Origin of the sequence: Pseudarthrobacter sp. YAF2 (genome assembly GCF_052113345.1) — a bacterium.
Lineage (GTDB): Bacteria > Actinomycetota > Actinomycetes > Actinomycetales > Micrococcaceae > Arthrobacter.
This window is the reverse complement of record NZ_JBFRDA010000025.1, coordinates 1-48,356: the sequence shown is the minus strand read 5'-3', so window position 1 is coordinate 48,356 and position 48,356 is coordinate 1. Positions and strand designations below refer to the sequence as shown.

The following is a 48,356-nucleotide window of genomic DNA, read 5'->3' as shown; positions in this document are numbered from 1 at the left end:
CCCGGTCCCATTCCGAACCCGGAAGCTAAGACCCACAGCGCCGATGGTACTGCACCCGGGAGGGTGTGGGAGAGTAGGACACCGCCGGACAATCATTGGTCGAGGCCCCAACCACACGGTTGGGGCCTCCCACATTTAACACAACCACCACCAACGCAGACTGGGAAACGGCCCGCTCGAAATCCCGGGATTCCAGCGCCCTGCTAATTTAGGTCAGCGCCTGCTGCTCCACCTGTCTGGCGGCGACAGTGACCGGGTGGGACAATGTGGTCATCCGTCGAATAGGGGGGCCATCATGGCCGGCCTTGATGTTCTTCGACTTGGCCGCTACTCCTGGGCATCCATGCGCCGGTTCTTGGCGGTGTTAGTCGTACTCGCAATTGGTGTGCTGTTCGCTCCACCCGCCCGAGCAGTCGACTACGGATATGACGTTTCGTGGCCGCAGTGTCCGGGCGGTCTTCCGATGCCGCCGGAAGATACGGGGTTCGAGGTTGTGGGGCTGACGCACGGACTCGCCTTCACCGAGAACCCCTGCCTGGGCGGGCAGTTCCAGTGGGTGCTGGATCATGGAGTCCGGGCGCAGGCTTACACCATGGCTACGTTCCCTACCGGTGCGCAGTATGACACCTACGGGGACGACGGCCCCTATTCCACAAGCACCAGGCAGGACCGGCTGCGCAACGTCGGATATGCAGAGGGTCACGCGGCTCTCGCGTCTCTCGACAAGGTGGGATGGCGGCCGGAGAGAATCTGGGTGGACGTCGAGCCCCGCCCGCAACAGCCGTGGCCCAGCTCGACAGCAGCCGAGCGGCAGGAGAACCGGTACGTCATCTCCGGGCTCCTGGCTGCACTGGCTGACGCCGGGTACCCGCACGGGATCTACTCCTATTCGAGCGCCTGGGAAGCCATCACCGGGTCGTGGCAGCTTGCCGACGTGCCCGTCTGGTCACCCGCAGGGCGCCTCGACTTCGCCAGTGAAGCATCCGACCTCTGCGTGAACCGCAGCTTTTCCGGTGGGACCGTCCACATCGCGCAATGGACCGACGGCACCTACGACTACGACATGACGTGCATCGGGGTGTACCAGGCCCACGTCGCGACGATCGGCTGGCAGCCGAGCGTCTCCAATGGCGCCACCGCGGGCACGACCGGCCGGTCACTGCCGTTGGAGGCGTTGCGCCTGTCCGTGGCAGGAGACCGCCTGCCGGGCGACATTCTATGGAGGGGGCAGGTGCAAAACATTGGCTGGCAGCCATGGACGACGTCGGCAACCCCGATTGGGACGACCGGCCTCGGTCTGCGATTGGAGGCGTTCGAGCTGCGGTTGACCGGGGATCTGGCCTCGCATTACAGCATCAGGTATCGCGCCCACGTGCAGAACGTCGGCTGGCAGCCGTACGTGCTTGACGGAGCCACTGCCGGCACCGTCGGGCAAGGTCTGCGGGTGGAGGCAGTGACGATCGAGCTGGTTCCGAAGGTTGCGCCGGCATTCACTGCTGTGTACGCCGCCCACGTTCAGAACCTCGGCTGGATGGCTAACGTTTCGGACGGAACCGTCGCCGGGACTACGGGTATGGCCCTTCGGATGGAGGCGTTGCGCCTCAATGTGTCCAGCACCGCCTATAGCGGCGACATCCAGTGGCGGGGGCAGGTGCAGAACATTGGCTGGCAGCCCTGGACAACGTCGGCCAATCCCATCGGCACGGTGGGGCAAGGGCTGCGTTTGGAAGCGTTTGAAGTCAGGCTGACCGGTGAGATGGCCAACCACTACAGCATTTACTACCGGGCTCACGTACAAGATTTCGGCTGGCAGTCATGGGTAGCCGACGGAGGAACGGCAGGTACGGTGGGTATGGGCAAACGGATCGAAGCCGTGCAGATTCTCCTCGCGCCCAGGACCGGCGGCTAGTCCAGCGGCGATGACAGTGCAAGATTGTTGAACAATCTGAATTTTTAGGGCATTCTTGGAGTACCACCAATCCGAGACGGAGATCACATGCCCAGCATCGACCTGAACAGCGACGTCGGCGAATCGTTTGGAAACTGGTCCTTCGGCGATGACGCCGCCATTTTCGAGAGTGTTTCCAGCGCCAACGTAGCCTGCGGCTTCCACGCGGGCGACCCCGTGGGCATTATGGCCACCTGCCAGGCTGCCGCGAAGGCCGGCGTCACCGTCGGCGCACACCCCGGCTACCGGGACCTGGCCGGATTCGGCCGCCGCTTCGTGGACATGACCCCCGCCGAACTGACCGCAGACGTGGTCTACCAGATCGGCGCCGTCCAGGCCGTGGCCCTCGCGGCAGGCACCGCGGTCCGCTACGTCAAACCCCACGGCGCGCTCTATAACACCATTGTCAACCACCCACAGCAGGCCGCCGCCGTGGTGGCCGCCATCCTGGCCGTGGACCCCACCCTGCCCCTCATGGTCCTGCCGAATTCCGAGATCCAGCGCCAGGCCGACGCCGCGGGACTGCGCACGGTCCCGGAGGCTTTCGCCGACCGCGCCTACAACCCTGACGGCACCCTCGTCTCCCGGCGCGAACCCGGCGCCGTGCTGCACGAGGTGAAGGACGTCGTCGAGCACGTCCTGCGCTTGGCCAACGACGGCGTGGTCCGCGCTGTGGACGGCTCGCTGGTCCCGGTCAAAGCAGAAAGCATTTGCCTGCACGGCGACACAGCCGGCGCCGTGGCGATGGCCGCTGCCGTTCGCGCCGCCCTGGCGGATGCCGGCATTACCATCCAAAGCTTCGCCTAGCCATGGCCGCCACACAACAGCAGCCGGCCACGGCGGCATCGGCTGCGATGCTGACTGGGATCAGGGCCGCCGGCGACCGGGCAATCCTGGTTGAACTCTCCTCCCTGGACGCGGTGCTCAGCCTCCAGTCGCAGCTCACCGCACATCCGCAGCCGGGCCAGGTGGACGTCATTGCCGCCGCCGGAACCGTGCTGATCACCGCAGATTCGCCCCACGCCCTGCAGGCGCTGGCTGCGCACGTCCGCAGCCTTGACCTTGAAGCGCCCGTGGAGGCTGAGAGCACCTTGGTCACCATCGAGGTGGTGTACGACGGCGACGACCTCGACGAAGCCGCGGGGCTCACCGGCCTTGGCCGCGAAGGGGTGGTGGCAGCCCACACGGGCCAGTTGTGGACAGCTGCCTTCGCCGGGTTCGCGCCGGGCTTCGCGTACCTCACCGGCGAGAACTCCACCCTTGACGTCCCGCGCCGGCGTTCCCCGCGAACTGCCGTGCCGGCCGGGGCAGTGGCCCTGGGCGGACCCTACTCGGCAATCTATCCGCGGCAATCGCCCGGCGGCTGGCAACTGATCGGCCGGACCGAGGCCGCGCTCTGGGACCTGGGCCGGGAGAGTCCGGCCCTCATCCGCCCCGGCGACACCGTCCGTTTCGCTGCCGTCCGGGCCCAGGCCACAGTGACCCGGTTGCAGGAGGCGAGCGGAATTACCGCCGGCCTGGCGCCGGTGGAGGAACCTGCCACCGCGGGCCTGGCCGTGCGCAAGCCAGGCCTGCAGGCCACCATCCAGGATCTGGGCCGGCCAGGCTACGCGTCCTTGGGCGTGAGCAGCTCCGGGGCCATGGACCGCGGTGCCCTGCGGCGTGCCAACCGCCTGGTGGGCAACCCTGAAGGGGATGCGGGAATCGAAATCCTCTTTGGTGGCCTGGAACTCGAGGCCCTCACCGATCAGGTCCTGGCCCTCACCGGCGCCAATGTTCCGCTGGAGGTCACGCCATCAGAGGACACGAAACAGCGGACGACGGCGGTCCGGCACCCCGCGTGCGATGCCCCCTTCGCGCTGCTGGCAGGAGAGCGGCTCACCGTGGGAACTCCCACCGCAGGGCTCCGCGCCTACCTGGGTGTCCGCGGCGGCCTCGCCGGCCCGGCCGCACTGGGCAGCCGCTCCACCGACACCATGTCCGGACTGGGCCCCGAAGCACTTCAGGCAGGAACCATACTCCCTGTGGGAACCCCCAACCCGGGAAGTGTAGTGGGCAACCCCGAAATTTCACCCCTCCCGGACAAGGACCAGGCCACAGTGCTCCGGGTGGTTCCCGGGCCGCGGCAGGACTGGTTCAACGGCGAAACGCTGCACAACTTCCTGTCCCAGGAGTGGACCGTTAGTCCCAAGTCCAACCGGATCGGCCTGCGCCTGGACGGCCAGGCACTCAGCCGCAGCAGGGAGGGCGAACTGGCCAGCGAAGGCACTGTCCGCGGCGCCGTGCAGGTCCCCCCTGAAGGTAAGCCGGTCCTCTTCCTGTCCGATCATCCGGTGACGGGCGGATACCCGGTGATCGCCGTCGTCGTCCACGCCGACCTGGACAAAGCCGCCCAACTTCCCCCGGGGGCATCGGTGCGGTTCACCGCAGCATCCCCGGCAGAACAGCACGAAACACCTAAGGAAAGCTTCCATGCGTAAAGTCCTCATTGCCAACCGCGGCGAAATCGCCGTCCGGATCGCCAGGGCCTGCGACGATGCAGGGCTGGAAAGCGTGGCAGTCTACGCTGATCCGGACGCCGATGCGTTGCATGTCTCCGCCGCCACCGAAGCCTACTCGCTGGCGGGCTCCAGGCCGCAGGAAACCTACCTGGATATCGCGAAGATCCTGGCAGTTGCGGCCAAGAGCGGTGCCGACGCCGTCCACCCCGGATACGGCTTCCTGTCCGAGAATGCCGGGTTCGCCCAGGCCGTGATCGACGCCGGCCTGACCTGGATCGGGCCCTCGCCTGACACCATCCGGCTGCTGGGCGACAAGGTCAGTGCCCGCGAAGTGGCTGTCCGCGCCGGCGCCCCGCTGGCACCCGGCAGCGACGGCCCGGTGGCCAGCGCCGCCGAAGTCCGGGCCTTCGCCGAAGAGGTTGGCCTTCCGGTGGCCATCAAAGCTGCCTTCGGTGGTGGCGGACGCGGACTGAAAGTGGTCAGGAACCTGGCCGACATTGAGGAAAGCTTCGACTCCGCCGTGCGCGAATCGCAGGCAGCCTTCGGCCGCAGCGAGTGCTACGTGGAGAAGTTCCTGGACCGTCCCCGCCACGTCGAGGCCCAGGTCATCGCAGACACGCATGGCAATGTGGTGGTGGTTGGCACCCGCGACTGCTCGCTGCAGCGGCGCCACCAGAAACTCGTGGAGGAAGCCCCCGCGCCGTTCCTCACACCGGACCAGCGGGCGGCCATCCATGCCTCGGCGAAAGCCATTTGCCGGGAGGCCGGATACGTGGGCGCCGGCACCGTGGAATACCTGCTGGACGGCTCCGGTTTCCTGAGCTTCCTGGAGGTCAACACCCGGCTCCAGGTGGAGCACCCCATCACGGAGGAAACCTCCGGCGTGGACCTGGTGGCCGCCCAACTGTCCATCGCGGCCGGGGAGACGCTCCCCATCCTTGAAGACCCCGAGCCCCGCGGCCACGCGTTCGAATTCCGGATCAACGCCGAGGACCCGGGCCGCGGCTTCCTGCCATCGCCGGGCACTGTCGACTCGTTCGAGGTGCCCACCGGGCCGGGGATCCGGCTGGACACCGGCGTTCGTGCCGGGTCAACGGTGCCGGGCCAGTTCGATTCGCTGCTCGCCAAGCTGGTGGTGACCGGCGCAGACCGTCAGCAGGCCCTCCGGCGTGCCCGCCGCGCCCTGCGCGATTTCCACGTCGGCGGCCTGGCCACCGTCCTGCCGTTCCACCGCGCCGTTGTGGAGGCCCCCGACTTCACCGGCACCGATTCCCTGGACGTTTACACCACGTGGATCGAGAGCGGATTCGCCGCCGAACTGGAGGCGGACCCCGCGTTCAGTCCCGCCGCGCCCGAGGAACCGCGCCGGACCATCGGCATCGAGGTGGACGGCAAGCGGATGGAGCTGGGACTTCCCAAGGCGCTGCTGGATTCGCTGCTCGACGGCGGCGGCCGGGTCCGTTCCGACGCGCCGGAGGAGAGTGCGGAGGCTCCGGCGGAGAAGAACGACGGCGACCTGCTGGCCACGATGGCCGGCACCGTGGTCAAGTGGCTGGCTGAGCCCGGGGCCAGCGTCGCGGAAGGGGAGGCGGTGCTGGTGCTCGAAGCAATGAAGATGGAAACGGCCGTCGCCGCCCACCGTGGCGGCACCCTGGGGGAGCGGTTCGCGGCGGCGGGGGACGCCGTCGCGCCCGGCCAGGTGCTCGCCACCATTTCCTGAGCGCACCTCACGAGGGCATGCGCGCGAACACGCGGCACACTGCCAGGCTGAACCAGAGCTGGAGGTCGTGGAACCTGTCCCGGAGCAGGTGGCCGGTGAAGAGCCCGGATGGTTCCTGATGTGCGGCCAGCCAGTCGCGCGCCTGGTCGGTTTTTTCCGATCGAAGGCCGGGACGGATGATGCTGATGGCGTCGAGGGCGGAAACCAGGTCCGTCATCCAGAAGGGAAAGCTGAATTCGGTCCAGTCGGAGACACGGCCCTTGTCCGGATAGGCGTCCGGCTCGAAGAAGCGGCCCGCCAGCAATTCAGCAGCCTTCTGTGCGGGGGCGCCTGCGCGGTGCCTTGGATGGGCCGCATACGCCCTGAGCACCACCCCGGTGATCAAATGTGAGAACGGCTGCGCCGGATCGCCGGTGATGGTCTGCGGCTCCTCGAGTGCGTCGAGATTCCTCCCCCGGGTGCGGAGCGGAAGGGCCCAGCCGCCGTCGTCCTGCCGCGACGCGTCAAGCCAGCTGAACGCGCGTTCCACGCGGGGGTCGTCGCCGTACCCCGCTTTGACCAGCAGCCCGATGAGGGCCGCCGTGTAGTTGGGAGACACCTGGTTGCCGTAAATCCCTCGAAGATCACCTTGGGCCGACTGGTGTGAGAGCACATAGGCGGCGGCCGCGGCGAGAGCCGGGTGCCGGTGTGTCAGCCCGAACATCTCCACGAGGAACCCGAGTTGCCGGTAGGTCTCCAGCAGGTCGTAGTCCATGATGGCCCGTGGGCGTCTTCCCGGATACGCCCACGACCCGTCGGCCGCCTGGCGCCGCAGGATCCTGCGCGGGATCGGAAGGTCCCAGAGTGCCTCATCGGGTGCCCCCGGGGCGGGCGGCAGCGCTGCCGGACCGGGGAGGAGGTCCCGGACTGCCCAGGAGCGCACGGCAGGGTGCCCGCTGGACAGCAGCGGGGCGATCGGGTCGAACCGGAGGCCGTCCAGCCACGTCATGGTCACCATGATGGAGGAATTCGTCCGGTGCGGACAGGGTGCCGGTGTCAGGGCCGATATCGTGGTGGCATGACGTTTGACGAGGTACTGGCCGATCTCCAAGCCCAGGCCAGGACCACAAAGCACGCCGAAACCGGGCTCTGGGTCGCAGCCCAGCTCCGCAGCCGCATCGCAGCCGGCCAGCTGAAGCCCGGTTCCAAGCTCGCGGAGGAAGCCCTCCGTGAGGCCCTTGGCGTGTCCCGCAATACCCTGCGCGAGGCGTTCACTGCGCTGCACGCGGAGCACATCGTCACCCGGATCCCTAACCGCGGTGTGTTCGTGGCCCACCCCACGGCGGACGACATTCGCGAGATCTACCGTGTGCGCCGCTTCCTTGAGCCCTCGGCGGTGCTGTGGGCCGGCGCGGCCTCCACGGAACCCCTGGCGGCGATTGTCAAGGCGGCCCGGGCAGCCGCCGCGGACGGCGACATCCCCGGCATGGCCGGCGCCAACCAGGACTTCCACCGCGCCATCGTGGACCGCGCCGGCAGCGAACGCCTGAACAGCCTCATGGACCAGGTACTGGCCGAAATGCGGCTGGTGTTCCACTCGATGGCGGCCAATCCGGCCTTCCACGAACCCTACGTGGAGGACAACGCGAAGATCGTGGAGCTCCTGGAGGCCGGGGAACTGGCCGCGGCAGCGGACTTCCTGGCCGACTACCTGGACCGCGCCGAAACGCAGCTGCTGGCCGCCGTCGGCCGCTGAACCAAAACCCCCGCGAAGAAGGGGGTTGCGGGATTGTTGAACAAAAAGCTATGCTTTAGATCACACCGTTGTTCTGCAGCTCACTTAATCCTGCAGCGCCAACGTGACAGGGGCTCCCGCCCCTCGGCGCCGTCACCCCCAATTGACCAACCCATGGACGCGCCGGCCCCCACTTTCGCAGACCCGTCACGGGTCCCCTGGGAAGGGATAATCATGCTTGTACTCATCGGGGTGCTGCTGGTGATCGTTGGCTTCGCCATCCGGCTGAACCCCCTGATCGTCGTCACCGTCGCTGGCATCGTCACCGCACTGCTGGGCGGGATGAACCCCGCGCAGATCCTTGACTCGTTTGGCACCGGCTTCGCCAGCAGCCGCTCGGTCACCATCTTCGTGGCGGTGCTGCCCGTTGTGGGCATCATCGAGTTCTTCGGGCTGCAGGAGCAAGCCAAAGTGCTCATCGGCCGGCTGGCCAAGCTGACGGCAGGACGCGTCCTGATCGGCTACCTGGCCGTCCGCCAGATCACCGCCGCCGTGGGCCTGAACAGCATCGGCGGCCACGCCCAGACCGTCCGTCCGCTGGTATTCCCCATGGCTGAGGGTGCAGCGCTGCGCCGCTACGGGCACGTGCCGGAAAAGATCAGCGAGAAGATCAAGGGCCACTCCGCCGCTGCGGACAACGTGGGCGTGTTCTTCGGCGAAGACGTGTTCGTGGCCGTCGGCTCCATCCTGCTGATCACCACGTTCGTGGACACCACCTACCATCTGCACCTTGAACCGCTCCAGCTGGCCCTGTGGGCCATCCCCACCGCCATCGCGGCCTTCCTCATCCACGGCTTCCGGCTGCTGCGCCTGGATAAGCAGCTGGACAAGGAATACCGCGAGTTCGAGCTCACCGCCGAGAAGGAATCCGCAGGAGAAGCCAAATGATCAACGTTGAAGCCGTCTACTGGCTGATCGGCATTCTGTTCGTCGCCTGGGCATCGCTCATTGCCGCCGACACCAACCACCCCCGCCGTTGGGGCAGCTCCGCCTTCTGGGGCCTGCTGGGCCTGTGCTTCTTCTACAGCACCTGGGTCCAGGCCGGCACTGCACCGGGCTGGATCCTGGGCATCGCCGTCCTGGTCCTGGTGGTGCTGGCCTCCACGGGCCTCCTGGGCCACGGCAAGCACCGCACCTCCACGGGCCCGGAGCGGGAGTCCTACGCCAAGCGCTTCGGCAACAAGCTCTTCATCCCGGCCCTGACGCTGCCCCTGGTCACCGTGATCCTGGTGCTCGCAGCGCCCGTGCTGGTGATCGGCGGCGCCCCGCTGCTGGATCCGAAGAACACCACGCTGGTAGCCCTGGCCATCGGAGCCGTGGCCGCCGTCGTCGTCGCCCTGGTGATCCTCAAGCCGAAAAACCCGGCCACACCTATCTTCGAAAGCCGCCGGATCCTCGAATCCATCGGCTGGGCCGCGCTGCTGCCGCAGATGCTCACCACGCTGGGCATCCTCTTCACCAAGGCCGGCGTCGGCACCGCGGTGGGCACCCTGGCGTCCGGGCTGCTTCCGAAGGGCTCACTGATCGCCGGTGTGCTGGTGTACTGCATCGGCATGTTCCTCTTCACCGTGCTGATGGGCAATGGCTTCGCGGCGTTCCCCATCATGACGGCCGCGATCGGCTGGCCCGTGCTGGTGCAGGGATTCCACGGCGACCCTGCCATCATCTTCGCGATCGGCATGCTGGCCGGCTTCTGTGGCACGCTCTGCACGCCCATGGCCGCCAACTTCAACCTGGTGCCGTCCGCGCTGCTGGAAATGAAGAACAAGTACGGCGTGATCACGGCGCAGGTGGGCACAGCCATCCCGCTGCTGGCGGTCAACATTGTGCTGATGTACTTCCTGGCCTTCCACTAACCCCTTCCTTTCCGTGATTTTGGCTTTCAAAGGAGCATGATGGACAACGATCTCCGCGCGCAGGCGGCACCGGACTATGCGGCCGTGGTGCTGGGCAACCTTTCCGAGCCCTACCCGCACTCGGCCCACCACACCCAGGTCTCCGCCGACGACCGCCCCACCCCGGAACAGATCCACCCCGCGTTCTACACGTCCTTTGACTGGCACTCCTGCGTGCACATGCACTGGCTGGGGGCCAGTCTGCTGGGGGCTGCCTCCGGGTCACCTTCTGCCGGGGCTGCTCCGGAGGGGGCGTCCGACGGCGGGACGGCGGGTTGGGTGGACAGCTCCACTGCCGCGTCGCTGCGGGAAGCGCTGGGCGCCAACCTGACTCCGGCCAAGCTGGCGGTGGAACGGGACTACCTGCTGGCCAACCCGTCCTGGGAGCGGCCGTACGGCTGGGCCTGGCTGATGCGGCTCGCTGCCACATGTTCGGCGTCCTCCGATGCACAGATTCGTGAATGGGGTGCCGCCTTGGATCCACTGGTGGGTGCGGTGGCGGAGCTCAGCGTGGCGTGGATGGCCAAGGCCCAGTACCCCGTCCGGCACGGGCTGCACACCAACGCGGCGTTCGGCGTGGGCTACATGCTGGATGCTTTCCGGTCCTTGGGCCGCGATGACGCTGCGAAGGCGTGCGAGGAGGCGGCCCGCACCTGGTTCGGGAATGACCGCGGCTGGCCGGGCGACTGGGAGCTCAGCGGCCAGGACTTCCTCTCGGCCGGCCTCAGCGAGGCGGACCTGATGCGGCGTGTCCTGCCCGCCGACGAGTTTGCCACCTGGTTTTCCGGGTTCCTGCCGGGCCTTTCCACGGAGTCACGGATCCTGCAGCCGGTGAGCGTGACAGATGAGACCGACGGCTACCTGGTGCACCTGCACGGACTGAACCTGACCCGCGCGGGACAGGTGGCGCGGATCATCGCCACGCTTCGTGGATCCGACGGCGCCGAGGCGTCCGCCGCCGTGGCTGTGCTCTCCGAGGCGCTGGACCCGCTCCTGAAGGCCGGGCTCGCCGGGCTGGAAAGCGGCGACTTCATGTCCACGCACTGGTTGGCCAGCTTCGCGTGGGACTCGTTGGGGTCGGTCACTGCGCTGGATTGAGGGTTCACGGCTGCGCTGGTCAGTCACACTCCGTCCGGAGCCTCCGGGCTGTGCGTCCGGGCGTTACGCCGCGTTACTCTTGCTGCACCACGTGCTGAGCGCGTGACCTGGGAGCAGCGGGCAGGGTTGTAATGAGCTGACTGTCCGCCCGCGAGCCCGGAGGAATCCTATGCGTCAGCACGTCAGCACCTGCCTGTCAGACCCCGCAGTGGCGGGGGAAACCGCCATGATCAAGCCCAGGAGGAAACGGACCAGGCACCCCCGGCTTGCGGTGGGGGACCGGGTCAGTTTCGCCGAGGGAACCGTTGCCGGAACCGGAGTCGTGGACGCCGTGACGTCCGATTATTCGATCATCTGGGTGTGGACGGATGAAGGCCAGGGCCGCCGGATGTTCCTGCAGGGCTACGGAAGCATCGTCTCGGCGACTTAGGTTCGACGGCGGACATCGGGCCGCCGGGGACGGCCGGCCACGAGCCACGCAACTCCTCCGGCCACGCTTCCGAAGACGAGGAGCAGCAGCCAGGTGTCCCCGCTGAAGGTTCGTATGTCCCGTTCATCGGTCTGGCTGAAGTCGACCAGGCTGTAGCCCCAGATGGCCACGCACGGGATGAGGACCAGCCAAGGCAACCACCAGGCGGCGCCTGTCGTATTCATACTTCAGTATGCTCCGGATTTGCTGGCCCAGCGGCGGCCGCGGACCTTTACCGCGGGCGTAACCGCAGCCGGGGCTCCCGCAGGCCTTTGGTGGGACAATGAAGGCAGGACACCTGCCACGGCGCCGGCCCGGCGACGGCACGTCCCGCCACTCATAGGAGGGGATCCTGATGGACCCCACCACCATCATTGTCATCGTCCTCGTCGTCCTGTTGCTCATCGTCGCGAAGATGTCCATCCGGATCGTGCGCCAATACGAGAAGGGCGTGCTGTTTCGGCTCGGCCGGGTCATCGGTGTCAGGGACCCGGGCCTGCGGCTGATTATCCCGGTGATCGACCGGCTGCCGCTGGTCAGCCTCCGGATCGTGACCATGCCCATCCAGTCCCAAGGCATCATCACGCAGGACAACGTGAGCGTCGACGTCTCGGCGGTGGCCTATTACCGGGTGGTGGACGCCGTAAAGTCCGTCATTGCGATCGAGAACGTGGCCGCAGCCATCGACCAGATCGCCCAGACCACGTTGCGGAAAGTCGTGGGCCGCCACACCTTGGACCAGACCCTGTCCGAAACCGAGCGGATCAACGTGGATATCCGCGAAATTCTCGATGTCCTCACCGTCGAGTGGGGTGTGGAAGTCACCTTGGTGGAGCTGAAGGACATCCAATTGCCCGAAAGTATGAAACGGGCCATGGCCCGCCAGGCTGAAGCCGAACGTGAAAAGAGGGCGAAGATCATCGCCGCAGAAGGCGAGGCCATCGCGGCAACAGCGCTCGGCGACGCCTCCGACACCATGATGGCCCACCCGCTCGCGTTGCAGCTCCGCAACCTGCAGTCCCTGGTGGAAATCGGCGTCGACAAGAACACCACGGTGGTCTTCCCGGCCCCGCTCATGAGCACCATCGGCGAGCTCTCGGCATTCCTGGCCCGCGAGAACCAGGCAGCGTCCAGCGGCGGCAAGTCGCCCATTAAGGCGGCGTGACCGGGGCCGGGAGCCACAGCCGGCAACGGGCATCGCCCGTCCAGTCCTGGCCGGGCGATAAGGTCATATGCATGACCACTGCTGCTCAACGCCCTGTCTATTTCCTGTCGGACAGTACGGGCATCACCGCGGAAACGCTGGGCAATACGTTGCTGACCCAGTTCCCGGTGGCCGACTTTGACCGTGTCACCATCCCCTTCATCACCACGGCCGAGCAGGCCCGGGCCGTGGTGCGCACCATCGACGGCCTTGCCGCCACCGGGCCCCAGCCCCTGGTTTTCTCCACTGCGGTAAGCAGCGAAATCCGGCAGATCCTGGCCGGCTGCAAGGGCGTCATCGTGGACCTGATCGGCACGCACGTGGGCGTGCTGGAACAGGCACTTGGCGCGTCTGCCAGCGGCGAACCCGGCAGGGCGCACGGCCTGGGGAACGCTGCGCGGTACCAGTCCCGGATGGCGGCGGTTGAGTATGCGATGGAGCACGACGACGGCCAGAGCCTGCGTGCCCTGGAAAAGGCCCAGGTGATCCTGGTGGCACCCTCGCGGTGCGGCAAGACCCCCACCACCATGTACCTGGCCCTCCAGCACGGGATCTTCGCGGCCAACTTTCCGCTGGTGGACGAGGACTTCCAACGGGACGGCCTGCCCAAGCCGTTGCAGCCCTTCGTGTCCAAGTGTTTCGGCCTGTCCTCCAACCCGCTGCGCCTGAGCCAGATCCGGACCGAACGGCGGCCCAGCTCGCCCTACGCGTCCTTGCGGCAGTGCGGTTTTGAGCTGCGAAGCGCCGAGCAGCTGTATGTCTCGCACCGGATTCCGTACCTGAACTCTGCCACCGTTTCCGTGGAGGAAATGGCGGCCACCATCCTGCAGCGGATGAACCTCAAGCACTAGCCCCAATTCACAAACGTGGCGTGGCGCACATCATGTGGAAAGTGCGCGGCAGACCTGCCACTGTTGACAAGGTTTTTCTTCCGGCCGGCACTACCGTGGGCGGCCAGCAACGCCTAAGCCACCCTCTGCAAAGGAGCAGCAATCATGACCACAGACGTTCTTTGGTTCTCTGAACTTGGACTTAAGGACCTGGACAAGGTGGGCGGCAAGAACGCCTCCCTGGGCGAGATGGTGCAGAACCTGACGTCCGCCGGCGTCCAGGTTCCGGATGGATTCGCCACCACGGCGGACGCCTACCGCCGGTTCTTGTCCGATTCCGGCCTGGACCAGAAGATCGCCGACCGGCTCGTCGGCCTGGACACGGATGACGTGACGGCGCTGGCAGCCGCCGGCCAGGAGATCCGCTCGCTGGTCCGCGAAACGCCGTTCCTGGCGGATTTCGAGGCGCAGGTCCGCGAGGCGTACCAGCAGCTGGTGGACAAGCACGCCGGCTCCGAGGACCTGTCCTGGGCGGTGCGCTCCAGCGCCACGGCAGAAGACCTTCCCGATGCTTCCTTCGCCGGGCAGCAGGAGACCTTCCTGAACGTCCGCGGCATCGAGAACATCCTGCAGGCCATCAAGGACGTCTTCGCCTCGCTCTACAATGACCGCGCCATTGCGTACCGCGTGCACCACAAGTTCGAACACGCCGACGTGGCACTCTCGGCGGGCATTCAGCGCATGGTGCGTTCCGACGTCGGCGCTTCCGGCGTCATGTTCACCATGGACACCGAGTCCGGTTTCCAGGACGCCGTGTTCGTCACCTCCTCCTACGGGCTGGGTGAAGCGGTGGTGCAGGGGGCCGTGAACCCGGATGAGTTCTACGTGTACAAGCCCGCACTGGAAGCCGGCCGGCCCGCGATCCTCAAGCGGGGCCTCGGCGAGAAGGCCCTCCAGATGACCTACACCAACAACAGCGAGATCGGCCGCACCATCGACTTCGTGCCGGTGGAGGAGTCCCAGCGCTCGCGCTTCAGCCTCACGGACGACGACGTCGAGCAGCTCGCGCGGCACGCCGTCGCCATTGAGAAGCATTACGGCCGTCCGATGGACATTGAGTGGGGCAAGGACGGCATCGACGGCGGCCTGTACATCCTGCAAGCCCGCCCGGAAACCGTGCAGTCCCGCCGCGCCCCCGGCAGCCAGAGCCGCTTCCGCCTGAACGCCACCGGCCCGGTGCTGGTGGAAGGCCGCGCCATCGGCCAGCGGATCGGCGCCGGCAAGGTCCGGATCCTCACCGCGATCGACCAGATGGCATCGTTCCAGACCGGCGACGTGCTGGTGGCGGACATGACCGACCCCGACTGGGAACCGATCATGAAGCGTGCCTCCGCCATCGTCACCAACCGCGGCGGACGCACCTGCCACGCGGCCATCATCGCCCGCGAACTGGGGATTCCCGCCGTCGTCGGTACCGGCAACGCCACCGACGCGCTGTCCGACGGCCAGGAGGTCACCGTGTCCTGCGCCGACGGCGAGACCGGCACCATCTACCAGGGCTTGCTGGACTTCAGCGTCGAGGAAACCGGGGTCACCGAGCTGCCCGAGGCGCCGGTGAAGGTCATGATGAACGTGGGCACTCCGGAGCAGGCGTTCACCTTCGCGCAGCTGCCCAACCACGGCGTGGGCCTTGCCCGGCTGGAGTTCATCATCAACCGGCAGATCGGCATCCACCCCAAGGCGCTGCTGAACCTGGACAGCCAGCCGGAGGATGTGGCCGCCGAAATCCGCGGGCGGATCGCCGCCTACAGCAGCCCCCGGGACTACTACATCAAGCGCCTGGCCGAGGGCGTGGCCACCATCGCCGCCGCGTTTGCGCCGGAACCGGTGATCGTCCGGATGTCCGACTTCAAGTCCAACGAGTACGCCAACCTGATCGGCGGCCCGGCGTACGAGCCGCACGAGGAGAACCCGATGATCGGGTTCCGCGGGGCGTCCCGCTACCTTGAGCCGTCCTTCCGCGACTGCTTCGACCTCGAATGTGAGGCCCTGTCCTTCGTCCGCAACGAGATGGGCCTGACCAATGTCAAGCTCATGATCCCGTTCGTGCGGACCCTGGACGAGGCACGGGGCGTGATCGACCTGCTCGCCGAGAACGGCCTGCGCCGCGGCGAAAACGGGCTTGAAGTGATCATGATGTGCGAACTGCCCTCCAACGCGTTGCTCGCCGACGAGTTCCTGGAGTACTTCGACGGCTTCTCCATCGGCTCGAACGATATGACCCAGCTGACCCTGGGCCTGGACCGTGACTCGGCGATCGTGGCCAACAGCTTCGATGAGCGGGACGCGGCCGTGAAGAAGCTGCTCAGCATGGCCATCAAAGCCTGCCGGGCCCACGGCAAGTACGTGGGCATCTGCGGCCAGGGCCCCAGCGACCACCCGGACTTCGCTGAATGGCTGGTGAAGGAAGGCGTCAATTCCGTCTCCCTGAACCCGGACACCGTGGTGGACACCTGGCTGCGGCTCGCAGGGGCAGCCGGCGACGCGTCCACGGACGCAGTGGCTGCCGCCGTCGGCGCCTGACCAGGGGTCCGAAAAGTTCGGTGCGCGGTTCCGTCCCGGCGTCAATGCCGGGACGGAACCGCCAAGACCTGCTCGCGCAGGATGTCCGCGTGGCCGCAGTGCTGGGCCAGTTCCCGCAGCATGTGCAGGTAAACCCAGCGCAGTGGAAGCGGGCCCCGCCGGTTGCCGGTGACCACATCGTCCAGGCCCAGCCGGGAGGCGGCGGCCCGGGAGGCGGCGCACGCCTCGCGGTGGGCTGACCGGACGGAGGCGACCGTGTCGGCGTCGTCAAGGATGAACGATTCGTCCGGGGTGGCTGGGATGCCGATCTCACTGCGCGGGCGGCCCGTGACGGCTTCGTCGAACCAGACCTTCTCCACGAAGGTGGCGTGCTTCACCAGCCCCAGCAGGGTGGTGCGGGAAGGCACCAGCCGGCGCCTGGCCTGCTCCTCGGTCAGGCTGTCCAGGCAGTCGTTGAGGGCTGCCCGGTGTTCGTCCAGGAAGAACTCGAACTGGACGCGAAAGGGCTCGTTGACGATGTCGTCCATGGAACGGGGGAGGATGGCCATACGCAGACCCTAGCAAGGCGGCGGGGGACGGAGCGGCTACAACGCCCGGGCCAGGGAACGCCCCACAGTTCTGCCGGTGAAGATGCAGCCGCCCAGGAAGGTGCCCTCGAGGGCGTTGTAGCCGTGGGCGCCGCCGCCGCCGAACCCGGCGGCCTCCCCGGCGGCGTAAAGGCCGGGGACAGGGAGGCCGTCCTGACCGAGTGCCTGTCCGGACAAATTGGTCTGGATGCCGCCAAGCGTTTTCCGGGTGACAACATGCAGCCGCACGGCTATCAACGGACCGGCCTTCGGGTCCAGGATCCGGTGCGGCTTGACCGTCCGGAAAAGCCTGTCACCCAGGTAGCGGCGGCTGTTGCGGATGCCCGTCACCTGGATGTCCTTGGAGTAGGGGTTCCTGACCTCGGCGTCGCGCTCCTCGATCTGCTGCCGCAGCAGCGCACCATCCAGCAGCGGCTCGGACGTGAGCCCGTTCATGCCGCGGACCAGGTCCGGAAGGTGGTCTGCCACCACAAAGTCCGCGCCGTGCTCCTTGAAGGCCTCGATGGGGCCGGAGGCGCCGCGCCCCAGCCGGGTCTTCAGCAGCAACTTGAGGTCCCGGTTGGTGATGTCAGGGTTCTGTTCGGACCCGGAAAGGGCGAACTCCTTTTCGATGATGCGCTGGTTGAGGATGAACCAGGAATGGTCGTACTGCTGAATGTCCGGGGTGGTCCGCAGCAGGCGGAGGGTGCCCAGCGTGTCGTAGCCGGGCAGGCCGGGGGAGGGGAGTCGCCGGCCCAGCGCATCGAACCACAGCGAGGAGGGGCCCGGCAGGATCCGGATGGCGTGGTCCGGCCAGATGGGGTTCCAGTTCTGGATCCCCTCGGTGTAGTGCCACATCCGGTCCCGGTTCACCAGCCGGACCCCGGACGCGTCAGCAATGTCCAGCATCCGCCCGTCCACGTGCTGCGGCACCCCGGTGACCATCTTCCGCGGCGGCGTTCCCAGCCGGTCCGGCCACCAGCGCCGCACCTGCTCATGGTTGCCGCCGATCCCGCCCGAGGCGATCACTACGGCCTGCGCCCGCAGCTCAAACTCCCCAACAACGTCCCGGTTGGAGGCCACTCCACGCGGCGACGCATCAGGTGCCAGCACGGCGCCCCGCACCCCGGTGACCGTGCCGCCGTCGTACGTTAAACCGTCCACCCGGTGCCGGAAGAACAACTTGACGCTCCCCGCCGCAGCTGCCTCCCGCGCCTTGTCCGCGAACGGTTCGGAGACCCCGGTGCCGGTGCCCCACGGGACGTGGAAGCGGGGGACCGAGTTGCCGTGGCCGCCCGCCCTCCCGTCGCCGCGCTCGGCCCAACCCACCAGCGGCGTGAACCGGATGCCCTGTTCCTGCAACCAGGCGCGTTTGTCGCCCGCAGCGAACTCCACGTAGGCGCGGCCCCACTGCCGGCCCCACTCGTCCTCCGGGTGCGGTCCGGAAAGCCGGTCCCACTGCGCCGAACCCTGCCAGTCCTGCCACGCCAGATCGACGGAATCCCTCACGCCCAGCCTGCGCTGCATCGGAGTGTCCACCAGGAAAAGCCCGCCCAGCGACCAGAACGCCTGGCCGCCCAGGTTGGCCTGGTTCTCCTGGTCCACGATGGCTACGCGCTTTCCCGCACGGACCAGCTCGTTGCCGGCCACCAGCCCGGCCAGCCCTCCGCCGATGATGATGACGTCCGCGTCCATGCGTCCCTGCCCAGCGGGTTGTTCGCTCATCGTCCCACTCTGCCATCCGGACAGGCCTGCGGAAACCAGAGGGCTGGAGGTTAGGCTGGAGCCACCCGCATCAGAATCTGGAGAACACGTACGCCATGGCCGCCGCCCCTTTTGACCGTGCCGTCCTGATCTTCAACCCGGGCCGGCCCGGGATGGGTCAACGGATCGAGGCGTTGCAGCGGGACCTGGCCACCGCCCTGCCGGGCCTGCCCGTTGACCTGTTGCCCACGGCCTTTGCGGGGCACGCGCGCGGGCTTGCCCGGACCGAAGCCGGTAGGGGCGTGCCCCTCATCGTGTCCGTCAGCGGCGACGGCGGCTACAACGAGGTGGTCAACGGCGTGATGGACGTTCCCGGCAGCAACGCCGTTTGCGCCGTCGTACCCGCAGGTAATGCCAACGACCACTACCGGAGCCTGCCGGTGCGAACCTTCGGAGATGCCGTGTCGGCCGGCGGGGTCCGGCGCATCGACCTGTTGCGGATCACGTTCAGCACCGGAACAGAGGAGCGAGTGCTGTACGCGCACTCCTACGTCGGGTTCGGGCTGACCCCGTTGATGGCCATCGGCATCGAACAGGGCGGCAAAGGGAAAGTCCTGGAGCTCATCTCCGTGGCCCGCACCCTCTCCGGGCTGAGGCCTTTCGCGCTTGTCCGGGACGACGGCGCCACGGCGAAGTTCGACAGCCTGATCCTGGCCAACATCTCACGCATGGCAAAGTACGGCACCGTCAGTGAGTCGCACTACCCGGACGACGGCCGGTTCGAGGTGGTGACGCTGCCCCACGCCGGCCTGATGAAGATGGCACTGATGACGCTCCGCGCAGTAACCCTGGGGCTGGGGCATCAACCAAGCGTCAGCAGCTATGCCTTCTCAACCCGCGACGCCGTTCCCTGCCAGATCGACGGTGAGGTCGTCTACGTCGAAGCGGGAACCCATGTCCTGGTGGAAAGCGCTACCGGCGCCCTTGCCACCCTCTGAAGTGGTGGGGCGCCCTGACGCTGCGCGCCGGCCGCGCTCATCCGGGCCCGCTTAGGGCTGCACGGAATCGAAGAATTTGTGATCCGGGTCCGCCAGGCCCGCTTCGGCCTCATGGGACTTCATTTGGATGAAGTCCACGTCCTCCTGGGACAGCGTGGTCTCGCCGTGGGGATCTCCGTTTGTGCCGTGGCCTGTGGCTGCGCTGATTTCCGCGGAGATTGTCCGTGGAAGGATCATGCAGCCGGGGTTTGCCAGCAACCATTGCGTGACCGGGGCGGGAAGCCGGTCCCACTGGTCTCGAATACTGATTTCAGTCATGGGGTGTGCCTTTCGTGGAAGATGCGGGACGCCGAGCCGCCCGGGATGCGCCGGTGCCGGCCGCGGTCCACGCAGCCGGCACATGAGGACGCAAGGCTTAATCGAAATGGATGTCGGCAGCAGCCTTGCGAAGGGACTCGACGCGTACTTCCTCCACCTGGCCCAACGCTTCCAGTTCGTCGGTACGGTCGGTGCGTTCCTGGGCCGCCTGGGCCGAGATGTCGCGGAGGATCATGCCCACGAGATGGGCCAGGCCCGCCTTGAGGTCCACCAGGTTGGTGTTGGTGATCAGGAGGCGGCGGTCGGAGACGTGGAGCTCCACATCGCTGTACCCGGCATCGGCCAAGCGCTGCCTGGTACCGGCTCCGTGCAGCAAATCGACCTCGCGGGGCTGGGGCCGCCGCGAAAAGACGGCCGGCACGGTGTACCGTGTGGGGCCCTGGGCTGTGCCCAGGTCATGCGGCAACGCGGATGCGAGGACTCCGCTGAGCGATAGCGCCGAGTCGGCGCGTACGGCAAAGTCTTGGATGGTGGTCATGGTGTCTACCAGCGATCTGAAGGGTGCACTGCCGGAGCCCGGGACGCGGGGCGGAGTGACTGGGGCAGGGGATCCGGGTCCGGATCGGCTGCAGTGGAGGTGAACAGAAGAATCCCGTTCCGGCCCGTGTTGCGATGCGGCCCCTCGTTGTACCGATTCCCTGCTGCGCCGGCGTCGAGATGACGTGGTGCCGCGTACGCCGGCCGCCGTGGAAGGCAACGGGGAATCGGGCTCATTTCCGGGGCAGGCGATGTCCTGTCACGATGTCCCGAGATACTTTGAGTCTACGCCCATTAGCGCGTCCTCAGGGTGCGGATGGGGAACCGGATCACCGAAGGACGGACGCCGGCCGGACCGGTAGGCGGAATCGATGACGGATTCGAGTTCGTCGAGCACTGTGTGGTTTCCGGGGAGGACCACATGGGCCAGGAATTCTGATTCAAGGGTGGCGATCCCCGCGGCCGCCGCTCCGAGTTTGGCATCGATGGCCAGGGCCAGGGCGTGCCAGGACTTGCGGTTGGCGCGTTCGAGGATTTTCGCGTTCGCTTCGTGCACCCGGCTGTCCGCGATGTCCCCGCGGATGGCCAGGGCGCCATCAGACTGCAGCAGCGGCATGACAATCCGGAATTGCCGTCCGGCACCCCTGAACGCCACGGCGCTTCGGTCCCCCCGCTGCGAAAACAGGATGTCCGTTGCCCCGTAGTCCGTGAGCGCCTGCTTGATGTGCTTCCGGGAAGCCTCGCTGCTGAAGGAGTCGCCTCGGGTGTAAGGGCTTGTCATCTTCTAACTATGCGCCCCGCCGCCACTCTTTCCTAACGTTGCCATATCGCATCGGCGGCAGAACGGCAATGGACGCGGCAAACGGGGCGCTGCAGTCCGTTTGCCGGGGTGCATTCAAGGGCCGGCGGTGGACCCCATGCCTCCGCTTGCCGTAAATTCCCTACCGGTCGGCGCGCCAACAGTATGTTTGCTGATGATCTGCATGATGATTGCCGAAGGCAACGGGCCGGCCCCTTCGCCTTAGGACACCGTCGTCTTCCACCGAGCAAGGGAATCATCATGGGCTTCCTGGACCGTGAACGAACCATCGCCCCGCCGGGCTTCAACCGCTGGCTTGTTCCGCCGGCCGCGCTCGCCGTCCACCTCTGTATCGGCCAGGCGTATGCCACCAGCGTGTACAAGACCGCACTGGTCAAGCATTTCGGTGCCAGCCTGACCGAGATCGGGGTGATCTTCTCCATCGCCATCGTGATGCTGGGCCTCTCCGCCGCGGTCATGGGGACCTGGGTTGACCGGAACGGTCCGAGGAAGGCGATGTTCACCTCGGCCATGTTCTGGGCAGGCGGCTTCCTGATCGGCTCACTGGGCATCTTCACGCACCAGCTCTGGCTGGTCTACCTGGGGTACGGCGTGGTGGGCGGCATTGGCCTGGGCATCGGCTACATCTCGCCGGTGTCCACGCTGATCAAGTGGTTCCCGGACCGTCCCGGCCTGGCCACCGGCATGGCGATCATGGGCTTCGGCGGCGGTGCGTTGATCGCCAGCCCGGTGTCCCAGGCCCTGCTCAAGGCGTACGATCCCAACTCCGGCGCGCAGGGCTGGGTGGCCAGCGGCGATGCCGTGGGGAAGCTCTTCCTGACCCTCGCCGTCGTCTACCTCGCGTACATGCTGTTCGGCGCGTTCACCATCAAAGTCCCGGCTGACGGCTGGCGGCCGGCCGGGTTCGACCCCGCCAAGGTCAAAGCCGCCAAGCTGGTCACTACCGAGAACGTCTCCGCGAAAAACGCCATCAAGACCCGGCAGTTCTGGCTGGTGTGGGTGGCGCTGTTCTGCAACGTCACCGCCGGCATCGGCATCCTGGAACAGGCCGCGCCCATGATCCAGGACTTCTTCCGGCAGTCCGACGGGAAATCCCTGGTGAGCGCCGGCGTCGCCGCGGGTTTCGTTGGTCTGCTGTCCATCGGCAACATGTCGGGCCGGTTCGCCTGGTCCGCCACCTCCGACGTCACGGGCCGCAAGCGGATCTACATGGTGTACCTGGGCGTGGGGGCCGTGCTGTACACGGTTCTGGCGCTTGCCGGTTCCAGTGCCACAGCCTTGTATGTGGTGCTCGCCTTCGTGATCATCTCGTTCTACGGTGGCGGATTTGCCACCGTACCGGCCTACCTGCGGGACCTGTTCGGGACCTTCCAGGTGGGCGCCATCCACGGCCGGTTGCTGACTGCCTGGTCAGCGGCCGGGGTGGCCGGCCCGCTGATCGTCAACGGCATCCTGGACGCGCAGGGCAAGCCCGGCCAGCTGAATGCCGTGTCCTACCAGCCGGCGCTGCTGACCATGGTGGGACTGCTGGTGATCGGCTTTGTCGCCAACCTGCTGGTCAAGCCCGTCGACGCACGGTTTCACGAACCCCGCCCCGAGCGGCACGAATCTTCCCAGGGAGGCCTGAAATGAGCAGCACTGCACACGCCCATGGCGCACACGAGCCGGTCCGCAAGTCCACGGGCAGGCTGGTCCTGGGCTGGGTTCTGGTGGGGATCCCGCTGGCGTACGGGGTCTTCCAGACGCTGACCCAGGTGGCCGCGCTGTTCGGATGACTTCTGCGGCCTGCGGTCCCACTGGCCCGGTTATTGCGGCCCACCCTCCGCGGAACCGCTTAGTTTTCGCTGTTTCGCCCTGAAAACTGGGCCAGTCCGTGCGCCGGACGTCACGCGGAGCACGGTTTGGCGGGAACGGACGACGGCGGCCCCCCGGATTTCCGGGGTTTCGTCGCCGAGCGTGGGGCCAAAGCGTGCCCTGCGTGACGGGGGTTCGGGGCCCTCAGGCAGTTGCGGCCCGTGCGAGCCGGCGCCTCAGCAGGGTGGCGGTAGCCCAGGTGACGATGCTGCAGGCCGCGGCGCCCCAGAGAATGTCGGTCACGGCCACCACGGCAGGGAAATCCTTCAGCACGGCCAGCCCGGTCAGCGCCCAGGTGGCGTAGGTGAAGAACCCGAACAGGGCTGCTCCCGTGACGCGCTGGCGTGGGGTGGCACCAGGGTCGTTGGGACGGACCCCGTAGTGCACCATCCCGGCCACGAAGATGACATAGAACAGGACGGCTCCGGCCAGGTTGGCCTTGGGTGCCAGCAGGTGGCCGATCTGGCTTTGGTACTGCGGGTTGGCCACCAGCAGGATCCACACCACGTCCAGCGCGGCGAAAATCACGGCACTGACAACGTAGGCGGTCAGCCAGTTCTTGGTGCGGGCGCTCATGCTGGGCTCCTGGGATCGGGGACGGCTGCAACAGCGGTTCGTTCCTGGCAGAGTGCGCGGACGGGCCCAACCGTCGAATTTCAGGCCGGGGCCCATACAACGCGGTTCCCGCTCCGAAGACTAAGTGGACGGCGCTACCGCGTTGTTGGATGTAGGTGTGCCCGAAAGTGCCCATGGGGGATCCTGCCGCTGGGTTGGGCGGGCCGTGAAAGGACCGGAACGCATGAAGGACCAGAGCCGCAAGGCGCTTATCAGTACCGTCATCGCCGTGGTGGTGGCGGTGCTCATCGCCCTCGCCGGCAGCCAGGGCGGTTCCCGGATTGGCGGCTTCCCGGTGTTTGCGCTGGGGGTTGCCGCGGCGTTCGTGATCCAGTGGCTGGTGTTCATTCCCAGCTTCAGGGCGCAGACCGAGAAGTTCTATGACCTCACCGGAGCCCTGACCTACATCTCCATCACCGTCTTCCTGGTGCTGGCCTCCCCGGGCGTGGATGCGCGCGGCATGCTGCTGGCGGCCATGGTGGTGTTGTGGGCCGCCAGGCTTGGCAGTTTCCTGTTCCTGCGGATCAGCAAGCACGGCAAGGACGACCGCTTCGATGAACTCAAGCCGGACTTCTTCCGTTTCCTGAACACCTGGACCATCCAAGGGCTGTGGGTGGTGCTCACCGCGGCGCTGGCGTGGGTGGCCATCACCTCGGACAAGAAGGTGGGCCTGGACGGGTTCTTCTGGGTGGGCCTGCTGGTCTGGGCCGCGGGCATCACCGTGGAGACCCTGGCGGATATCGAGAAGAACCGCTTCAAGGCAGATCCCGCCAACAAGGGCCGCTTCATCAACACCGGCCTGTGGTCCAAGTCCCGCCACCCGAACTACTTCGGCGAGATCACCCTGTGGGTGGGCGTGGCCATCATCGCGCTGCCCGTGCTGCAGGGCTGGCAATGGGCTGCGCTGATCTCCCCGGTGTTCGTGGCCCTGCTGCTCACCAAGGGCAGCGGCGTCCCGCCCCTGGAGAAGAAGGCGGACAAGAAGTGGGGCGGCCAGCCGGACTACGAGGCGTACAAGCAGAACACGCCCGTGCTGGTGCCAAAGCTTAAGTAGCGTTCAGTGCGGAACGTACGACGACGGCACCCGGCCCGGGTGCCGATCCGCAAGGAACAGGACGGGCCCCGCCAGGGGAGTTGTGCCCATGCCGCCGGCGGGCGGACGGCGAGGGACGCACCTAAGCTGTGGTCATGGAGATAACGCCGACAGGTTCCGCACAGCCGATGAAGTCCCTGCTCTACTGGCGCAAGAGCATGATCAATGGAGCCAAGACGGTACCTGTCATCGTGGCCATGGACGGCGCGGGCATCCTCAGCATGCAGGACGCCGCCGGGGTGCCGGTCTTCTCCCTGCCGGCACCACAGGCCGCAGTCCGGTTCACGAACATGGGGACCATGGTGGTCACGGCAAACGGCCGGAAGTACGACATCGTGGGCGTTGGCGCGTCCCTGTCGCCCAGCCCGTCACCCTGGCAGCTGGCGGACATGGCCACCGGCCCGGGCGGGCACACGGACCCTACCGGCCTGAGCCGCGCCGGTTCGGCCGGAGCTGCCATGAGCGGCGCAGGAGGGCTGGGCGCGGTGGCGGGCGCTGCCGGCGGCGCCGCAATGATGTTCGCCTACTACCAGGGACTGGATGCCATCAAGGCGTGGCAGGAGACGCTGCCCGGGGCCGGCACTGCGGTGCAGAAGAGTTCGATGAAGGCCGGTCTCTACATCTCGCTGGGGGTCGTCGCCGCTGTCGTCATCGGCCTTGTGGTGGCGCTGAGCCTCCGGTAGCCGCCCACCGGTAAACCCCTTCAGATTGGGTATCCCGGCATATTGACTGCCCCAACGGGCAGGAATACCGTCTGCCTTGACGGGGCCTTCCGCGTCCGGTGGCTTTCCAACGGCAGCGGACGCGGGTCCCATCAACATCCAGGTCTCCCATGGACTTCGTCCTGCATCGGATACGCCCCGGGCATTGGCTCCCGCAGCGACCAACAGGACGGGATATAGGGAAGGGAAAGACCATGCCGAAGTATCTGTTCGAAGCGACGTATGTGGGCCAGGGCATCAAGGGGCTCATGCAAGAGGGCGGCACCAAGCGGCGGGACGCCCTGACCGAGGCCCTGAAATCCGTGGGCGGAACGCTGGAGAGCTTCTACTACGCCTTTGGCTACTACGACGTCCTTGGTGTTTTTGACGCGCCGGACGACGCCAGTGCCGCAGCATTGTCGCTGCTGATCAACTCCACCGGGAACGTCAACGTCCGCCTCAAGCCGCTCCTCAGCGTGGAGGACCTGGACGAAGCGGCCAAGAAGACACCGTCCTACCGCGCCCCGGGGCAGTAGCCGGCCGGCCTGTCGCCGGCCCGTGGTAGTGTCCCCGCATGGCCGTGGACCCAGCACTGCTCAACTGGCTGCTCGATTCCGATCCTGCCCTGAGGTGGCAGGTGGAACGCGACGTGGCGGCCGCCCCGCCGGCGCAGTGGGAAGCTATCCGCGCGAGGGTCCGGACCGAGGGGTTCGGCGCCCGGCTGCTGGCACTGCAGGACCCGGACGGGCAGTGGGCCGGCGGCGCCTACTTCCCTGCGGACTTTGACTTCGAAGGGCCGGAGGCCGCTGAGGGTGCCGGGCAGCCGTATACCGCCACCACCTGGTCGCTGAACATGCTGCGGGAGTGGGGGCTGGATGCGGCCGCGCTGGCCGGCACCGCCGAAAAGCTCGGCGCGAACAGCCGGTGGGAGTACGAAAATCTGCCGTATTGGGGTGGCGAGGTGGATTGCTGCATCAACGCGTTCACCCTCGCCAACGGTGCATGGCTGGGGGCGGACGTCACCGGGATCGCGCAGTGGTTCCTGGACCATCAACAGGACGACGGCGGCTGGAACTGTGAGTGGGTGGAGGGGTCCACGCGGTCCTCGTTCCACTCCACCATCAACTCCCTCAAAGGCCTGCTGTACTACGAAGCAGCCACCGGTGGTTCGGCGGAACTCCGGGCGGCCAGGCACCGCGGTGAGGAGTATCTGCTGGAACGCAGGCTGCTGTACCGGCTGACCACGGGGGAGCCGGTGGCGCACTGGGCGTCGCGGTTCGTCTACCCGTTCCGGTGGTTCTACAGTGCCGTGAATGCACTGGACTATTTCCGGGCCGCGGCGTTGCACGACGACGCCGCACCTGATCCCCGGCTGGCTGAGGCCATCGAACTGGTCAGGTCAGCCCGGCAGCCGGACGGCACATGGGTCCAGGAGTGGCGGCACCCCGGCCGCGCGTGGTTCGAAACGGACGTTCCGCCGGGTGAGCCGTCCAAATGGCTGACGCTCCACGGCACGCGGGTGCTGGACTGGTGGGACGGGGCGCCCGGGCACCAATAGCCGAACAAGCGCGACGCCGAGGGTGAGCAGCGCCGTCAGCAGAACCCCAAGGCCCAGGTGGAGGTGTACGCAGCCCGCACCTACCGCCGCTCCAGCCATGATCAGGCCGGCGGGGCAAGCCGCCGGCCCCAGAACGGGCGCGTCCGGCCGCCAAAATGTGAATCGGCGGCCAGCCCGGTGATGGTGGACGTGACCACCACGGCGGGGACGTCCTTGACGTTGAGGTGCCGCGCGGTGGCGGCCTGCACGCCCATGGCCACTGCCAGCGTGCCGGTGATGGCCACGGTGGCGGCTTCGCCGCTCCTGGGGTTCGCGCCGCTGAGGAGGAGGATGGCCACCGCCGCCATGACGTCCGGTGCTCGGCGTTGGGGAGGGGTGGCAGACTTGAGGCTGCTCCCACCAACGAAAGCAGCTTCCCTTGATTACCTTGCACCAGGACGCCGACGGCTTTATCCGGATGAGCCGGCATTACCCGGCCAGCGTCCGCATCCGGATCACTTTCACCGATGGCAGCACCGGTGAGTTCTCCGGCCGGACCCTCAACAACGCCTACGATGCTGCGCTCGCGGAATTCCGGGCGAAGAATGGTCTCGATGCGCGGGGATTCAACCGTGCCCCGGCCGGCCGGACCAACTCCGGCAACACAGTGGATTACGTTCCCGTGCACCCGGGCATGGGGGACTAACTCAGGCCAGCTGCAGCACCCCGCCGTCGAGCGTCACGTCGGCGGCGTCCCCGCCCCAGGGGCGGACGTTGCGGAGAACCAGGGTCATGGGTGCGGTCCTGTCGTGCAGCAGCGGTAGTCGCCGGCACGCCGGGTCCCATCCAGTGTGCCGGCGGCAGGGTCGGTTTCCAGTCTATGGCGGGCGAGGATCCGGCCAGGGCCAGGGCCAGGGCCAGGGCCAGGGTGCAGTTGCGGGATAGGCCGAAGGTCTCTGCCGCACGCCGGAATTGTGCGCTGTAATCAGAGTGGAGCAGCTGCCGGAGTCCCGCGTTGGGGTTGAGGCATGCAGCTGGAAGGACCCCCTTGAAAGTCAGCGAAGCCAGGCAACTCGTACAGGTCAAGGCACCTGTATTCTCCAGGCAGCGCCGGGTGCTGGCCAACGCATTCAGTGTGGAGGAGTACCGCAAGGCGGCCCGGCGGGTCCTGCCCGGTGGGATCTTCGACTATCTCGACGGCGGCTCCGAGGACGAAGTGACCCTCCGCCGCAACCGTGCCGTCTTCGACTCGTGGGCGCTCATGCCCAGCTGGGGACCGGTATCCGGGCCGGACACCAGCACCACCCTGCTCGGGAAGGCCAGTGCGCTGCCCCTGACGCTGACCCCTACCGGTGCAACGCGCCTGTTCCACCCGGAGGGGGAGTCGGCCGTCGCAGCTGCGGCGGACCGTGCGGGCATTCCCTATGGACTTGCCGGGCTCAGCACCGTGCCCATGGAGACTATCGCGGCGGACAGCCCCGGGCTGGACCGCTGGTTCAACATTGGGCTGACCCGGGACGCCCAGGTGTTGAAGGACAAACTCTCCCGCTGCGATGCCGCCGGATTCACTACGCTGATTGTCGGCGTCGACACCCGTGCGCTCGGTGCCCGGGAACGGGACCTGCAAAACGGCTTCACCGCCCCTCCGGCGCTGACGCTTTCAACCATCGCGGATATCGCGCGCCGGCCGGCTTGGTGGATCAACTTCCTGAGGGCGGACGGCATCAGCTTCCCCAACCTGGATTCCCGCCGTGCCGCCGTGCCCTCCGTGGTCACTCCCGCCATGTGGCAACAGCTCCTGGGCCATTCGGATGCCACCAGCGGGTGGAAGGAACTGGAGGCGCTCCGCCAGGCCTGGCACGGCAAAATAGTGCTCAAAGGGTGTGTCAATCCCGGCGACGTTGCAAAGGCCGCAAGGATCGGCCTGGATGCCGTCCAGTTGAGCAACCACGGCGGCCGCCAGCTCGACCATATGCTCAGCCCCATGGATGTGTTGCAGGAATCGCGTCAAAAGGTGGGTGATTCCCTGGAGATCTACGTGGACTCGGGAATCCGGCGCGGCAGTGACATCTTGAAGGCGCTGGCGCTGGGAGCCGACGCCTGTTCGGTTGGCAGGGCTTATCTGTATGGGTTGGCGGCTGCCGGATCGCCCGGAGTGGAGCGCATCATCCAGATATTGGCGGATGAACTCAGGCGTACGATGACGTTGGTGGGCGTTTCCAGCATTCCTGAGCTGCAAGCTCGGGGCGGCGAGATACTCCGTGACATTCGCCGTTCCAGCGAAATCCTTGCAGCAACAGCATCAGGCACGAATCTCGAAGATCACTGAACAGCTAAGGAAACCCATGCGCACCCGATATATTTTCCCCGTCCTTACCATCGGTACGGCGCTCGCGCTCTCCGGATGCGTTGACAACAGCCAGCCGGCCGCCACCGGCTCGGCAGCGGCCAGCGCTTCCGCCGCCGCCGTCGATGTCAAGAAGGATGATGCCATTGCCGCGGCCCTGCCCGCGAAGATCAAGAATGCCGGGGTGCTCAACGTCGGCATGGCCAACAACTACCCGCCCAACGAGTTCAAGGACGACAATGGGGCGCCCGCTGGCTGGTCCGTGGACCTCACCAACGCGCTGGGCAAGGTGATGGGCCTCAAGGTCAACTTCGATATCGGCACGTTCGACAACATCCTGCCGGCCGTGCGCGGCGGCAAGGATGACATGGGCATGTCCTCCTTCAGCGACACCATCGAACGCGAGAAGCAGGTGGACTTCGTCAATTACTACTCAGCCGGTATCCAGTGGGCGGCGCCCAAAGGCAAGACCGTGGACCCCAACAACGCCTGCGGACTCAAGGTGGCCGTCCAGGCAACCACCTACGAGGACACCGATGAAGTGCCCAAGAAGTCGAAGACCTGCACCGACGCCGGGAAACCGGCCATCCAGATCTTCAAGTTCGATGCCCAGGACCAGGCCACCAACGCCCTGGTGGTGGGGCAGGTGGACGCCATGAGCGCCGACTCGCCCGTGACCCTGTATGCGATTTCCAAGACCAAGGACAAGCTGCAGACCGCCGGCGACGCATTCGAGGTGGCCCCGTACGGGATCCCCGTGGCCAAGGGCAGCGACTTCACTCCCGTCCTGCAGAAAGCGCTCCAGTCACTCATTGACGACGGCAGCTACACCAAAATCCTGTCCAAGTGGGGAGTGGAAGCCGGCGGAATCAAGAAGGCGGATCTCAACGTGGCAGCCAAGGGGTAACAGGACATGAGCAGGCCGGAAACCGACGGAATGACCGCGGCGGACCCCGGCAGAGGTTCCAGGACCGTCAGTGGCCCCGCGGCTGACGATTCTCCGGCCGAGGCCATCGTCGCCATTCCGCTGCGCCACCCCTGGCGGATCCTGATCGCCGTGCTCCTGGTGCTCGGTCTGGCGGTGTTTGTGCTGGACGCAGCCCAGCGCCCGGACTACGGCTGGGCGGACGTGGGCAAATACATCTTTGACCGCCGGATCAGCCAGGCAGCGTGGGTGACGTTGTCGCTGACCGTCTACGCGATGATTGGCGCTATCGTGATCGGTCTGCTGCTGGCCATCATGCGCCTTTCGCCCAACCCGGTACTGAAGAACATCGCGTGGCTCTACATCTGGATTTTCCGGGGCACCCCGGTGTACGTGCAGTTGGTCTTCTGGGGCCTGGTGTCCCTGATCTATCCGGTGTTCACGGTGGGTATCCCGTTCATGGATCCGTGGGTCACCATCCCCAACGCGATCTTCACGAACCTCTACATCACCGCCGTGATCGGGCTGGGACTGAACGAGGCCGCCTACATGTCCGAGATCGTGCGCGCGGGGCTGCTGTCCGTGGACCGGGGCCAGGAGGAAGCGGCCACGGCGCTGGCCCTGTCCTGGGGACAAACGATGCGGTTCGTGGTGGTGCCGCAGGCCATGAAGATCATCATTCCGCCAACCGGCAACGAGGTGATCTCGATGCTGAAGACCACGTCGCTGGTGGCGGCCATCCCCTTGAGCATTGACCTGTACGGCGTATCCCGTGGTATTTCCGCGGTGACCTTCACCCCCGTTCCGCTGCTGATTGTCGCGTCCCTGTGGTACCTGCTCTTCACGTCGGTCCTGATGGTGGGCCAGCACTTCATTGAAAAGCGGTTCTCCCGCGGCACCGGGCGGGCGGATACCGGCAGGCAGTCGCCGACGTCGGGAACGGCCCAGGCGGGCACGGCACCCGCGGCGATTCCCGGGACCCCGCTTCCGGGGGCGCCCGGCGCCCCGCTTGGCAATGACTTTGGAGGCAAAGGATGACGGGCGTGCCGATGGTGCTTGCCGAGAAAGTATCCAAGAACTTCGGCGCGAACAAGGTCCTGCGCGGGATCAGCCTGGAGGTGGGGCGCGGCCAGGTGCTGTGCATTGTGGGGCCGAGCGGCTCGGGCAAGTCGACATTCCTGCGCTGCATCAATCACCTGGAACGGGTGGACGGCGGCCGCCTGTCGATCGATGGTGAATTGGTGGGATACCGGCAAAAGGGGGGAAAGCTGTATGAACTGAAGCTCTCCGAAGCGGCCTTCCAGCGCAGGGAGATCGGGATGGTGTTCCAGCGGTTCAATCTCTTCCCCCACCTGACTGCACTGGAGAACATCACCCTGGCCCCCATGCGGGTCAAGGGCCTCTCCAAGGCCAAAGCCACTGCCCGGGCCACTGAGTTGCTGGAGCGTGTGGGGCTGGAGGACAAGGGTGGCGCCTACCCCGCGCACCTGTCCGGCGGCCAGCAGCAGCGGGTAGCCATCGCCCGCGCCCTGGCCATGGACCCCAAACTGATGCTCTTTGACGAGCCCACCAGCGCCCTGGACCCGGAGTTGGTGGGGGAGGTGCTGGAAGTCATGAAGGAACTGGCCGGGAGCGGCATGACCATGCTGGTGGTGACCCACGAGATGGGTTTTGCCCGCGAGGTGGCGGACACCCTCGTCTTCATGGACGAAGGCGTGGTGGTCGAGGCCGGGCCGCCCCGGCAGGTCCTGACGAACCCGCAGCACCAGAGGACCAAGGAGTTCCTCTCCAAAGTCCTCTGACGGCCGACGGTAGGATCGGAGGACTGCCGCGGGGGTCGGCAGGATTCTTGGGGGAACACCGTGATTCATCAGCCGCTCCGCCGTGCCGCAGGCGCGGTCTCTTCTGCCGGGATGGCACTGCTCGCCACCGCCGCGCTCGTCCTTGCGTCCGCCGCCGATTCCAAGGCGCTTGACGCCGTCGGCCAGCCGTTGGGCATTGCCACCGGGCCGGACGGCACCCTGTATGTCAGCGACGATGCCTATGCCGGGGCTGTCAACGCCTACGCACCGGGGGAGACCGCGCCGTCCCGCACCATCAAGACCGGGCGCGGTCCTACCTCGCTGGCGGTGACCCCGGACGGGACGCTGTACGTGGCGCAGAGCGAGGGCGCGCAGTCCCAGATCGGCGTGGTGGCCCCGGGCGCGGGCGAGGTGTCCCTGGTGATGAAGGTGTCTTACGGCACGCACTGGCTGGCCGTGGGGCCGGAAGGATCGCTGTACGTGGTGAACCCGGACGAGGATTCCGTGTCCGTGGTGAAGGCCGGCGATGCGTGGGTCCAGCGGACAATCCAGGCCGGCCCGGATCCGGTGAGGCTGGCGGTGGCCAAGGACGGGACGGCCTACGCCGCCAACGAACTCGCGGGCACCGTGACCGTGATTCCGGCCGGTGCGCCGTGGCCGTCGCACACCATTGACGTGGGCGCCAAGGCCCACCCGCATGGGATTGCCGCCGCGCCGGACGGGACCGTCTACGTGGCCAACATCATGACTAACGATGTGGCGGTGATCGAGCCTGGCGGAACCACGGTGGCGCGGCGGATTCCCGTGGGGCAGGCGCCCCAGGAGGTGCTGGCCGCTGCGGACGGGACGGTGTACGTGACCAACAGCCTGGACGATACTGTGTCGGTCATCCCGGCCGGGGCGGCATCCGCCACGCGCACGGTTGCCGCGGGCGATGATCCCGGCCGCATGGCCCAGCGGGGTGACGGGTCCGTGGTGGTGGTCAACAGGCACAGCAGGTCCCTGACAGTGCTCGACGGCGGACCGGCCGGCGCCGTTGCGGTGCCCGCCATAGGTGGGGAAGAGCCAGCTCCACCGGCCGACGGCGGCGCGTCAAATGGTGCCGCGATCGCCCAAGCGTCGTTCGACGTGCCGGTTGCGGCGGTCGCCGCGGGAGCGGGTCTTGGGCTCCTCGCCAGCGCCGCGATCCTTGTCCTGGTGCTGCGGCGGCGCAGGAAGATCAGCGGCGCGGACGCCGCCGAGGTGTGGGCGCTGGACTAAGCCACGCTCTCCGGCTGGGATGCCGGGCTGGCGGCCGGGGCGAACTACTGCGCGCACTGCCTCGATGCGAGGAGGGCGAGGTCGTGGATAAGTCGCCGGACTTCATGCTCCCGGTTCCTGGCCCTGGACGGCTGGCCTTGGATGGGCGTGAGTTTTGTGCGCGGGGGAGCAGGAACCGGCCGCCGGGACGTCACCGGTGCCGCGTGTTGCTGTTCTTGGGACGCAGGTGGATGACCGGGGCCGGCGTGCTCTGGTGCACTGGCCTCGTTGCAGCTGTGGCCTGAAGATTCATCCGCGATTGTCACGATGGTCCTCCTGAGCGGGCTTGTGTGAATACCCTAGGGAGCAGCACCGACGCGGGGAAGGGCATTTATCCAAAGATGGGATAAATTGCGCGAATCTTGAGAGTCATGTGGATCCGCCTCAACCCCGCAGCCCCGCCTAGAGGACCGTTTCTGAATTGCGGCTGCTTTCCCCGTAGTACGACCGAAGGCCGTGCTTTACGCCGAGTCGAATGATCCAGTACAACAGCGTTGCACCAATAGCCACCGGCACAACAAAGACGGCTGCGTTCAACAGCATCCAGGCAACGTCCACAATTCCCCCAAATGTGAGTTTCTCCAAGCCTCTCACAATGCCTCTCTGCGGGGTGGCCTCTCCGCTCAGGCGCGCGGTGAACGGCCCTTCTTTAGGAGCCGCACGGGTGCCTCGTCAGGTTCCGGACGGTCGCCGCCAGTCGTTGTTGGCGGCGCGGTAACGTCAGGATGGGCCAAGCGGCGGAGCAGGGATACTGCATCGTCCACGGGCACAGGCTCGAAGAACTTGGCGTCAGCGAGCTCGACGGCGGCGATGGCGCGCGGGGCCAGCTCGGCTCCTGCATTCGTGACGCGGAGTCGCTTGGCCCGGGTGTCCGCGGGATCGACTTCCCGTTCGATGAGTCCCTTGGCCTCCAGGGCGCGGAGGACCTGGGAAGCCATCTTGACGTCGGTGCCCGCCTGCCGTGCCAGGGCCAGCTGGTTCGGGTGCTCACCCTGGTTGTTGAGCCACCACGCGCAGGCGAGCAGCACGAATTGCACGTGGGTAAGATCGAGCGGCGCGAGGGCTGCGGCGATGTCCCGCTGCCAGCGCAGCGTCGCGTGCCAGAGAAGGAATCCGGGGCTCTCGCCGGGTTCGAGCGGCATCAGCTGCCCGCCATCCTGACCAGCGCAGCCATGGTCTCGGGCCAGTCGGCGGTGATGCCGGGCCCAATCTGGGGTCCGGCCTCGTCGGCGCCGTTGCCGGTGATCTCCATCCGGTACACCACACGGATCCGGCCTTGGCCGATCGGGTCGATGCGGTGGGTGGTACGAAGCAGCAGGTCACCGAAGCGGGCCTCGTCCACGAAGCGTTCGTTTTCGACGGCCTCGGCGATGACCAGGGGGATCGGATCCTCACCCGGGGGCGTCATCAGGATCTGCGTGCCTGCCGCGAAAGGGCCGTTGATCTCGATCTTCTCGATCTCCCCGTTCCAGGCGCCCCAGGTTTCGACGTCGGACCAGAGCCGCCAGATTGCCTCGGGTGCGGCGGTTGTTTCGATGCTGTTCTCGTATGCCCACATGGTGGCCTCCTCAGTAGATGATCTATACAAAGATTATCTACGCACAGACTATCTCTTGTCCAGAGGGAATCCGCGGCACTCCTGTACCCTGACATATAGGTTCAAGGGCTTCAGCGCCCCATCGACCAAGCCCGGGTTTGCTGCCGGATGACGGTCTGGAATCCTGGCCCGTCGCCTTGGACGTCGTCGAACCGCCGCTGCAATCGGCCCTATTCGATTGCCCCCAATATCTTGGAAGGGATCTTCATCCGTACTGGCACCCCAGCTCCGGCGGGCATCCCGCCCTCTGACCCCAAACCTTCGCGCACAGTCGATGGGCCTGAGCAGGTGAACTGGATTGAGGCCGGCGCCAGCATGGCCGCGCGGTGGCGCTCGGCGAACGGCAGGCCGGCGCCGGCACGCGTCGAAGTGGTCTCCGACTCCCTCACGGCCGATGATGCTTACAGGATGGCGTCACAAGGGATCGCGATGCTCTGGCACGGTGACTTCCACAATGTGCGGCAGATCCTCAACGCCATGGACCGTCGGATAGGCGACGGAAAGAAGGTCGCTGGAACTCCGGCCGAGAAGTTCTACCGGCACCGGCAATCCCGCTCGCACCGGGCACGCATTCTGGGCCTGCTGCTGATTCCCCTGGATCCGGGCCCGGTGGTGCCGCTGCGCCGCGCACCGGATATCCGGGAAGCCGCCGCGGAAGCGTACGGACACATCGGTGAAGCGTCCGTTGTGTCCCTGCACGAGCTTGTGGGGGCCATCGGCGCCCACGAATGGCGGCGGAACGGGGTCTACGTCGATGCCCTGCAGGGCCGCATCCACCCGCACTATGGCACGTTCTTCCCCACCCGCAGCGAGTATGTGGATCTCGTGGCGGCCGCTGCGCTGCCTTCTGACACGCTGGCGTTCGACGTCGGAACAGGCACCGGCGTGCTCGCCGCCGTCCTCGCGCGCCGGGGCGTCCGCCGCGTGGTCGCGACGGACAATGAACCGCGCGCAATCGCCTGCGCCGCAGAGAATTTCCGGAACCTCGGTGTGCAGGACCGCGCCGAGGCCGTCCTGACCGACATGTTCCCGCCCGGACGGGCACCGCTGATCGTGTGCAACCCGCCCTGGATTCCGGCCACGCCGCATTCCAGCCTGGACAGCGCCGTCTACGATCCCGGGAGCAGGATGCTGTTCCGGTTCCTGAACGAACTCCCCGGCCATCTGGAACCGGGCGGTGAGGGCTGGCTTGTCCTTTCCGACCTTGCCGAGCATCTCGGCCTGCGGTCGCGCGAGGACCTGCTGACCGCCATCACAGCGGCCGGGCTGAAGGTGGCGGAACGGCTCGACACCACGCCGACGCATCCGAAGGCCTCGGACCGCGATGATCCCCTGTTCGCGGCGCGCTCGGCCGAGGTCACGTCGTTATGGCGGCTTGTCAGCCAATAGTCCCAAGAGAAGTGCCCCACCAGGCGGGCGGGGACAGCCAGGGATGGGACCGCTAGTTGGGCCTGGTCCCGTGCTCGAGCAGGCCGTTCCTGACCGCGAACAATGTGGCACCCACGCGGTTGGTTGCACCGATCTTGGTATAGATGTGCTCCACATGATTGCGGACGGTCTTGCGCGCGAGAAACAGGCTGGCGGCGATCTCGGCCGGAGGCATTCCGCGGCACAGCATGCCGAGGATTTCCACTTCCCTGAGGGTGAGCCCGGCGGGAGGAGCAGGCCGGCGGTGGGGCTGCTGGCCGGCCGCTGTGAGCACGGCGTCGGCAGCTTCGCGGCTGATCCGGCCGGCTGAAACCTCCTGCCGCAGCCGGGCAGCTGCATCTACCGGCGGAAGCGCGGGCCGGTGCGGGCGCGGCTCCAGGGAGGCCTGGTAGGAGTCCGCCGCCGCCAGGATCCGCTGCTTGATCCCCAGCTCCATTCCGCCGATCCCGCGTGGGTAGCCGGACCCGTCCAGCCGCTCATGGTGCAGGCCGGTCAGGGCCGCCTCGCCCTTCAGTCCGGGTACGCGGCTGAGGATCCGTTCGCCCAGGTACGGATGCATATGTATACGTTCCAGGTCGGCCTGGGAGAGGGGCTCCTTTTTGTCCCACACCTGGTTGGACACCCCCAAACGGCCCAGGTCGTGAACCCATCCTGCACGGCGGAGCTCCTTGACGTCGTCCGCGGTCAGCCCGTGCTCCTCGCCTGCGGCGGCTGCGAGGGCCGCGACGGCGCGGGAGTGTCCGGCCGTGTAGGGAGATTTGAGGTCTGCGAAGTCGCCGATAGCGCGCAGCACCGTGTCCAGCTGGCTGCCGGACAGGGGAGCGTCAGTGGGTGCCAGGTCAAGGGCCGCCTGCCAGCAGTCGACGTCGAGGAGCCCTGCGGTGAGTGCCTGGGCCTGGTCGATGAACAGCCCGGCCAGGGCTGGATCAAACTGGCTGCCGCGCCGCGCCCGCACCATCGCCACGGCACCGGCCACGCCCTTCTGGCGCAGGAACACCTCTGCCGTATCCGCGAGATGCATGATCCGCATTTCCAGCGGGATGTCCGGCCCCGCTATGCCCTTCGGCAGGCCCTTGCCGTCCCAGCGCTCAAAGGTGTGGGCCAGCAGCCCTGCCACGCCGCCGTCGAGCCCTACGTTGCTGGCCAACACCCCGGCGGAGATGCAGTGCGAGGCAATCATGGTCCGCACCGCGGCGCTGCCCGTCGCCGCGAAACGCGTCCAGTTTGCAACGCGGGGGAGCGGCGGGAGGCCGGCGCCGGCATGGCTGAACATGCCGGCGTACATGGGCACGCCGTGCTGGTCGCGGTTGTAGTAGTCGGCGCGGAAGGCGATATCGTCCGTGAACAAGGCGGCGAGTTCAAAGGAATCCGCATGGCAGCCGATCCAGGCCAGCTGGTTGGCGTAGTAGATCCTGCCCTGGCCGGCGGCGTCGACGCCCGCTGCCCCGGCGATCCGCACCGCCAGCAGGCAGGAACGCAGCATGTGCTCCATCGGCTGCCCCAGTCCCAGGTCGATGGCGAGCGACAGCGCGGCCAGGACTTCGCTGCGGCGGGGCGCAGCCGATGACTGCTTCACACCTGCCATTCTAGGAAGCCGCCGGCCGAGGCAGTAGGGACCGCGCGTCGTCGGCCGTTATGCCGCCTGGTTCTTCCGGGTCCGTGCCTGGACAGATCCTGGTCCGGCGGGATGGGCGGTGGACGGGAACCTGACGCCCACCTGCGCTCCGAACAGTCCACGTTGCGGAAGCCAGAAGTCCGCCAGGTGGTCCTGGACCTTGAGCGGGCCGGGCCGTCCGGCGCCCTCGCCCAGGACCGTTGCCCTGGAATCGGTGACGAGCCACAGCTGCCGGGGCTGGGCCTGGAACGTCTGGCCGTTGGGCACGCGGCCGGACATTTTCATCCGGCCGGCGCCGAGCAGCGGCCCGGCGAACGCCCCCATGGCCCTGAGGACGGGCTCGCTGCGCCACAACCTTTCGGGCATCCGCACGGCCATGGCGGTCAGCATCTTCGTGGCCGCGGAGGTGCCCAGCTGCAGGTCCCAGTCCAGGACTCCGGGGACCGTGATCACGGCGCTGGACGGGCCGCTCCAGGTGATGTCGACGACGGTTTCCACCGTGCGGTGGAACGCCAGTCCGAAGTAGCGGGCGCAGCTGAATTGCGGCGGGACGTTGGCGTAGAGGGTCCATTCGCCGCCGGGCGTGCGGTGCCAGACGGAGCGGTAGCCGGGGCCGACGGAGCTTACCGGGAAATCCCGGAACGCCAGGTAGTGGCCGCTGGCGAAGGGCAGCCCGAAGACGGCGCTGCCGGCGAAGTGCTCGGCGGGGTCCTCGGGAAGGTCGGCAAGTTTGGGTGTTGCCTGTGCTGATGACTGCGGCTGGTAGATGGTCATGGCCGCCTCCTTGTCTCTATGACCTGAGACTAGGAGCGGGCCGCGGCAGGGGCATGGGGCAAGTGCCCCATTTAGGGTTGGCTTTTACGCGGCATCGATGGCGTCGAGCCACTCCTGGAACGTTTGGCGTCCGACGGCGGAGCCCGGTGCCGGGATCAGCGCGCCTGTGCGCATGGCCTTGCCCATGGCGCCTGGGACGCGGAGCGGAATGATCCGTTTCTTCTGCCTGGTCTTGGCCAGATAGGCCGAGACCAGGTCCTTGAGCTGTTCGGTCCGCGGGCCGCCGAGGTCCGGGAGCCGTCCCTTCGGCCCGGCCTCGGCCGCGTCAACCAGGGCCGCGGCCACCTCCTTCGCCGCCACCGGCTGGGTGACCATGGTGGGCACGAAGGCCAGCGGGCCCACGGAGGCGGCCTTGATGGACATCGGCACGAACTCGTGGAACTGTGTGGACCGGAGGATGGTCCAGGGAACGCCGCCGTGCCTGACTTCGTCCTCCTGCACCAGCTTCCCGGCGTACAGTCCCGAGTTGGCTTTATCGATGCCCACAATGGACAGCGCCACATGGTGCTTTACGCCGGCCTTTTTCCCGGCCGCCAGCAGGTTCTGCGTGGCGTTGGTGAAGAAATCCACGGCTTTCTTGGTGGACATGACCTGGATACCGGAGACGTCGATGACGGTGTCGACGTCCTGGAGTGCCTGGTCGAGGCCGCGCCCGGTGACCAGGTCCATCCCTTCGGTGCGGCTGAGGCTGACTACGTGGTGCCCGCGCTCCCTGGCGATGGCCACCACGTGGCGGCCCACTGTCCCGGTTCCCCCTGCAACGGCGATTCTCATGGAAGCAATCCTAGGCCGGACCTACGACAAGAAGCCGCCGCCTTCGCTGCCGGGGACGCTTCATCAGGTGCGCTCTTGGCTGTGACGATGTGCTTGGCGTCTTCGAGGCGCCGCCAAGCGTAGGCGCTGGCGACCGACCGTAGCCACGGTCGGGCAATACTTGATCAGCTTATCTGCGCGGAACTGGTGATGGCGCGTCTGGTCATTGCGTTCAGGGCGTGGTCGTTCGCTCGGTGATGGGACTTCGGCGTCGCGCCAGTTCGTCCGGTCCCTGTGCATCATGTTCCAGACGTTGGGTTCAGACCCTAACGTCGAAGAACGTCGGATAGTCTTGGGAACCCGTGGCAAACCCAAGCATTCGGGGGTGGTTTTTCGCGTCCCAGTCGAAACCGGCGTGAACATTGTCCCGGCTGATCCGGCGCCACCGATCTATCGAAGCGACCTCATGAGGGTGCAGCGTTACCGTTGCTGATATCAGCACGAACACTTCACCGCTTGCAAGTTTGAAGCCCCCCAGGAGTGAGAAGCCCCCGTCTTCACGCACGAACAGGCGCAGGTCCATTTCTCCTTTGCCCGGTTCCACAAGGAAACCTCGTATTTCCACTGCTCTACCCTTCGGCGGCGGGGGAACCCAAACAAGATCCTTCACATCCCTGGGACTCACTGGGCCACGCTCCAAGTCCTCGGCGGGGACAATAATGCTTAGGCAGTCAGTCCAGCCGTGTGCGTTAGCTTGTGGGCGACGCCACTGATGCAAGATCCGTCCTTCACCCTCACCGGAAGTGGAGAAGTACGCGAGGTCCGGCCGATTGAGCGTTTCTTGGGTCATCCCGACCAGTTGATACCTGAAATCACCAGATTCATGAAGGCTTATTTTGTGCAAACTTGCACTGCTTCGGATGCCAACATAGACGTCGCTGCTTGTTCGGTTGGCAAACGCGCTCCAAAATGAGGATCTGGCATCCGGTTGGCCAACGCAGAACCGGAGAGGCTTTTTCTTGTTTGCGAAAGGCAAAATGTGGGCGCTTAGAATTCTGCCATCTGTTTTGATCTGGATTCCCGCCTCTTTAAGCGCCTGCCCAGAATTTACGACCGCCGTTATGGAGGGGCGGCGGATAAGCGTTCTCTTTTTGGGCTGAGGGGTTGGACTCGATGTCACCGCACAAGCATATGTTGAGTGAGGGACGCGCTGCGGTGGGCTTCCGCCGCGACATAGGTCGTGACGGTGCGCCATCACGATCATGCGCACGTATACGCCGGCATCTCAGATGAGCAGAACCAGTTGTAAGGTGACCGTAGGGGACAATTCACTCTCCCTGTGACTGTGCGAGCTAACTGGTCACCCCAGCCTTCGGTGCCTGTGAGGCCGTCATCCACTCCGTTAGCCAAGGGGCACGGACTGAGGAAGTGATCCGGCAGTCGGCCACGAAGGTTCCCTTCGCGCCGGCGTCGATCCAGTCCTGCAACGCGGACAGGTCATCAAGCGACCGGATCACCGCGGACTCAGCACCCAACGCCCGCGCCACTCCGCTGAAGTCCACCTCCGGGATCAGCATCGGCTTCTCGGTCAGCCCCTGGGAGCCGTACTGGTGGATCTCGGCTCCGTAGGCGGCGTCGTTGTAGATCACCACGATCGCGCTGCGAGCCGCGCCAATGAGCGATTCGAGGTCGGACAGGCCCATCAGGAACCCGCCGTCGCCGGAGGCCAGGACCAGGGTGCGGCCGTCCTCCAGCGCGCGGGCTGCCCCGACGGCGCTTGCGAGTCCCAGCCCGATCGACTGGAAGGCGGTCCCCACCATCACCAGGTCCTGCGGCCGCGGGATGTTCCAGTACATGGGCGCCCAACCGATGAAGTGCCCGCCGTCCTGAACCACCGTGCGACGCTCCGGCAGCACGGCGTCCAGCGCATTGGCGAGGGCCCGCGGGTCCAGCCGGCCGTCAATGGTTTCCACAGAGCCAGGCTCATGCCCCGGTCCCGCAGCCAGACGCTGGGAAGCTTCGGCCAGCCAACCGGCCACAGCCGCCTCGCCGTCCAGCAGCTGGAGCAGGCGCGAAGCAGCGGCCTTCGCATCTGCTTGAACGAACAGGTCCACCCGCGGGTTGGTCAGCTGCAGGGCGGTGTCGATCTGGATGACGGTGCTGTCCGGGCCCAGTAGGTGCCCGAACCGCATGGTGAAGGGGCTCAGGCTGGCCCCGGCCACCAGGACCACGTCGGCCTCGCCCATGAGTCCGGCAGCGGTGTCGGTGCCGAAACCGCCGGCCACGCCCAGGTACCCCTCGCCTTTGAGGAGGTTGAGCGCCAGGGCGGTTCCGGCGGTCAGTGCTCCGAGCCGGTCGGCGAGTTCGCGCAGTTCCGGGCCCGCTCCGGCGAGGTGCGCGCCCCGGCCGGCCAGGATCAGCGGCCGCCTGGCGCCGGCGAGGAGGCGGGCAACCTGCCCAAGGCCGCCGTCGACGCCGTCCGTCACCTGTGGTGCCGCCGGTTCCGGAAGGTCGTCGTCCGCAGCCTCGAGTACGGCGAGATCGTAGGGGATGGCGAGCACGACGGCGGTGCGCCGGGTGAGTGCGTACTCCACTGCCTGCCGGGTGACGGCGCCCGCGGCGTCGCGTGTGACGGTGAAGGTGGCCGCGCCGAGGCCGGCGGCGATGGCGGCCTGGTCCACGTCCCAGGGCCGGGCGCCGCTGGTGGGGGCGTCCCCGGTGACCAGCACGACCGGGATCTGCGCTTGGACAGCCTCGGCCAGGGCGGTGAGCGCGTTGGTGTAGCCGGGACCGTAGGTGGTGGTGCCCACCGCGAGCCGGCCCGAGGTCCGGTAGTAGGCGTCGGCGGCGGCGATGGCGGCGCCCTCATGCCGGACGGGGGTGAAGCGGAGGCCCTGCTGCTCGGCGGCGTCCAGGAAATAGACGTTGCCGTTGCCCATGACGCCGTAGACGTCGCTGACATAGCTGCTGAGAACCTGCGCCACGCGGCCGGAGACGGTGAGAGTAGTCATGCAGGCATCGTGTGGCCTAGCCCACAGATCGGCAAGAGACGAGATTTCGGCTGGGACTTTTGGCAGCAGGAGAGCGAGGAAGTGACAAAACGCCCAGCTACGCCAATAACGTAAAGTGGCAATCACTCTCTTAGTTGAGGTGCTTCAGTAGACCGGGCTCACCCGTCGACATCCTAAATGTGAATGCCAAATCGCTGAGGGACCATCCGGTGGCGCCACAAAGGTATGGCTGCTGAGCTCACGAGCAGCAGCCATACCTTTGGAATCAGCGAAGCCGAGCAATTTCGTGCAGTCGTACCCTCACCTAGACAGCCAAGGTCACATACTCCGGGTATCAGTTCTTTTTGAGGTTTACCGTCGTGGTGGTTCCAAGTGCACTGACCTTATAGCTGATGCTGCCGCCTTCGTATTTGAATTCCTTTGTCGCGTCACTGGATGCGAGGAGGGCCGACTTGGTGGCGTCGACATCCCGTTGTGACGTCCAAGTGTAGGGTTCATTGGCGCCGGTGGGGCCAGCGAACGTTCCGACCCAGTAGATCGAGGTCGTATTGCCACCGTCGGAAACCCACTCGATGGTCATCTTGTCGGCGGTGATGCTTGCCTGCTGGTACGACTTCTCGCTGTTCGGGTTGCTCTGCTTCCAAGCGCCAGTCAGGTCGGGGACCTTCGGAGCCTCGGGCGTCGTCTTAGAGTCGGAAGCACCGCCTGTGGTGCTTCCTGCTCCGCCGCACGCCGTCAAGGCAAGAACGGCCACGAGAGCAAGAGATGCAAAGGACTTTTTCAAGGATTCCCCCAAATAGAAATAGGTAATTGATGCATCGAGAATCATATGCCGGGAGACCGCCGGTGGACGCACGCAGAACCATGAGCCGCGCGTGCCAAAAATTGGGATATTCTGTTGCGGCAAAATTGCAGACATTCACAGCGCCTCTGGTTGGGTCCCTCATGGATCGGCATGTCACCGCGTTTAAACTGGCGGGCGGGATTCCTGTTCCGAAAGCCGGCTGATGAGGCCGTCGTAGCGGGGCGGCATGAGTTCCAGGATGGAGATGGCCGTGCTGGTCCGCTCGATCCCGTCGATCTCCAGGATCTCGTTGGTGATGCGGTAGAGGTCGGCCGTGCCGCGCGCCACCACCTTGGCCATGAGGTCCGCGTCCCCGGTGGTGGCGTGCACCTCGATGACCTCCGGGATCGCGGCGAGCCCGTTCTCCACCGAGCCGGTCCGGGTCTGGCTGATCGAGAGGGACAGGAAGGCCATGAGTTCGTAGCCCAGGGCGGCGGGGTCCAGCCTGCGGCTGAAGGAGCGGAGCGCGCCGCTGCGCTCCAGCCGTGCCAGCCGGGCGTGGACGGTGTTGCGGGCGACGCCGAGTGTCCGGGAGAGTGCCAGGGCGCTGGCTTCGGGGTCCTTGTCCAGGGCGAGGATGATCCGGCCGTCGAGGGAATCGAGGGTGCGAGAGTTTGTGATGGTCATATTTTCACCCGAGGTACTAGAAGTTGAGCAGAAGTCCCAAGCACCGGAGCCTACCTTGCATTGTGGTCCGGGTCACTTCCATGATCAGACCTCATGACCAGTGATCAGCTTGTGGCCGTTCCCGAAACTGCGTTGCCCACCCTTCGCGGCGCGGTGACCGGGCTTCCGTCCTACGTCCCGGGCCGGCGCAGCGCCGGCGCGGACATCGCCGCCCTCGCCAGCAACGAAAGCCACTACGAGCCCCTTCCCGCAGCCATCGCTGCGGTGACTGACGCGGCCGGCAGGATGAACCGCTACCCGGACATGGCCGCCGTCGAACTCCGCGAACGGCTTGCCCGGCACCTGGGCGTCACCGTGGAGGAAGTGGCGGTTGGACCCGGCAGCGTGGGTGTCCTGCAGCAGATCATCACCGGACTGTGCGACGCCGGGGATGAGGTGGTGTTCGCATGGCGCTCCTTTGAGGCGTACCCCATCCTGGTGGAACTGGCGGGAGCCCGGCCGGTCCGCGTCCCGCTTGACGACTTGGAGGGACACGACCTGGACGCCATGGCCGCGGCCGTCACCGACCGGACCAAGGTGATCCTGCTCTGCACGCCCAACAACCCCACCGGCGTCCCGATCAGCCACGAGCGCCTCGAGGCCTTCCTGCAGGGTGTCCGTTCGGACGTTCTCGTGGTGATCGACGAGGCATACGTGGAGTACGCCGACACCGGCGGCGGCCCCGACTCCCTGGCGCTCTACCGCCAGTACCCGAACGTCTGCATCCTGCGCACCTTCTCCAAGGCCTACGGACTCGCCGGCCTGCGCGTGGGCTACGCGGTGGCGGCACCGGCCGTCGCCGAGGGACTGCGCCGGACCGCCCTGCCCTTCGGCGTGAGCGCGCTGGCCCAGAAGGCGGCCATAGCGTCGCTGGACGCGGGGGAGGAGATGGAAGCCCGGGTCTTCGCCGTGAAGCATGAGCGCGTACGGATGGCCGCTGAACTGGAAGTTCAGGGCTGGAAGCTGCAGCCGAGCCAGGGCAATTTCCTGTGGATCCGCGCCGATGCTGCGCTCCTGGCGACGCTGGTGGACGCGTTCAATGGCGCGGGCATCATGGTGCGGACGTACCCGGGCGACGGCGTGCGGATCACCGTTGCCGACGCCGTCTCCAACAACCGCGTGCTCCGGCTCCTCGCAGCCCACGCAGCCTGAACTCTTTATCCCCAACAGTTCCACCTACAACCAAGAGGAATCCCCATGGAACAACAGACAAAGACGTCTGCCCGCCCACTCGGCGCGGCCCTCAAACCCCGGCAGCTCACCATGATGGGCCTGGGCAGTGCCATCGGCGCGGGACTGTTCATCGGCTCCGGCGCGGGCATCCAGGCCGCCGGACCGGCGGTCCTGATCTCCTACCTCGTGGCTGGCACCCTCATCATCCTGGTGATGTGGGCGCTCGGCGAGATGGCCGCCGCCAACCCGGACAGCGGCGCATTCTCCGTCTACACCGCCAAGGCCTACGGCCCGGTGGCCGGTGCAACCGTCGGCTGGCTGTGGTGGCTGCAGCTCGTAGTGGTCATCGCAGCCGAGGCTCTCGGAGCGGCAGGCCTGCTGGCCACCATCTTCCCGGCGCTGCCGGTATGGCTGATGGCTTTCGTGTTCATCGTGGTGCTCACCGCCGTGAACCTGACCAGCGTGAAGAACTTCGGTGAGTTCGAGTTCTGGTTCGCCCTGCTCAAGGTGGCGGCGATCGTCGGGTTCCTCCTGGTGGGTGCCGCGCTGCTGTTCGGCTGGCTGCCGGGCGTGCAGTCGCCGGGCCTGGCCAACTTCACGGGTGCGGGCTTCGCGCCCAGTGGTTTCGCAGGGATTGCCACGGCGTTGTTTGTGGTGGCGTTCGCGTTCGGCGGCACCGAGATCGTGTCCGTGGCTGCAGCCGAGACCGCAGAGCCGGCCCGCAGCGTGAAGAAGGCAGTCCGGACGGTGCTGTGGCGCATCCTGGTGTTCTACATTGGCGCGATCTTCGTGATCGCAGCGGTGGTTCCCGTGGGTTCGGCGGGTCTGAAGAGCCCGTTCGCCGCGGTGCTGGACGCCGCCGGCATGCCCGGTGCGGCCACCGCCATCACACTGGTCGCCGTCGCAGCACTGCTCTCAGCACTCAACGCCAACCTTTACGGGGCTTCTCGGATGGCGTTCTCCCTGGCCGAGCGGGGTGAAGCGCCGCGTTGGCTCGCTTCCGTGTCTAAGGCCCGGGTGCCGGTGGTGTCGGTCCTGGCCAGCGTCGCCTTCGGCGTTGTCACGGTGGTGCTGGAGTTGGCCTTCCCGGAGAAGGTGCTTCCGGTCCTGCTGAACATCGTGGGCTCCACCTGCCTGCTCGTTTGGACGTCCGCGCTCCTGGCCCAGCTGGCGCTGCGCCTCCGGGCCGACCGCGACGGAACGGCGCTTCCCCTGCGGATGCCCGGCTTCCCGTGGCTGACAGTAGTTGGCCTGGTTATCTTGGCGGCGATCTTTACGGTGGGCTTCATCGGCGAAGATTCCCGTCCCCAGCTGCTCAGCACTTTCGGGCTTGTGGGACTCCTGACGGTGGTTAACTGGCTGAACCACCGGAGGCATGACGTTCGGCCGGATGCCGAATCTTCGAGCAGTGAAAAGGAACTGGTGCACATCGACTGACCCAGACACTCTGAACAATTCCAGAGGTACAGAATCAACCAAGGGCGCGTTCGGCTTGAGCCGAACGCGCCCTTGACGAATGCGAGAACCAATGGACGGCCCCTTAGGCAGCGACCATGAGTCCCTCGTCGTCATCATCATCATCGATGCTGCCAGATCTTGGTTCTTCAACAAATGGGGCGTCGTCGCCTCCATGGCAGTCGGCCTGGTCATTGTCAACCTCGAGCGTTCGGATATCAGGTTCGATCGCACCACCTCTCCGGACGTACTCCGCCGCCCTCAACAGTGAGCTGATGTTGTCGCGAAATAGGCCCAGACCACGATTACAGTCGGGGCAAAGAAGTCCTCGGATGCACTTCCCGCAGGAGAGTGTTCCGGGACAGCAAGCGTGGTCATGATCTATGGACAAGCGACGACCGTCCGGCCCTGCGGTTGCTGGGCAAATCGCACAAGTCCCTCCCTGGGCCTGTAAGAACGATTCGAACTCGACAAGGCTGATGCCGTACTTTGCCTTCTTTTGCGCCGACGCGTGGCAACGCCTGCATCTATGATTCAGTCCGTCGCTGGACTTGGAGTTCCTGCTGAAGTCAGCTTCGGGTTTCCACTCGCCGCACGATGGGCACAACTTGTTACCAGAAGCATCGCGTAAAAGTACTAGGCGACCGCGGTTCGGAGTTCCCCTAAGGGGGACCAGCTCCTGGCCTAGGTACTGCTGGCGCCAATGGTGGCGACAGTATCCATTGCCGTCCGGAGCATCAAGGTACCGGCATCCAGGAAATTTGCAGGGAGTAGACACACCCCTCTTCCTGCTCGTCTTCAATGGTGTCAGGTGATCCCCGCGCCGCTGCTGGGCGTAATGGCCACCACAGAGTTTCAGCGCCTTGTTCTTGATGGAGCGCCCGCACGCTGACCCTCCATCACCAGGAGCTATGCAAGGTCCGTCCGGAGTGTTGATGCGGCGGATTGCTTTAAGATTCCCGGTCTTGCGGTACTGCCGGTCGTGTGGGCCACAGTAGCCGGAGCCGTACTGTGCCTTACGGTCACAAATGGGGGAACCATCTTGCCCGGGTCCCTTGCAAAAGGAATCAGGAACCGGGGCAGGCTTCGGCGCTATGGCACTTAGCCACCCCCTGCGCTTTAGCTGGTCGTAGTGTGACTTGCAGACGCCATCATCCTGTCCGGGCTCCCGGAAGTAGACCCGACGGCCACAGACCTCATCGCTATGGCCGGGACCCACGCAAGGAGCCTTGCTTTTCCGCGTCCGCAAAGGAACTAACTCACCGTTCAAGCGCAATTGACGGTCGTGAGAGGCGCACAATCTGGCCGATCGCTTTACAACCGGGTTGCCGCACTTCGCCTCTCCGTTCCGACCGGGCCCAGCACAGGTCGGCCAAAGGTCATCTGACTTTATGCCGTCCAGGGCTGAGTTAGGGGAATTTAAAAATGATTGGGTGGCTCCATCGAAACCTAAGTGGTTTTGTGCAGATAGTTTACGTCGTTTCGGATGATCGTTATTACGTTCCGTGCTATTTGTTCCGGAAGCCATAGTAGTCCGCCTCTCTTTTCGTGGGCCAGCAACGCCTGATCTGCGATGCTGCGAATAAACGTATCAGCGATTTTCCAGAATGCAACCCTGTAGTTTTCTGCGGCTGCGCGCCGTGTATCCCGAGCAAATGTATTGATCGGCAAACCGCCCCACCTTCCGGTTGGGGTGTAGATATAAAACATGAYTTTGAGGAGGTGTTGAAGGTTGGGGTGTAGATATAAAACATGACTTTGAGGAGGTGTTGAAGGTTGGGGTGTAGATATAAAACATGACTTTGAGGAGGTGTTGAAGGTTGGGGTGTAGATATAAAACAT

At 66.2% G+C, this 48,356-nt stretch carries 47 protein-coding genes, 1 rRNA gene and 2 pseudogenes; 30 read left to right on the top strand and 20 right to left on the bottom strand.

What is annotated here, in order from left to right; all coding sequences use genetic code 11:
• The 5 genes from rrf to AB4Y79_RS20365 form a co-directional block, all read left to right on the top strand.
• A 5S ribosomal RNA gene (rrf, locus tag AB4Y79_RS20385) occupies positions 1-90 on the top strand; the annotation flags it as partial.
• A 373-nt stretch (positions 91-463) separates the two neighbouring features.
• The gene (locus tag AB4Y79_RS20380) at positions 464-1,909 is read left to right on the top strand and encodes a hypothetical protein (protein ID WP_441865791.1); all 1,446 of its coding nucleotides are present in this window, start codon (positions 464-466) and stop codon (positions 1,907-1,909) included.
• An 87-nt stretch (positions 1,910-1,996) separates the two neighbouring features.
• Positions 1,997-2,755: a LamB/YcsF family protein gene (locus AB4Y79_RS20375; protein WP_441865789.1), complete on the top strand. Its 759-nt coding sequence runs from the start codon at positions 1,997-1,999 to the stop codon at positions 2,753-2,755.
• A 2-nt stretch (positions 2,756-2,757) separates the two neighbouring features.
• Positions 2,758-4,428 carry a 5-oxoprolinase/urea amidolyase family protein gene (locus AB4Y79_RS20370; protein WP_441865786.1) on the top strand — a complete coding sequence of 557 codons (1,671 nt, stop codon included), beginning with the start codon at positions 2,758-2,760 and terminating at the stop codon, positions 4,426-4,428.
• A complete protein-coding gene (locus tag AB4Y79_RS20365) occupies positions 4,421-6,169 on the top strand; it encodes an acetyl/propionyl/methylcrotonyl-CoA carboxylase subunit alpha (RefSeq protein ID WP_441865783.1) in 1,749 nt (582 codons plus the stop codon). Before AB4Y79_RS20370 ends, AB4Y79_RS20365 begins: the two co-directional genes overlap by 8 nt.
• Before the next feature lie 7 nt (positions 6,170-6,176).
• On the opposite strand, the gene AB4Y79_RS20360 is transcribed toward AB4Y79_RS20365, so the two are convergent.
• Positions 6,177-7,157 carry an adenosine deaminase gene (locus AB4Y79_RS20360; protein WP_441865780.1) on the bottom strand — a complete coding sequence of 327 codons (981 nt, stop codon included), beginning with the start codon at positions 7,155-7,157 and terminating at the stop codon, positions 6,177-6,179.
• 69 nt (positions 7,158-7,226) lie between these two features.
• On the opposite strand from AB4Y79_RS20360, the gene AB4Y79_RS20355 reads away from it, so the two are divergent.
• The 5 genes from AB4Y79_RS20355 (at position 7,227) to AB4Y79_RS20335 (ending at position 11,366) form a co-directional block, all read left to right on the top strand.
• A complete protein-coding gene (locus tag AB4Y79_RS20355) occupies positions 7,227-7,904 on the top strand; it encodes a GntR family transcriptional regulator (RefSeq protein WP_441865777.1) in 678 nt (225 codons plus the stop codon).
• A gap of 213 nt (positions 7,905-8,117) precedes the next feature.
• A complete protein-coding gene (locus AB4Y79_RS20350) occupies positions 8,118-8,831 on the top strand; it encodes a DUF969 domain-containing protein (protein WP_308931869.1) in 714 nt (237 codons plus the stop codon).
• Positions 8,828-9,799, top strand: a complete 972-nt coding sequence (locus tag AB4Y79_RS20345; protein WP_441865774.1) for a DUF979 domain-containing protein — start codon at positions 8,828-8,830, stop codon at positions 9,797-9,799. The genes AB4Y79_RS20350 and AB4Y79_RS20345 overlap by 4 nt, the downstream gene beginning before the upstream one ends.
• Before the next feature lie 39 nt (positions 9,800-9,838).
• Complete coding sequence (locus AB4Y79_RS20340) at positions 9,839-10,936, top strand: DUF2891 family protein (RefSeq protein WP_441865772.1); 1,098 nt, start codon at positions 9,839-9,841, stop codon at positions 10,934-10,936.
• A gap of 169 nt (positions 10,937-11,105) precedes the next feature.
• Positions 11,106-11,366 carry a hypothetical protein gene (locus tag AB4Y79_RS20335; protein WP_441865769.1) on the top strand — a complete coding sequence of 87 codons (261 nt, stop codon included), beginning with the start codon at positions 11,106-11,108 and terminating at the stop codon, positions 11,364-11,366.
• Here AB4Y79_RS20335 and AB4Y79_RS20330 read toward each other — a convergent pair.
• Complete coding sequence (locus AB4Y79_RS20330; RefSeq protein WP_441865766.1) at positions 11,363-11,590, bottom strand: hypothetical protein; 228 nt, start codon at positions 11,588-11,590, stop codon at positions 11,363-11,365. The genes AB4Y79_RS20335 and AB4Y79_RS20330 overlap by 4 nt on opposite strands.
• 170 nt (positions 11,591-11,760) lie before the next feature.
• Between AB4Y79_RS20330 and AB4Y79_RS20325 the strand changes: the two genes are divergently transcribed.
• From AB4Y79_RS20325 to ppsA, 3 genes are all read left to right on the top strand, one after another.
• Positions 11,761-12,570 (top strand): slipin family protein, encoded by an 810-nt coding sequence (locus AB4Y79_RS20325; protein WP_441865764.1) that lies wholly within the window; start codon positions 11,761-11,763, stop codon positions 12,568-12,570.
• A gap of 71 nt (positions 12,571-12,641) precedes the next feature.
• Entirely contained in the window at positions 12,642-13,460 is an 819-nt protein-coding gene (locus AB4Y79_RS20320; RefSeq protein WP_441865762.1) for a pyruvate, water dikinase regulatory protein, read from the top strand.
• Between the two features lie 144 nt (positions 13,461-13,604).
• Positions 13,605-16,022 carry a phosphoenolpyruvate synthase gene (ppsA, locus tag AB4Y79_RS20315; protein WP_441865759.1) on the top strand — a complete coding sequence of 806 codons (2,418 nt, stop codon included), beginning with the start codon at positions 13,605-13,607 and terminating at the stop codon, positions 16,020-16,022.
• A 41-nt stretch (positions 16,023-16,063) separates the two neighbouring features.
• Here the strand turns inward: ppsA and AB4Y79_RS20310 are convergent, their stop codons facing one another.
• Positions 16,064-16,570 carry a DinB family protein gene (locus AB4Y79_RS20310; protein ID WP_441865757.1) on the bottom strand — a complete coding sequence of 169 codons (507 nt, stop codon included), beginning with the start codon at positions 16,568-16,570 and terminating at the stop codon, positions 16,064-16,066.
• Positions 16,571-16,606: 36 nt separating this feature from the next.
• The gene (locus tag AB4Y79_RS20305) at positions 16,607-18,283 is read right to left on the bottom strand and encodes an FAD-binding dehydrogenase (protein WP_441865797.1); all 1,677 of its coding nucleotides are present in this window, start codon (positions 18,281-18,283) and stop codon (positions 16,607-16,609) included.
• A 125-nt stretch (positions 18,284-18,408) separates the two neighbouring features.
• Here AB4Y79_RS20305 and AB4Y79_RS20300 point away from each other — a divergent pair, with 125 nt between their 5' ends.
• Positions 18,409-19,290, top strand: a complete 882-nt coding sequence (locus AB4Y79_RS20300) for a diacylglycerol/lipid kinase family protein (protein WP_441865754.1) — start codon at positions 18,409-18,411, stop codon at positions 19,288-19,290.
• A 51-nt stretch (positions 19,291-19,341) separates the two neighbouring features.
• On the opposite strand, the gene AB4Y79_RS20295 is transcribed toward AB4Y79_RS20300, so the two are convergent.
• The 3 genes from AB4Y79_RS20295 to AB4Y79_RS20285 form a co-directional block, all read right to left on the bottom strand.
• A complete protein-coding gene (locus tag AB4Y79_RS20295; protein WP_441865751.1) occupies positions 19,342-19,608 on the bottom strand; it encodes a hypothetical protein in 267 nt (88 codons plus the stop codon).
• Between the two features lie 97 nt (positions 19,609-19,705).
• Entirely contained in the window at positions 19,706-20,146 is a 441-nt protein-coding gene (locus tag AB4Y79_RS20290; protein ID WP_441865748.1) for a hypothetical protein, read from the bottom strand.
• 258 nt (positions 20,147-20,404) lie between these two features.
• Positions 20,405-20,926 carry a hypothetical protein gene (locus tag AB4Y79_RS20285; RefSeq protein WP_441865746.1) on the bottom strand — a complete coding sequence of 174 codons (522 nt, stop codon included), beginning with the start codon at positions 20,924-20,926 and terminating at the stop codon, positions 20,405-20,407.
• 279 nt (positions 20,927-21,205) lie between these two features.
• Here AB4Y79_RS20285 and AB4Y79_RS20280 point away from each other — a divergent pair, with 279 nt between their 5' ends.
• Together AB4Y79_RS20280 and AB4Y79_RS20275 are read left to right on the top strand one after the other, a co-directional pair.
• Positions 21,206-22,597, top strand: a complete 1,392-nt coding sequence (locus AB4Y79_RS20280) for an OFA family MFS transporter (protein ID WP_441865744.1) — start codon at positions 21,206-21,208, stop codon at positions 22,595-22,597.
• On the top strand, positions 22,594-22,740 hold the full coding sequence (locus tag AB4Y79_RS20275) for an MFS transporter small subunit (protein ID WP_441865742.1): 147 nt from the start codon (positions 22,594-22,596) through the stop codon (positions 22,738-22,740). The genes AB4Y79_RS20280 and AB4Y79_RS20275 overlap by 4 nt, the downstream gene beginning before the upstream one ends.
• 223 nt (positions 22,741-22,963) lie before the next feature.
• Here AB4Y79_RS20275 and AB4Y79_RS20270 read toward each other — a convergent pair whose 3' ends face one another.
• Positions 22,964-23,395 (bottom strand): DUF2177 family protein, encoded by a 432-nt coding sequence (locus tag AB4Y79_RS20270; RefSeq protein WP_441865739.1) that lies wholly within the window; start codon positions 23,393-23,395, stop codon positions 22,964-22,966.
• Positions 23,396-23,618: 223 nt separating this feature from the next.
• Between AB4Y79_RS20270 and AB4Y79_RS20265 the strand changes: the two genes are divergently transcribed.
• From AB4Y79_RS20265 to AB4Y79_RS20250, 4 genes are all read left to right on the top strand, one after another.
• A complete protein-coding gene (locus AB4Y79_RS20265; RefSeq protein WP_441865736.1) occupies positions 23,619-24,488 on the top strand; it encodes a DUF1295 domain-containing protein in 870 nt (289 codons plus the stop codon).
• Positions 24,489-24,622: 134 nt separating this feature from the next.
• Positions 24,623-25,210, top strand: a complete 588-nt coding sequence (locus tag AB4Y79_RS20260; RefSeq protein WP_441865734.1) for a hypothetical protein — start codon at positions 24,623-24,625, stop codon at positions 25,208-25,210.
• Positions 25,211-25,443: 233 nt separating this feature from the next.
• The gene (locus tag AB4Y79_RS20255) at positions 25,444-25,764 is read left to right on the top strand and encodes a GYD domain-containing protein (RefSeq protein ID WP_441865732.1); all 321 of its coding nucleotides are present in this window, start codon (positions 25,444-25,446) and stop codon (positions 25,762-25,764) included.
• Positions 25,765-25,802: 38 nt separating this feature from the next.
• Complete coding sequence (locus AB4Y79_RS20250; protein ID WP_441865730.1) at positions 25,803-26,786, top strand: squalene cyclase; 984 nt, start codon at positions 25,803-25,805, stop codon at positions 26,784-26,786.
• Between the two features lie 101 nt (positions 26,787-26,887).
• Here the strand turns inward: AB4Y79_RS20250 and AB4Y79_RS20245 are convergent.
• Positions 26,888-27,136, bottom strand: a pseudogene (locus tag AB4Y79_RS20245) (DUF1275 family protein); the annotation flags it as partial.
• A gap of 68 nt (positions 27,137-27,204) precedes the next feature.
• Between AB4Y79_RS20245 and AB4Y79_RS20240 the strand changes: the two are divergent.
• The 6 genes from AB4Y79_RS20240 (at position 27,205) to AB4Y79_RS20215 (ending at position 33,099) form a co-directional block, all read left to right on the top strand.
• Entirely contained in the window at positions 27,205-27,471 is a 267-nt protein-coding gene (locus tag AB4Y79_RS20240; RefSeq protein WP_441865728.1) for a hypothetical protein, read from the top strand.
• A gap of 342 nt (positions 27,472-27,813) precedes the next feature.
• Positions 27,814-29,094 carry an alpha-hydroxy acid oxidase gene (locus tag AB4Y79_RS20235; RefSeq protein WP_441865725.1) on the top strand — a complete coding sequence of 427 codons (1,281 nt, stop codon included), beginning with the start codon at positions 27,814-27,816 and terminating at the stop codon, positions 29,092-29,094.
• Positions 29,095-29,110: 16 nt separating this feature from the next.
• A complete protein-coding gene (locus AB4Y79_RS20230) occupies positions 29,111-30,019 on the top strand; it encodes an ABC transporter substrate-binding protein (RefSeq protein WP_441865723.1) in 909 nt (302 codons plus the stop codon).
• A 6-nt stretch (positions 30,020-30,025) separates the two neighbouring features.
• On the top strand, positions 30,026-31,075 hold the full coding sequence (locus AB4Y79_RS20225) for an amino acid ABC transporter permease (protein WP_441865721.1): 1,050 nt from the start codon (positions 30,026-30,028) through the stop codon (positions 31,073-31,075).
• The gene (locus tag AB4Y79_RS20220; RefSeq protein WP_441865719.1) at positions 31,072-31,839 is read left to right on the top strand and encodes an amino acid ABC transporter ATP-binding protein; all 768 of its coding nucleotides are present in this window, start codon (positions 31,072-31,074) and stop codon (positions 31,837-31,839) included. The genes AB4Y79_RS20225 and AB4Y79_RS20220 overlap by 4 nt, the downstream gene beginning before the upstream one ends.
• A 60-nt stretch (positions 31,840-31,899) precedes the next feature.
• Entirely contained in the window at positions 31,900-33,099 is a 1,200-nt protein-coding gene (locus AB4Y79_RS20215; RefSeq protein WP_441865717.1) for a virginiamycin B lyase family protein, read from the top strand.
• 662 nt (positions 33,100-33,761) lie between these two features.
• Here the strand turns inward: AB4Y79_RS20215 and AB4Y79_RS20210 are convergent.
• Both AB4Y79_RS20210 and AB4Y79_RS20205 read right to left on the bottom strand, forming a co-directional pair.
• Entirely contained in the window at positions 33,762-34,280 is a 519-nt protein-coding gene (locus tag AB4Y79_RS20210) for a MarR family winged helix-turn-helix transcriptional regulator (RefSeq protein ID WP_441865714.1), read from the bottom strand.
• A complete protein-coding gene (locus AB4Y79_RS20205; protein WP_441865712.1) occupies positions 34,280-34,696 on the bottom strand; it encodes an SRPBCC family protein in 417 nt (138 codons plus the stop codon). Before AB4Y79_RS20205 ends, AB4Y79_RS20210 begins: the two co-directional genes overlap by 1 nt.
• Positions 34,697-35,050: 354 nt before the next feature.
• Here AB4Y79_RS20205 and AB4Y79_RS20200 point away from each other — a divergent pair, with 354 nt between their 5' ends.
• Positions 35,051-36,124 carry a methyltransferase gene (locus AB4Y79_RS20200; RefSeq protein ID WP_441865794.1) on the top strand — a complete coding sequence of 358 codons (1,074 nt, stop codon included), beginning with the start codon at positions 35,051-35,053 and terminating at the stop codon, positions 36,122-36,124.
• 52 nt (positions 36,125-36,176) lie between these two features.
• Here the strand turns inward: AB4Y79_RS20200 and AB4Y79_RS20195 are convergent, their stop codons facing one another.
• The 7 genes from AB4Y79_RS20195 to AB4Y79_RS20165 form a co-directional block, all read right to left on the bottom strand.
• Positions 36,177-37,739, bottom strand: coding sequence for an HD domain-containing phosphohydrolase (locus tag AB4Y79_RS20195; RefSeq protein ID WP_441865709.1), 1,563 nt, complete (start codon positions 37,737-37,739; stop codon positions 36,177-36,179).
• Between the two features lie 57 nt (positions 37,740-37,796).
• Positions 37,797-38,552 carry a hypothetical protein gene (locus AB4Y79_RS20190; RefSeq protein WP_441865706.1) on the bottom strand — a complete coding sequence of 252 codons (756 nt, stop codon included), beginning with the start codon at positions 38,550-38,552 and terminating at the stop codon, positions 37,797-37,799.
• Between the two features lie 84 nt (positions 38,553-38,636).
• Entirely contained in the window at positions 38,637-39,386 is a 750-nt protein-coding gene (locus tag AB4Y79_RS20185) for an SDR family oxidoreductase (RefSeq protein WP_441865704.1), read from the bottom strand.
• A 298-nt stretch (positions 39,387-39,684) separates the two neighbouring features.
• Complete coding sequence (locus AB4Y79_RS20180) at positions 39,685-39,948, bottom strand: hypothetical protein (RefSeq protein ID WP_441865701.1); 264 nt, start codon at positions 39,946-39,948, stop codon at positions 39,685-39,687.
• 769 nt (positions 39,949-40,717) lie between these two features.
• Complete coding sequence (locus tag AB4Y79_RS20175) at positions 40,718-42,376, bottom strand: thiamine pyrophosphate-binding protein (protein ID WP_441865698.1); 1,659 nt, start codon at positions 42,374-42,376, stop codon at positions 40,718-40,720.
• Positions 42,377-42,710: 334 nt separating this feature from the next.
• On the bottom strand, positions 42,711-43,295 hold the full coding sequence (locus AB4Y79_RS20170) for a hypothetical protein (protein WP_441865695.1): 585 nt from the start codon (positions 43,293-43,295) through the stop codon (positions 42,711-42,713).
• A 48-nt stretch (positions 43,296-43,343) separates the two neighbouring features.
• Positions 43,344-43,847 (bottom strand): Lrp/AsnC family transcriptional regulator, encoded by a 504-nt coding sequence (locus AB4Y79_RS20165; protein ID WP_441865692.1) that lies wholly within the window; start codon positions 43,845-43,847, stop codon positions 43,344-43,346.
• 93 nt (positions 43,848-43,940) lie between these two features.
• Between AB4Y79_RS20165 and hisC the strand changes: the two genes are divergently transcribed.
• The 3 genes from hisC to AB4Y79_RS20150 all read left to right on the top strand — a co-directional run bounded on the left by hisC (position 43,941) and on the right by AB4Y79_RS20150 (position 46,785).
• A complete protein-coding gene (hisC, locus tag AB4Y79_RS20160) occupies positions 43,941-45,038 on the top strand; it encodes a histidinol-phosphate transaminase (RefSeq protein WP_441865689.1) in 1,098 nt (365 codons plus the stop codon).
• Between the two features lie 45 nt (positions 45,039-45,083).
• Positions 45,084-46,496, top strand: coding sequence for an amino acid permease (locus AB4Y79_RS20155; protein ID WP_441865686.1), 1,413 nt, complete (start codon positions 45,084-45,086; stop codon positions 46,494-46,496).
• Positions 46,497-46,587: 91 nt separating this feature from the next.
• Positions 46,588-46,785, top strand: coding sequence for a hypothetical protein (locus tag AB4Y79_RS20150; protein WP_441865801.1), 198 nt, complete (start codon positions 46,588-46,590; stop codon positions 46,783-46,785).
• Between the two features lie 30 nt (positions 46,786-46,815).
• On the opposite strand, the pseudogene AB4Y79_RS20145 reads toward AB4Y79_RS20150, so the two are convergent.
• Both AB4Y79_RS20145 and AB4Y79_RS20140 read right to left on the bottom strand, forming a co-directional pair.
• Positions 46,816-48,042: pseudogene (locus AB4Y79_RS20145) on the bottom strand (endonuclease domain-containing protein); the annotation flags it as partial.
• Positions 47,964-48,356, bottom strand: a 393-nt coding sequence (locus AB4Y79_RS20140; protein WP_441865799.1) for a hypothetical protein, incomplete at its 5' end; no start/stop codon positions are given. The gene AB4Y79_RS20140 and the pseudogene AB4Y79_RS20145, both read right to left, overlap by 79 nt.

What these genes read in the sequence shown, in the direction of transcription:
- AB4Y79_RS20380 (WP_441865791.1), top strand. Translation starts at nt 464, where the DNA reads ATGCCGCCGGAAGATACGGGGTTCGAGGTTGTGGGGCTGACGCACGGA.
- AB4Y79_RS20375 (WP_441865789.1), top strand. Translation starts at nt 1,997, where the DNA reads ATGCCCAGCATCGACCTGAACAGCGACGTCGGCGAATCGTTTGGAAAC.
- AB4Y79_RS20370 (WP_441865786.1), top strand. Translation starts at nt 2,758, where the DNA reads ATGGCCGCCACACAACAGCAGCCGGCCACGGCGGCATCGGCTGCGATG.
- AB4Y79_RS20365 (WP_441865783.1), top strand. Translation starts at nt 4,421, where the DNA reads ATGCGTAAAGTCCTCATTGCCAACCGCGGCGAAATCGCCGTCCGGATC.
- AB4Y79_RS20360 (WP_441865780.1), bottom strand. Translation starts at nt 7,157, where the DNA reads ATGACGTGGCTGGACGGCCTCCGGTTCGACCCGATCGCCCCGCTGCTG.
- AB4Y79_RS20355 (WP_441865777.1), top strand. Translation starts at nt 7,227, where the DNA reads ATGACGTTTGACGAGGTACTGGCCGATCTCCAAGCCCAGGCCAGGACC.
- AB4Y79_RS20350 (WP_308931869.1), top strand. Translation starts at nt 8,118, where the DNA reads ATGCTTGTACTCATCGGGGTGCTGCTGGTGATCGTTGGCTTCGCCATC.
- AB4Y79_RS20345 (WP_441865774.1), top strand. Translation starts at nt 8,828, where the DNA reads ATGATCAACGTTGAAGCCGTCTACTGGCTGATCGGCATTCTGTTCGTC.
- AB4Y79_RS20340 (WP_441865772.1), top strand. Translation starts at nt 9,839, where the DNA reads ATGGACAACGATCTCCGCGCGCAGGCGGCACCGGACTATGCGGCCGTG.
- AB4Y79_RS20335 (WP_441865769.1), top strand. Translation starts at nt 11,106, where the DNA reads ATGCGTCAGCACGTCAGCACCTGCCTGTCAGACCCCGCAGTGGCGGGG.
- AB4Y79_RS20330 (WP_441865766.1), bottom strand. Translation starts at nt 11,590, where the DNA reads ATGAATACGACAGGCGCCGCCTGGTGGTTGCCTTGGCTGGTCCTCATC.
- AB4Y79_RS20325 (WP_441865764.1), top strand. Translation starts at nt 11,761, where the DNA reads ATGGACCCCACCACCATCATTGTCATCGTCCTCGTCGTCCTGTTGCTC.
- AB4Y79_RS20320 (WP_441865762.1), top strand. Translation starts at nt 12,642, where the DNA reads ATGACCACTGCTGCTCAACGCCCTGTCTATTTCCTGTCGGACAGTACG.
- ppsA (WP_441865759.1), top strand. Translation starts at nt 13,605, where the DNA reads ATGACCACAGACGTTCTTTGGTTCTCTGAACTTGGACTTAAGGACCTG.
- AB4Y79_RS20310 (WP_441865757.1), bottom strand. Translation starts at nt 16,570, where the DNA reads ATGGCCATCCTCCCCCGTTCCATGGACGACATCGTCAACGAGCCCTTT.
- AB4Y79_RS20305 (WP_441865797.1), bottom strand. Translation starts at nt 18,283, where the DNA reads ATGGACGCGGACGTCATCATCATCGGCGGAGGGCTGGCCGGGCTGGTG.
- AB4Y79_RS20300 (WP_441865754.1), top strand. Translation starts at nt 18,409, where the DNA reads ATGGCCGCCGCCCCTTTTGACCGTGCCGTCCTGATCTTCAACCCGGGC.
- AB4Y79_RS20295 (WP_441865751.1), bottom strand. Translation starts at nt 19,608, where the DNA reads ATGACTGAAATCAGTATTCGAGACCAGTGGGACCGGCTTCCCGCCCCG.
- AB4Y79_RS20290 (WP_441865748.1), bottom strand. Translation starts at nt 20,146, where the DNA reads ATGACCACCATCCAAGACTTTGCCGTACGCGCCGACTCGGCGCTATCG.
- AB4Y79_RS20285 (WP_441865746.1), bottom strand. Translation starts at nt 20,926, where the DNA reads ATGACAAGCCCTTACACCCGAGGCGACTCCTTCAGCAGCGAGGCTTCC.
- AB4Y79_RS20280 (WP_441865744.1), top strand. Translation starts at nt 21,206, where the DNA reads ATGGGCTTCCTGGACCGTGAACGAACCATCGCCCCGCCGGGCTTCAAC.
- AB4Y79_RS20275 (WP_441865742.1), top strand. Translation starts at nt 22,594, where the DNA reads ATGAGCAGCACTGCACACGCCCATGGCGCACACGAGCCGGTCCGCAAG.
- AB4Y79_RS20270 (WP_441865739.1), bottom strand. Translation starts at nt 23,395, where the DNA reads ATGAGCGCCCGCACCAAGAACTGGCTGACCGCCTACGTTGTCAGTGCC.
- AB4Y79_RS20265 (WP_441865736.1), top strand. Translation starts at nt 23,619, where the DNA reads ATGAAGGACCAGAGCCGCAAGGCGCTTATCAGTACCGTCATCGCCGTG.
- AB4Y79_RS20260 (WP_441865734.1), top strand. Translation starts at nt 24,623, where the DNA reads ATGGAGATAACGCCGACAGGTTCCGCACAGCCGATGAAGTCCCTGCTC.
- AB4Y79_RS20255 (WP_441865732.1), top strand. Translation starts at nt 25,444, where the DNA reads ATGCCGAAGTATCTGTTCGAAGCGACGTATGTGGGCCAGGGCATCAAG.
- AB4Y79_RS20250 (WP_441865730.1), top strand. Translation starts at nt 25,803, where the DNA reads ATGGCCGTGGACCCAGCACTGCTCAACTGGCTGCTCGATTCCGATCCT.
- AB4Y79_RS20230 (WP_441865723.1), top strand. Translation starts at nt 29,111, where the DNA reads ATGCGCACCCGATATATTTTCCCCGTCCTTACCATCGGTACGGCGCTC.
- AB4Y79_RS20225 (WP_441865721.1), top strand. Translation starts at nt 30,026, where the DNA reads ATGAGCAGGCCGGAAACCGACGGAATGACCGCGGCGGACCCCGGCAGA.
- AB4Y79_RS20220 (WP_441865719.1), top strand. Translation starts at nt 31,072, where the DNA reads ATGACGGGCGTGCCGATGGTGCTTGCCGAGAAAGTATCCAAGAACTTC.
- AB4Y79_RS20210 (WP_441865714.1), bottom strand. Translation starts at nt 34,280, where the DNA reads ATGCCGCTCGAACCCGGCGAGAGCCCCGGATTCCTTCTCTGGCACGCG.
- AB4Y79_RS20205 (WP_441865712.1), bottom strand. Translation starts at nt 34,696, where the DNA reads ATGTGGGCATACGAGAACAGCATCGAAACAACCGCCGCACCCGAGGCA.
- AB4Y79_RS20200 (WP_441865794.1), top strand. Translation starts at nt 35,051, where the DNA reads ATGGCCGCGCGGTGGCGCTCGGCGAACGGCAGGCCGGCGCCGGCACGC.
- AB4Y79_RS20190 (WP_441865706.1), bottom strand. Translation starts at nt 38,552, where the DNA reads ATGACCATCTACCAGCCGCAGTCATCAGCACAGGCAACACCCAAACTT.
- AB4Y79_RS20185 (WP_441865704.1), bottom strand. Translation starts at nt 39,386, where the DNA reads ATGAGAATCGCCGTTGCAGGGGGAACCGGGACAGTGGGCCGCCACGTG.
- AB4Y79_RS20180 (WP_441865701.1), bottom strand. Translation starts at nt 39,948, where the DNA reads ATGGACCTGCGCCTGTTCGTGCGTGAAGACGGGGGCTTCTCACTCCTG.
- AB4Y79_RS20175 (WP_441865698.1), bottom strand. Translation starts at nt 42,376, where the DNA reads ATGACTACTCTCACCGTCTCCGGCCGCGTGGCGCAGGTTCTCAGCAGC.
- AB4Y79_RS20170 (WP_441865695.1), bottom strand. Translation starts at nt 43,295, where the DNA reads ATGTCTGCAATTTTGCCGCAACAGAATATCCCAATTTTTGGCACGCGC.
- AB4Y79_RS20165 (WP_441865692.1), bottom strand. Translation starts at nt 43,847, where the DNA reads ATGACCATCACAAACTCTCGCACCCTCGATTCCCTCGACGGCCGGATC.
- hisC (WP_441865689.1), top strand. Translation starts at nt 43,941, where the DNA reads ATGACCAGTGATCAGCTTGTGGCCGTTCCCGAAACTGCGTTGCCCACC.
- AB4Y79_RS20155 (WP_441865686.1), top strand. Translation starts at nt 45,084, where the DNA reads ATGGAACAACAGACAAAGACGTCTGCCCGCCCACTCGGCGCGGCCCTC.
- AB4Y79_RS20150 (WP_441865801.1), top strand. Translation starts at nt 46,588, where the DNA reads ATGGACGGCCCCTTAGGCAGCGACCATGAGTCCCTCGTCGTCATCATC.